This is a genomic window from Sediminibacterium roseum (genome assembly GCF_009939005.1).
Taxonomy (GTDB): domain Bacteria; phylum Bacteroidota; class Bacteroidia; order Chitinophagales; family Chitinophagaceae; genus Sediminibacterium; species Sediminibacterium roseum.
In genome coordinates this window covers 57,672-115,342 of sequence record NZ_JAACJS010000011.1, presented here as the reverse complement: position 1 = coordinate 115,342, position 57,671 = coordinate 57,672, and the positions used below count along the sequence as shown (strand labels likewise).

Below are 57,671 nucleotides of genomic sequence, written 5' to 3'. Positions count from 1 at the left end.
TTACCGCCGACGAGAGGATCGAAGGAAACCGCGGTCGCGTGGCATTGCGTTATGGGCCGCTGGTATACAACGTAGAGAAAGCGGACCAGCAGGATATAGAAAAAGCGATCGGCAAAGCGCCGCTGAAAGTAGAGTGGAACGATATGCTGCACGGCCTTATGGTGATCAAAGGGCAATGGGCCGATGGTACACCACTTGTTGCCATTCCCAACTATGCGCGCAACAACCGCATCGAGGAGCCAGTGGCAACACGCCCGGCAGCAACCAGTACGCCAACACAGGCAGCAGAACCACCACAACGGATCGCCAACAGGCCGGCGAGTTCTATTGTGTGGATCAAAGAGAAATAGAATTGATCAAGGTACAGATCTCAACCGTTTTTTTTCTCATATGCAATAGGTTTTAGACAAAGAGGGCAGCGAGTGATCGCTGCCTTTTGTTTGTAGGAAACAATAGGTTCAAGACACTGAAAAAACAACACGAAAGTGCAGGAGGCGTAGTTGTTCGCAGCAGAAGGACATCCGCTGTGAATGAGATACAGTTTATGTTTTTTATTGCCTTGCTCTAGCGGGCCTCAGGTTCTTTCCGTAATAAACATCTGCGGGATTGTGGTGGCCGATATAAACCTGCTCCAGCAAAGCATACAATTTCGGATCGTAAGCTTTCAGGTCGTCGGGCGTCTGAACACGTGTTGCGCCATCGTAAAATTCAAAATTCGACCAGAACCACCATTGCGTTCCTTCTGCCCAATATTCTGCTGACGTATTGATGGCATATTGCCCTTTGTACATGCCTTTTGCTTTTGCGTCTTCATATGCAGCCAGGATTTCGCGGTACAAAGTGGTATCGCAACTGCGCAATGCGTTCATGATGTTGTGGCTGAATTCGTGAACAAGTATGTTCTCGCCGTAGTAACGTGTGCCTGGATAACCCAGAATGTTTTCTTCCGCGCAGGAAGTGATGGTGCCGCCCATGCCGCGTGCACGTTTGTTCCAGTATTCCCTGTCAGACATGCTTGCAATGCCACCGGGTTTATCATAGTTCTCGCGCTCGCCGGGTGTTAAGCGGCGATCGTCTTTCGCCGGTTTTTTCCAGTTGCTTCTTTCGGGAAGATCGGTCTCCATTTCTGTTTCGGCCATGATCAGCAGCCTCGCTTTTTGTTTCACCAATGTGGCCCGCACATCCGGCCGCTTAACCAGCATGTAGTTCACAATATCCCGGCCGATGAGCAAAGCATCGTCGGGCACTTTGTGAGACGAAACAATGGGGATGCCGAATGCATCTGTGTATTTTTTATAAAACGTATCAAGCTTCAGTTCCGCCGGCGGCGCAGCGATCATTGCAGCGGGGTAGGAGGTAATGAGCCTGTTTGCCGCCCCCGTGGCGTTTTGCGTGTATGCACTGGCCGTTGCCATGCAGGCAACACAACCGGTAGCTATGTATTTGCTTAGGCTTTTCATGCGTATTGTTTTACAGTGATGGGATAGGTAATTGGTTGTGAAGGAAACTTTCGCCCTTACTCAACCTTATGCAATTTCGGGTTAAGCCCTGTTTTGCATAACACATCTTGTAGCCAATACTTCTCCGTTTTTGACAATTCCGCCCGTTATCGAAGTGTGGAAATAAAGAACCCTATGCGCACCGGTAACTGATCGTTGGTTGGCATAGGGTTTATGGTGGTGCCGTTTGTAAACGGTTAAGGATACAAGAGGTATTTCTTGCGCATCTCTTTGTAATTGCTCAACCCGGGTTCCCAGCTTTTGCGGATCTCTTCTTCGGGAACACCATTCATTACCTGCTGCCTGAACTCACCCACACCAACCTGGATCTCTATCCTGTTCATCTCCCGGCTCAGTTTGGAGTCGAAGAATTTTTCTTTGAACGGATGCTTGTTGTACAGTTCGATGATCCAGCTGATATTGATCTTTTTGCTTTTCCTGAGTTTCTCCACATCATAGTTCCTCAGGTCGAGCCCAAAACACTCCTGGTCCATGAACAATGGTGTTGCAGCCATGCCTTTGATGCTGGTTGGCGTATAAGAGAACGAATAGATCCCTTTCAGCTCCGGGCTCCCGAGAACAGTGAAAGGGAAATAAGTGCCGCGGCCATGGTTCAGATAGGTTGCTTCGAACATGCAGGTAGAAGGATAAAGCATGATCGCCTGCTGCGTATTCAGGTTGGGCGATGGTTTCACAGGTAGCACATACGGCATCTCATGATCGTAATTGGCCACAGGTATCACCGTGAGTTTGCATTTTTTTTCCTTATCCGCCAGCCATCCTTCACCGATCGCCATCATCGCGAATTCACCTACGGTAAGGCCATGCGACATAGGTATGGGAAACTGTCCTATGCCTGACTTGTATTTCATATCGAGAATGGGGCCGTCGATCAGGTATGCGTTCGGGTTGGGCCTGTCGAGTATCATTATTTCTTTGTCGTTCTCCACGCATGCATCCATCAAGCGTACCAGTGCATTGATGTTGGTGTAGTACCGAACGCCTACATCCTGCAGATCGTACAACAGGATGTCTACATCTGCCATGTCTGCTTTGGTGGGTTTGTTCTTGGCGCCGTACAAAGAAACAAGGAGGATCCCTGTTGCCGGGTCCACCTCATCCTCTACATGCACACCTGCGCCAACATTGCCACGGAAGCCATGTTCGGGGCCGAATACTTTTACAATTTTTACACCGAGCTTCTGCAGGCTGTCTACCAGGTGCGATTTGCCAATGATCGTTGTAGGGTTTGCCATGATGGCCACGCGCTTTCCCTTCAGCAACGGCAGGTATTTATCAAGCTGTTCGGCGCCGGTGATGATCGGTTTGGCCGCAGCGGGAGTGGTGCCACTGTTGTTGCCACGAAAAGAATAGAGGCAGATGAGCGACAACAGGCAAACGGCAAGCAGCATTCCTTTTTTCATATCGGTATATTGAACGATAAATATACAATGTGTGAAGGAATAGCTGCAAAATTATAGACGCATTTATGAGTTCGGTAACGCTTTGCCGGTTGTTTTGACCGACGTCTTCTTCCCATATTACCGATTTATGAATTGTGTGCAGTAAGTTTCCTCCCAAAAATCAATATTGCTACATTGCAGTATGAAGCAACTGTTATCCACATTGATCACCGCACTCCTGTTTTTTTCAGGATATGCACAGGATGATAAACCCGCGTTCCTCGTCAACCCTTATCTCCAGGTTGGTTACCAGCCTGCGTCAAATTCGTTGGACTTGCTTTGGGTGCCGGTGGATTCATCCGCTGTTTACGAGGTACAGTATAAAAAAAGCGCCGGCGATGTGTGGACCAAAGCCGTTACGCTTTCTTCAAGAACAATAGCAGTGGACAATGTTGCAGCCCATCGGCTTTTCCAGGCCGCACTCACGGAACTTGTTCCCGGAAGCATCTTCGACTACCGCGTATTTCACGATAAGAAAATGGTGTATTCAGCGAGCGCACATGCGCCCAAAAGCAAGGAGCAACCTTACCGCTTTGTTGTGTTTGGAGATGTAGGCGCGGGTACCAAAGCGGCTATGGGTATCGCACTTGGCGTGTACGAGGCAAAACCGGACCTCGTATTGATCCCGGGTGATATTGTGTACGACAACGGGTTGGTGCGTGAATACAACAAAAGATTCTGGCCCATCTACAATACGGCAAAAAAAGATACTGCGGGTGTGCCGCTGATGAGCAGCATCCCGTTTGTGGCCGCAGTGGGCAACCACGATCTTGTAACACGCGATCTCGACAGGTCGCCGGATGCACTTGCTTATTACTATTACTGGCAACAACCTTTGAACGCCCCCGCAGGAAAAGAAGGTGTTGTATACCCGGCGATCAGGGGCGCGGAAGAACGCAAAAAAGCCTTCCTGGATGCGGCGGGGAAAGCATACCCGGCAATGGCAAATTTCTCTTACGATTATGCCAATGCGCATTGGCTGGTGTTGGATGCAGACAATTATGTCGACTGGACGGATAAAGAACTCATCGACTGGGTAACCAATGATCTCGCAAAGGCAAAAGATGCCGACTGGCGCTTCGTGATGTTTCACCAGCCCGGTTTCAATTCATCGCGCGCGCATTTTGAACAACAGCAGATGCGCCTGCTTGCACCGCTTTTTGAGGCAGGCAAAGTAGATGTTGTGTTTACGGGTCATGTGCACAATTACCAACGAAGCTATCCGCTCACCTTTAAGCCAGACAACCGCGCAGGATATCAATTGGTGAGTGGTGCCGGAAAAACACCGGCAGGCAAGATCGTTACCGGTGCATGGACGCTCGATAAAAAGTTTGATGGGAAAGACATCACCAAACCGAACGGGATCATTTATCTCGTAACCGGCGCAGGGGGACAGGGTCTTTACAACAAAGAGCAACAAGACGACCGCGACTCCTGGCAGGGATTTACGTATCGTTTTGTTTCAAAGGTGCACAGCTTTACAGTAGCGGATGTGAAAGGCAAGACCCTTACCATAAAACAACTTGCGCCAGACCGTATGGAGGTAGACAGTTTTACAATTACCAAGGATTGATTCTGGCTTGACGAAGATCACGAAACGATCCTGTCAGCGGGATGTGTTGCGCAAACGTTTCATCCATTCAAAGGCTTTTTGCTCCAGGTTCTTCCCGGTATTGGCGAGGGCCTGTTCGAGCGTTGTATCTTTTTCGGTGATTACGATCACCTGTTCAAAAACGGTTGAGAGATTGTGTTTTGCATTGTCCGGTACCTGCCCGGCAAAAGCTGTCACGGGTATGTTTCTTTCCTTCGCGCGCAGGGCAACGCCGTAAGGGGCTTTGCCATCCAGTGTTTGCAGGTCGATGCTTCCTTCTCCCGTGAGAACGTGTGTGGCATTTTTAAGAGACTGATCGAAAGAGATCTCGTCAAGAAAATACCCGATACCATTCACTGCTTTTCCGTTCAGCAAACCACAGAGTCCTGCAACAACACCGCCTGCAGCACCTCCTCGCGGCATGCCTGCAATGTTGCGGCCCGTTGCCTGTTCGATGCGTTCTGAAAAATGCTGCAACCCTTTTTCGAGCAGTTTAACTTCTTTTTCTGTTGCACCTTTCTGTGGGCCGAAGATCCTTGCTGCGCCGTTGGTGCCGAGCAGGGGATTGGAAACATCACAAAGAACAGCGAGTTCGCAGTTTCTTATTGCCGGGTGAATGTTGGAAAGATCAATGCGTGCGAGCCTGGGCAAATTTTCGGGGGTCGCGTTTGTCAATTCATTTTGTTCATCCAGGAACCGCACACCGAGTGCCTGCAGCAAACCACATCCGCCATCCACCGTGGCACTTCCGCCAACACAGAGCATGATCTTTTTTGCGCCCTTGTTGAGCGCATCGGCGATGAGTTGTCCGGTGCCGAATGATGTTGCACGCATGGGATCGTATTCTTCCGGTTTCAGCAAACGGATGCCTGAAGCCGCGGCCATTTCAATGATCGCCGTCTGGCCCTTTGTAATACCGTACGATGCCGTAACGGGCCGCCCCAAAGGATCCTGCACGGTTGCTGTAACCGAATCGCCATTTAACGCATTGGTAAGAAGTGAGCCTGTGCCATCACCGCCATCGCCAACAGGAATGCATTCGGTTGTGCATGAAGGATCGGCTGCGCGCAGGCCTTGTTCGATAGCCTTTGCAGCGCTTGCAGCATCCAGGCTGTGTTTAAATGCGTTGGGAGCGATGATGATGTGCATGCGTCAGGAAAATAAGTATAAAAGATAAACCACCGCAAAGCTGGTCAATCCCATCAATATCGTTGCTACAGAATAAACACGCAGCATGGGTTGCATGGAGATCCGTTCAAATTTCGAGATCACCCAGAAGTATGCGTCGTTCGCATGCGAGATCATCATCGATCCTGAACCCATGGCCAGCAGGCAATACATTTTGCTTTCAGGCGTATCAAATCCGAGTACAGGCAACAAGGGTTGCACGATGGAAGCAGCGGTAATGATCGCCACTGTTGATGAACCTTGTGCCGTTTTCAAAAGAAAGGTAAGAAGGAAGGGGAATGCGAGTCCCATGCTCGCCAGCGGCAACACCTCGCTGAATTGTTTCCCGATGTTGACCGCTCCCAGCACTGCGCCGAATGCACCGCCGGCGCCGATGATCACCAGTATGCCCGCTGCTTTTTCAACCGACTCTGCCAGCCAGTGGTTCAGTTCGCCGGCATTTTCTTTTTTTAATCCTGCCATCGCAAGCAAAACACCGGCGGCGAGCGCCATTACAGGATCGCCCAATATTGCGAGTGGCGCTGAAATGATCGTGGTTGCAGGAACAAACGCCTTTGCCGTAATAAGCAAAATAGGTGCGATCACAGGAAGAAACGATGCGGTTGCTGAAGGAAGATTTTTATTTTCCGCAACAGGATCTTCGTGCACTGCAACGACCTGTTTGTCTTTCCTGCCCATACGCACAGCATACAGGTAAGCCACGAGTGCCGCAGGCACCGCAACAATTACACCATAAAGAACAAGCTTCCCATAGTCCACACCGATGACCGCCGCTGCCGCTGCTGCACCGGGATGCGGTGGAACGAGGCAATGCACCGCGTACAGGCCCGTGGCCATGGAAACGGCAACCGTAACAATGGATGCGCCTGTTTGCCGCGCAAATGTTTTGTTCAGACCACTGAGTACGATAAATCCTGAATCACAAAAAATAGGAATGCCAACGATCAACCCAGTTACACTCATCGACAATGCAGGTCGTTTGCTGCCCAACCATCGTTGAATGCAGCGGGCCATTACCAATGTGCTCCCGTTTTTTTCGAGCAATACACCGAGCGAGGTTCCAAGTACGATGATCAATCCCAGCGAACGCATGATGTTCCCGAAACCTTCTTTCACGGTGTTCAGTGTTTGCACAACCGGCATACCCGTGCCTGTACCCATTACAAAACAGGCGAGCAGCAGCGCAAAGAAAGGATGCACCTTCCATTTCGCTGTTAATGTGATGATCAGTCCTACACTGATCACAAACCAGGCTAGCAGGTAAATAAATCCATTCATAAAATGATTTTAACGCAGGCCTGACAGCAATGCTGTTTAGGGCCTGTTGCTTGTGTTCGATTTGCCCGCACTGTTTTCTGTTATTGTTACGCTATACCGTATCGTTTCTTCGTACTTGCCGTCGGGCGCAGTGATGTGAAACACGATCGGCATGGCGCGCAATGCGGGATAGGGCGCCCAGTAATGTTCTTTGTCTTGCCCCACCATTAGTTCTGCATTTCCACTGACCAGTTCAATGCGGATTACCTGTTGTCCTTTTTTGATGAGAATGCTCTTCTTATCGGTTTGTACGAACGATGTTCCTGCTGCATCAATAAAAGGTTCAATAACGTTAACGGCGGGCCATGCATCGTGGTAACGAAGTAGGATGGTTTTCTCAAAGCCCGCATCCGAAAAATCATACCGGGTTTCATAACCCACCCCGCCCGTTAACCAGTTCTTGTCTTTCAGTTCGCCGTATGCCGTTGTATAGAAATGCCCGTTGCGCCTTTCCGTTTCAAAGTGCGCATCGAATTCATAAAGATTGGTAAAATAGCCCGCGGTATCTGAATATTCAATACGGGGCGTAAGCGGCAACACGCCCGGCGCTTCGGGGAAGCTCATGGGTTCGGGGCGTGTATATTGCGTGGGACTTGACGCCTGTACAAAGCCCCATCCTTTCATCCACAAATGACTGACCGTACCGCCCCCGGGTCGAAACATGTATTTGCCTTTTGAGCCCGCGAGTTGGTCTTTGTAACGGTAGGCCGTAACGGTTGCCATCATATTTTTTGTGCGGATCAATGCAACATCAACTGTTTTAAAATCACGCAGCGTATGTGCGCTGTCTGACGGGATCGGTTTTGCAACACGCAGGTTTTTTGTTTCAAGCATATATGCCATTGCAATGTTTTTCGCCTTGGTGAAAGTGGGGTAGATGCATGCCGGTTCGCTGAACAACGCATCGTGCATCGGCCCGTAGCCAAGCAATCCGCTGCGTGTGATGTTCTGTTCGATAAAAGCTAAATTGCGCAGTGAGGCATTTGCATAAACAGGATCCACATCCGCATACAGCGAAAACAAAACCTGGCAGCCATCCGAGGTGCCGCTTCCATACCCGGTCCATTTGTTGGAACGTATGCCCCAGGATGCATCGAGCGATCCATCAGGATAAATAAAATTTACGTGCGTACGCACCGCTTTTTTTACCTGGCCATCAATTGCCTGGTCTTTTGTCAGACGGGCATAAAGTGCCAACCCCCACAAAGACATTTCCATATTGTACCCGAGGTCGACACCCATTTTGTTGCCATGGCTTTTCCCGCCTTCTCCATTGAGGAAACCATCGGTATCAAATTTAGACGCAACGCGGTGCGCAAGCGACCTGGCTTTCGCGATGTACCGGTCGTCCTTCAACAATATCCCAGCCTTTGCCAGCGTGGCTGTTGTGGTGGCAACGTAATTGATGCTCGCAAACTCCGGGCTCATCACACCGTGTAAATAATCTGCGGCCTTCCGCATCGAAACGGTCCAGTTGGTCTTCTCCTGTGGTGAAAGTTGTTGCTGGATCCCTTCGTACGTCAGCAGCATCATCAGCAATTGATCGGTGGTTGTACCGGTCCATTCTTCGGGCGTTTCTTTCCAGCTGCCGTTTGCCTGTTGCTGCTGCATCAGCCACTGCGCCGCGTGTTTGGCGGCAACAAGAAAGGAATCGTTGCGTGTGATCTTCCAGGTTACATAAAACGGATACATCGCTTCCGCCGCGCGCGTATGCAATACATTACAATGCACACAGCGCAATGCTCCCGCGTCTTTGTCGCTGTTGTTCTTGTTTTGAAGTGAATGCAATGGTTTAACAAGTTTCAATAACGCAGCCGCGTAAGCGTCCTTCACCCGCAACTCCTGCGAATGAAGCGTCGGGTTAAAAAAAAACAAAACGGCAGGTGCAATTATTTTAACGATATGCATTCACATTTCGGATTGAAACTTCAATAGGTAAGTGGTTACTGTTTCTGTTAACTTACGACAGCTGGTCCTGCGCCCTCTCATCCTTCACTTCTCTTTCTCCTGTGTGATCAAACCCGCGTTCTCTTTCAAACCTGATCATCTCTGCCGGTCTGAAGTTACTGATATAAGCGCGGCGGCGCAAGGCGGTTGTGTTGCCCCTGCTGTAATGCAAGGTTGCACCGTGGTGCCAGACACACGATCCCGCGGGTATTTCAACAGCGGTACCTTCAGATTCTTCCGCATCGCACTGCAAAGCGCCACCGCCCTTGCCAGCCGGGCGGTGCGGGCGGATGGGGCCGAGGTGCGAGCCCTCAACATACCACATACAGCCATTGTCTACGATCGCATCATCCAAAGCCATCCAGCAACTTGCGGCGCGCTTGTCGGGCATCGTGATCCAGTATGCACAATCCTGGTGCCATGGTGTCGCCGTTGCACTGAAGGGCGCTTTGTCGATCAGCATATCAAAATCAAGTTCCATATCCTCACCAAGCAACTCCTTCGCCATCTGCAATGAAAGCGTATGCATTTTTTTGGTGAGCAATTCCGGGAACACACGACCGGGCAGCATGATCTGCGTGATCTTCTCTTGTTTTACATCTTCATCGGTTTTTGCAAACCCGCCCAGATCAGAACGGTAGCGGCTCGCGTCGATCTTATTGTTTAGGAATTGTTCGTAAATGTTGCGGTAGTATTCGATCTCGTCGCTATTCAACACGTCTGGAACAACAAGAAAACCTTTCGCATCAAATGTTTCAATCATTGAAGGTGTGATCATTGTAATTGATAATTAGAAATTAGGAATTTTTTTTGGTTTATTTCAGTTGACTAACCTCAATACCTGCGGCGATTACGGATCCGAGGCCACGTGGGTCCTGGTTGAATCTTTGCCTGGTGAAATAAAAATTATCGTCGTACCCGATTTCGGTACCACGGCAGATGTCGTGCACGGTGCCGTCTGCATCTATTTTGCTTTGCACCGCTTTCCATCCCTTCAGCGCCGCTTCGCGGAAACTGTTGTTGATCCAGCCCTTTCGTACGCCTTTCGCCATGGCCATCGTAAACATGGCCGTGCAGGAAGTTTCTTCAAAGGATGCCGGCTTGTCGAGCACCTGGTGCCACATACCGTTTGATTCCTGGTATTGCCTCAACGTATTCATCTGTGAACGGAACGCTTCCAGTATTCCTGTATATGCCCTGTGCGATGCAGGGAGCCGTTCAAGCAATTCCATCGTTGCCCAGGCGATCCAGCCATTGGCGCGGCCCCAGCGCACGGGTGAGCGTTGTTGTGTATGGCTGAACCATCCATGGTGAAACAAACCCGTCTGCGGATCGAGCAAATATTTCCTGAAACCGTTAAACTGTTTCACCGCCTCATCATACAGCGAAACATTGTTTGTGATCTCTGCCCAACGCAGCAGGAACGGTACGCTCATAAACAAGTCATCGCACCAAACGGTATATTCAACCGGTTCGGGCCGGCAATAAGTGCCATCGCTCAACCGAACCTGTTTGTGAAGTATGTAATCTGCAACGGGATCAAGTATTTTCTTTTTGATGGCTTCATCAGGGCTGATCGCATACAGGTCGAGATAAGGCAACACGGCCGAGCCGGCGTCATCCAACATAGACATGCGGAAGAACCGGTGAAAACTTCCGCGCCATACAAAAAGCGAATCGTATTGTGCACGGAAATAATCCAGGTGATCCATCATAAACCCCGTATACGCTTTCACATAACTCCTGTATTTTGGATCGGTTGTTGCGCCATCGAGCATCATTGCGCTCCAGACCGTATTTCCGTTTGAATAGTTCCAGTCAAGATACGGATCGCGGAAATACGTAAGCGTACTGTCTACCTGCAACTGCGGTATCATCCGCTGCGGAGGCGATTGCCACGTATAATATTTACCTTTAAAAAATAAATAATGCGCTTTGCCAGGATCTGTAACCGCATCGTTCTTTGCAAACGCCCCAAGTAACTGCCATTGTTTTTCAAACTTTACGGTATTGTCTGCATCACCAGCTGCATTTTGCGCACGGAGAAACACAACCGCTTGCTTGCCGGTTGATACATATCGAATACTGATCTCGTTGGTCCCTTTTTTCAAAAGCACCCTGAACGTTTTTTGAAAATGGAACCTGTTGTATGCGTATTCTTTTGGCGCAGTGAATGAACTGTTTGTCGATGTATACACTGGTGATCCATTCACCGAAACGATCGCCTGTCCTTCGTGCGAAATGCCAAAGCCGACAAGCGAATCGGCCACGACCGTGAACCTGCGTACCGCAAAGGCTTTCCGGTCCTTTGTCGTGATCATATCCCTGAAGTCGATCACCTGCATGCCAAGTTCTTCTTTTTGCGGAACGGCGTCGAGCCGGAACCTTGTATCGCGGATCAGTTTGTCTGCAACACGCACTGAAGCGGAGAGCGCCTGTTGTTGTATGCTTTCCTGCGCCTGGAGAAGACAGGTGCACAATACACCCAACAACGCAATACAGATCTTTTTATGGTGCGGTTGTGCCGGCATTGTATTTTACAATTGGTATGTTTTTATTTTTTCGCTTAACCACGATGCTGATCTGGCGTAGGCTGTGTCGATGTTACCTATATCCGATTCATCTCCGCCCACATCGATGCCGATATGGCCTTTGAATTTGATCTTTGAAAGTGTATCAAAAAAAAGATCCCAGCGGATCGAACCATCTCCCGGCACAATATGCTCCACGTGGGCGCCGCGGTTGTCTGAGAGATGAATGTAATCGATGTGATCTGCAAGGCGCAGCAGCGATAAAACAAGATTGTCTTTCAGGAAAAACTGGTTCGCCGTATCCAGGTTGAAGCGGAGGTTTTTCCTGTCCACCGCCTGCGCAAAATAAAGGAACGCATCCGTTGTGGCACTCAATACACCGGCTGCAGGATGCATCTGGTAGGTGAGGCCGAACCCGGCCGCAATATCACATGCCTCGCGGTATGTATCCGTCAATCCCTTCCAGTAGTTTTTCCAGTCGAGGTCCACGGGTAGTCCCGCCGACAATACAACCTCTTCTTCATAATGCCTCACAACGGGAATATCTGCAGGGAATTGATAAGGCGGTAACGGTGCATTGTCAAGAATACCCAATGATCCGAAAGCAACTGCCGTTTCGCATCCTTTCCTGAAGATCCGGAGGTTTGCCTTGCGTTCTTCAGCATCCGCAGAACCAAGCCCGGGAAGCACCGCGCAGTAATAGGGTACTTTAAGCGAGAGCTGGTCGATCTTCTCTTTGATGGCATGCCGTTGCGCATGCATTTCCAATACATGCTCTTCGCGGATGCCCTCCAGTTCTACGCTTGCAAATCCCATGTCGTGCATCTGCTGCAAATAGCCTGTCGTGCCCGCTGCAGGCGGGGGATACCCATATTGCGAAATGATATAGAGGTAACAGCAGGTGATCGATTCCGTATATTTTTTCTGCGACATGTTTATGATCATTTAGCAATAACAGGAATGGCCGCGGCCCAGTTTGTATAAACACCGCCATGAACCGAAACCGGTTTTTTGATGAACCCGATCGAGATCTCATTTGCAATCAATTGCGTGTCCGTTTCCACGATCCATTCATAGGCTCCGTCCTGCAAAACACTGTTCTGCACTTTCAGTTTTTTGTTTCGGCACTGTATCTCGATGTTGTTGTTTGATAAGCTCTGCGCATCCATCGCTTCAGAAAAAAACAGGTGAAGTTTGTTGCCATTCACATAATAGCGAACCACCCTTGGCGTTTCGGTGTAATGAAAAGCTGCGTTCTCCGGTTTGCGGAAATGATAGGGCGGGCCCTGGACAGGTTCATTGTCTTCATAGGCGCCCACATCAACCGACTTGCCCTTGAACGATTGTGTCCATTGCAGTTCGGGAAACGACAGTTGTTTTCCTGCGTCAATGGCAATACTGGATGGCTGCAGGCGAAGGTCGCGTTGAAAAACATTCCTGAATTTTACGTCTGCCGTCTTCCCGTTTTTTTCCAACGCGTTGTTCCGTATCGATGATGGCCATGGTTTGTTGGTGATGTCGTTGTCAAATTCGTTTGTTGGATCGATGTACTCCAATATCAATCCCTGTTCGCCGGCAAAATAATATGCGTTGTTGTAATGTTTCAGCATCCGCGCCCTGTGTTCCATTGCGTTGAAGCCTTTGCCGTAGCCGAAAAAACTGTTGTTGAAAAAATACAACGGGTAAGTAAGACTGTCTACGCCACCGTATATTTTGGAAAACCCGCTGCAGATTTTTTTTGCCCACGCCGTGCTGTCCATTGTTACGGTATTGCCATAGTAATAGATGTAGCCGCCCGCAACATCATCTACCGAAAGTGTTTTGTGTATGTTGTGCGACCGGTTGTGGTAGATGTGAAGGTTGAATGCGTAATGTTCGGGCTCAAAATCATTGTCGCGTATGTTGGAGATGTCATTTTCATACACTTCTATGTTTGCGTCGTATCCTTTTTTAGAGGTGAACCGGATGCCGTTGTATGCGTTGGTGATCCGGTTGCGCCTGATTACAAATGAACCGCCGGATGCGCGGCTGTCGATCAGCGATCCGTTGTAATAACCCATCAGTTCATGATGCATCGATAGCCATGCATCAACGCCACGTACATCTTTGTCGATCGTCCATAATTTCTCCCCGCCCTGGTCCCAGCTGCAACCTTCCACCAGCACATGGTGTGTATCCGCGCCGGTGGCGAGTATCACTTTTCTTCCGCCCTTGAAATTGCAATAACGGAAAGAGATGTAAGAAGAATTTTTCACGTTCACGGGGTCCGTCCATCCGTTGACGAAAGAGATGCCCTGGAACACGATCCATGCGGTGTTGTTCAATTCGATCCAGTTGTAATCGAGACCCATCCCAGGCGCAGGTGCGCCGCCGTCGATCACCGTGTTCTTGTTTTGGGCGATGATGTAAACAGGATTGTCTATGTTGCCAGCCTTCCCGCTGATGCGTATCGTTTGCCGGTAGGTGCCGGCAGTGAGCAAAACGGTATCACCTGCGTTTGCCAGTTTAACGGCCCTGTTGATCGATTGAAGCGGGTTCGCTGCACTGCCCGCCGACCGGTCGTCGCCTTTCACGGATACGTATAGCGTGCGTGCGTGCAGCGAAGCGCTTACCAGTAACATGCAAAAAACAACAATGCGGCGCATCTTAAAATTGTATGGGTTTCATTTTTGGTGTTACAAAATGCATCAGGATCCAGGCGATCAAAAAGGAGAGGCTGCATACAATAAAGATCACGTTGTACCCGCCAACTATATTGCCGATGCCTTTGTAATAGTCGAGCACCCATCCGATGAACAATGGAAAGATCACACCGCCTATTGCACCTGCCATACCACCGATCCCGATCACGGAGCTGACTGCTTTCTTGGGAAGCATATCCGATACGATGGTGTAAATATTTGCGCTCCAGGCTGAGTTGCCGAGTACTGCAAGACTGATGAGCCCGATCACCACCCACATGTCTGTTGTATATCTTGCCAAAAAGATCGGTACCACGCAAAAAGCAGACAACAGCAACGTGAATTTTCGGGAGCGGTACACAAACCATCCTTTTTTGATCAGGTAGGATGAGAGCCATCCGCCGCCGATGGCGCCGATGGTGGTTGCAGTATAAATAACAACAAGCGGGAGGCTTGGTTTTTTCAGGTCGAGGTGAAAAGTGGAACTGAAATAGGAAGGGAGCCAGAACAAAAAGAAGTACCAGATGGGATCGGTGAAAAATTTACCGATGATAAAGGCCCATGTCTGTTTCAGTTTGAAAAGGCTGAACCACGATACGTTCTGCTGTTGTTCCGCAGGCAATTCCGCTGCCTCATCGCTGTTGATGTAGGCGCGTTCTTCGGGCGACAACCGTTTTTGTTTTTCTGGTGTCTGGTAAAAGATGCGCCAGGCAACAAGCCACAAAAAACCGATGCTCCCAGTGATGATGAAGGCTTCCTGCCATCCATACATTCCCAGTATCCATGGGATCAGTATCGGTGCCACGCATGCGCCGATGTTGGATCCTGAATCGAAAATGCCCGTGGCAAGTGCACGTTCTTTTTTAGGGAACCATTCTGCAACGGTTTTGATGGCCGCAGGAAAATTTCCCGATTCGCCCAATGCCAGGCTCGCTCTTGCCACACCAAAACCAAACGTGCTTTTCACAGCCGCATGCGCCATGGCAGCGATGCTCCAGAATGTGATGGATATTGTGTAGCCGAGCCTTGTGCCGATTTTATCTATGATCCGTCCAAACACTACAAGTCCCACCGCATAAGAAGCAGTGAATGCCATCACGATGTAACTGTAATCCGTTTCCGTCCAGTTGAATTCTTTTTCAAGAACGGGCTTCAGCAGCCCCATTACCTGCCTGTCGAGATAATTGATGGTGGTTGCGAAAAACAACAGTACGCAGACAAACCAACGGTAATTTGTTTTTGGTGTTTGCAAAGCAGGGATCTGGTTCATGAGGGGGAATTTACTTTTGAGGAACGTTTACCTATATAGCTGTAATAGATCAGGAAAAGATATACGGGAACAAGCAGCAGGTACGCAACCTGGTTGTTGCTGAATTTTCCTGCGGCACCGTAAAGTAGTGGAAGCAATGCCCCGCCAAGAATACCCATGATGAGGATCGCTGAGCCTTTGGCGAGCTGTTTTCCCTGCAGCCCGTTCAGGGCCTGCGGCCAGATGGCGGGCCACAGTAAAGCATTGCACAATCCAAGCAACGCGAGGAACACCAGCGAAAGGATGCCGGGTAACACAACAATAAGAATACTGATGATCAATCCACCAATCGTGGAAAATAAAAATGCCTTTTGTTGCGAAATGAGTTTTGGGATGGCCGTCACGCCAAAAAGATAACCTGCCATCATTGCAGCAAGTGTATACGATGTGAGGCTTTTTGCGATGTCGAGATCAATGCCATGGTACATGCCATAATTCCCGATCGAGTCTCCTGCAAGTACTTCCGCGCCTACGCAGCAGAAGATGGCCATAAAACCCATGGCATATTGCCGGTTCACTTTCGGAGATGTATGAACGGAAACACCCGCTTCTTCATTTTGCTCCGGCATGATCTCTGGCAAATGTGCAAATCGTATCAGGAAAGCGATCAGTACAAGAATGGCGGCCAGCACGATGTAAGGAACGATCACGCTGTGCGCCAGCTGGTCGAGCCGCGCGGTTTTTTCCGCTGCGTTCATCTTCGCAAGTTCTTCTACGAGGCCGTTTGCGTTTTTTAAGATGATGCTGCCGATCACCAATGGCGCAAGTATGCCCGCCACTTTGTTACAGATGCCCATCATGCTGATGCGTTTTGCCGCTGTATCCGCAGGGCCGAGCAACGTGATGTAGGGGTTGACCGCGGTTTGCAATAAGGTGAGGCCCGTGCCCACGCCAAACAATCCAACCAGGAACATCATGTAATTTCTTGTATAGGCTGCCGGAACAAATACCAGGCAACCCAGCGCCATCACACCCAATCCGATGCTCATTCCCTTGATCATCCCTGTTCTTGCGAGCAAAGCGCTCGATGGAATGGCCATGATCGTATAGGAAATATAAAATGCAAACGTCACGAGATAGGCCTGCCATTCTTCAAGCTCGCATGCGATGCGCAGGTAAGGGATCAGCGTTCCGTTGATCCAGGTGATGAACCCGAAAATAAAAAAGAACGCGCCGATGATGATCACGTATTTCGTGGTCTTCGGGCTGTTGGTCGTGGTTGGTTCTATGGGCATTTGTTCAGCAATTTTTATATTGTTTTACAGCAGCATCTACACTGCCTGCCGCGAGCAGTAACTTTTTCGCTTCGTCGTATTCCTCTATACCTGCCTGGCTCATCAGCATTTTCACACCCCTGTCAACCAGCTTGTCGTTGCTGATCTGCATGTGCACCATTCGGTTGTCGCGCACGCGCCCCAGCCTGATCATGGCCGTTGTTGTTAACATGTTCAGCACCATTTTTTGCGCTGTGCCCGCCTTCATCCGCGTGCTCCCGGTCACAAATTCCGCCCCCGTAATCACTTCCACCGGGTAGTCTGCATGCGCAGCAACAGGTGAGCCGGGATTGCAAACAATGCACCCCGTAACAATGCCGTGTTTCCTGCACGCTTCAAGTCCGCCTCTCACATAAGGTGTAGTACCACTTGCCGCGATACCGATCACAATATCTTTTGTTGAAACCTGGTGTTTCTCCAGGTCGCGCCAGCCGCCGTCCGCGTTGTCTTCTTCATCCTCGATTCCGTATCGGAGCGCTGCATCTCCGCCTGCCATCAGCCCGATCACCTGGTCATCGGGCACGCCATAGGTAGGAGGGCACTCGCTTGCATCGAGTACACCAAGTCTTCCGCTTGTGCCTGCACCTATATAAAACAACCTGCCTCCATCTGCGAGCCTTGATGCGATCACTTCTGCAAGCGCTGCAATGCGATCGAGCTGGCGTTCAACAGCGGCTGCAACGGTCTTGTCTTCTGCGTTGATGTGCCGCACGATCTCCACCGCCGTCATCTGCTCCTGGTTGCGGTAGGGTGAGGGTGATTCGGTGATCCTGTTTTCGTTTGTCATACCAGCAATGCGTTTTTTTCATACCGTTCGCTCAGCAGCTTTTTCATAAAAAGATTCAGCTCCCACTGGTCTGCCAACGGTTGTTGAGTAAACGGGTCCTGCACCATATAAGGCGCGGGCCCGAATTCCATGGTGAATGTAAGCATTGGTTCCTCTTTTCTGCGGTTCAGCGCCACAATCTTGTCCCAGCACGCAAGGTGAAACTCCAGGGCCGCACTGTATATCCCGCTGCGCGGATCGGTCACCTGCGCTCCCTGCGCATGGCCAACGCGCGCATGCACATGTTTTGTACGATCGATCGCCATCGCAACCGCTTCTTCCTGGTCATCAAGCAAACTCTCCGCCACCGCGCACCAATGCGATACATCGAAGGTCAGCGATAAGGCAGGATCGCTGCCGATAAATGCTTTTGTTGTATGCGCCGCAAAACTGAACTTGCCACGGTGCGTTTCATGGTAAACCGGCACACCCATCGTTTTTGCAATGTGGTGCGCAGATTGCAGCAGCAAACGGTTCTCATGAAAACTGAAATGATCTTTCCCCGTCTGCGAATTGATCAGCAGCGGTCGTACGGAAGCGAGGTACGCAATACGGCCCGTGTACTCGTCAAGATGGCTCTCGAAATTCGGGTCCGTCGTTTCCCAATGCTGCGCAATAAGCAATAATTTATGATCCTCCAGCGATTGCAACATTTCCTCCCGCTGCTGAACATCAAAAGGCACATCGGTTTCTACGCCATCGTACCCAGCTTCTTTTACCTTTCTTGCAAACACGGGCCATGGGATGTGTGCGGAGCCCCAGCGCGGACAAAAGAATAATATTTCTGTTGCTTCTTCGTACATCACACGAGTGTATTTTCTTTTTCGGGATCGAACAACAATGGGAAGAACTGACCATCCATTTTATCTCCTTTCGGGATAACAACAGAGTTGGGAAGCAGCTCAGTGTCTGCGTTTGATACGGTTCCATCGGCAAACACATTCAACACAAAAGCGCGGCGCGCCACCGGCGAGCGGTTTGCATACGATCCGTGTACCATGAGGGGATGGTGAAAAGACGCGAACCCTTTCTTCAGTTCTACAGGAATGGGTTTGAATGCTTCTTTCTGTTCTTTGTTCAGCATCTCCAGCAATCCTGTCATTTCACCGGCGAGTTCGGGTTTATCGAGCAGGCCCCAGTTATGGCTGCCGGGCACATAATACAGGCAACCGTTCTCAACCGTGGCATCATCCAGTCCAACCCAGCAGGTTAAATGCTGCATGGGTTCCGTGCGTGTCCAGTATGAATAATCCTGGTGCCATGCCACCACACCGCCGTGCCGGGCGGGTTTGCAGAAAAGCTGGTCGTGCCAGAACCTGACGGGTTTATCATCGAGCAGCTGGCTCGCAGCCATTACAAATGCAGGGTTCCATAAAATATCGTGAAAACCATTGGTGATGCGCCACGCGCCCAATGCATGAAACAAAACCGAGTCCTGGTCGGACGATTCGTTTGCATAGAACTGGTAAAACAACGCATTGCCGGGGTGTTCGGGAGAAACAATGCCCGACAGCTCCTGCTGCAGCACCCCGATCTGTTTTTCGTTGAGCAGTTGTACATTGGGCAGGTAGCCATTCTCTTTGTAAAACCGCACCTGTTCGTCGCTCAACCTGTATTGATCCCAATCCGATTTCTTTTCCGGCCACGCAAAGAGGTCTGATACCAGTTCATGTTTTTTTGAAAGATCGGCTACCTGCATACAATGTGTTTTTGATTTAGTTAATTATCCGCCAGCTCCAATGCGCGCTCTCCTTTGATCCTGGAAGCGCTTTCTGTTTCGAGGAACAGGATCGTGCCATCGTGCCTGCGTAATATGGTTGATGGATATTGCTCTGAAATTTCATCATACAAGGTATGGTACACCGCTTCTGCCTTTGCAATTCCCGGCACCATACAATACATCCAAGGCGCTTTCAGCAAAGCCGGAATGGTTAAGGTGAATGCGATCGGAGGCACTTCCGCATTGCTGGCAAAACATCCCTCGCGTACCTGTTGTGCTTTGCAGGGTTCATCAAGGTCAACTACTTTAACATCGCTTGTATCGTTGAAGTCGGCCACATGCGGATCGTTGAATGCAAGGTGAGCGTTCTCTCCAATACCGAGGCAGGTGATGTCTACCGGGTGCTGTTGCAGCAGGTTGCCGTACCGCGCGCATTCAGCATCCACATCCATTGCCTGTCCATCCAGGTAAAAAATATTTTTAAAAGGAACCTTGGAAAAGATCCGCTCCTTCAACCACTCCCCAAACAATTGTTTCGCGCCTGCGGGAAGCCCGATGTATTCGTCCATGTGAAATGCATTCACCCTGTTCCATTCAATGTTTTCATTGATCAGCGATGCCAAAAACTCATTTTGCGAAGCGGCCGCTGCAAATATCATGTTCACTTCTTCTTTTGCTGACAGCAGTTCTCTCACCTTTGCAGCCACGGTCTTTGCAGCCGCTTGTCCCATTGCTTCGCGTGTGTCAAATATTTTTACTTTCAGTTTCTCAGCCTGTATTTCTCTCATAATTCGATTGTTGTCTGTTCGGGTTGCCCCTTGTTTTCGATTGCTTGTTGTTTTTTTCAACCCCGGGAAAAAAAGCTTCCCGGGGTATGAAAAATTATTGAGGCCTAGAGCCTGATCTTCACACCGGCACGTCCCCAGTATGAGTAGTATTGTTTTTTGTAGATCCTTTCAGACACACCAAAGTACTGTACCTGCGGTGCATTGGTAAGGTTCAATGCTTCTGCATAGAAGGTAACGCGGTTGTTTATTTTCACGGATGTGTTCAGGTCGATCTGCGTTCTCGCTGCCTGTATCACATCAGTTGCATTGTCTGTTCCCAACGCCGATGTATACGAACCGTTGTAGTTCAGGTTACCCTGTATGGTGAACCCTTTGTATCCATACGAAAGTGATGCGTTCGCTGTATGCTCAGCCTGGCCGGGCAAACGCAGCCCTTTGCGGAACTGTGCATCTGCTTTAGAGTGTGCGTAGGTGTAGTTTGCCAACACCGAAAATCCTTTCAGGAATCCTGGCAGGAAGGTAAGATTCGCCTGTGCATTCAGTTCCACACCAAACACGTTTGCGGTATTGCCGTTCAGTGTCTGGAAATATTGCCAGTTGGTATATGCCGCCGCACCAGGGAACTCGTTACCGGTAAGGATGGTCACGCTGTTGTACTGGAACTTCGCAACATTTTTATAGAACACACCGGCAGAAAGGATACCGAGGTTGGAAAGGTATTTTTCAACGATCGCATCATAGTTGGTTGAGAACGCCGGTTGCAGGTTCGGGTTGCCATCCGTTACGGTTTGTGCAAGGATGCTTGTGATACGGCCCGGTACCAGGTCGGTAAAGTTCGGGCGCGAGTAGCCGAATGTAAGACCGGTACGCAGCACCGTTGTACGGTTCAGGTCAAACTTCGCCTGCACGTTCGGGAGGAACTTGGTATAGTTCGTTGTTTTCTCGGTAGGAGTGGTAGAGGTCCATACACCATTCGCATCCTGTGTGATGATGTTTCCTTTATAGTTCACATGCGTTGCTTCCACGCGCAAACCGCCGAGCAACATCCATTTTGCAAACTGGATCCTCGACATCGCATACGCCGAAGTAACGTTCTCCAACGCATCGTAAAAATAGGAGTCGATGCTTCCCCTTGAAGTAGGAACATCTTTTGTAAAGCCAACACCCGCATTGAAGAAGTTGATCGTGGCGTCTTTGTCAACACCCAAACCAAAATTGGTTGCACCATTCAGCAAAGTGGCAGATACTTCGGGTTGACCTGCAAAATTGGTCAGTTTACCTGTGGCCGCTGCGCCGGTGAATGTGTTTACCGTAGCGGTTTCCGGCCTCCACCTGCCGTTGCTCATGCTTTTTGTTTTCACACCCATTTTAAAGATCGCGGAGTTGCTGCCGATCTTGTAAGGAATGGTCATGTTGAGTTTGGTAGTGAAGTTGTGGCCGTCCGAGTTCCAGTAATCACGCTCCACTGTATTGTAGGTGAACAGTGATGCATCGTTTTTCCAGTCCACACCCGATACTTTCAGGTAGTCGCCGGTAATGTCCGTCATGTTCAGCGCAATATTACCCGTGATGAAATTATAGGTGCCGGAAAGATTTTCAAATTCTGAATGGTTCAGGAAAATGCCTCCATCCAGTTTCACTTTACCGATCGTGGTTTCTCCCTGGATATTCAGGCTCACATTTTTGTCGTCTTCCGTAGCAGATTTGATCTCGTTGTAAGAGCGGCCGCGTGTTGTTACATACTGGCCAGATGCATTTTTTGTTGTATTGGCCGTTTGCATCCTTGTTCTTTTCCTGTAACGTGTGATCTGGTTCTCATGATCCGCGTACATCACATTTGCCGTGATGTTTGTTACCGGGCTGAATGCATAGTCAACGGTAGCGCTCAATCCCTGGCGCGTACGCTGGTTCTCAACATACAACCAACGCACATCTGTAGGGAACCATGTATTTCCTTTCCCGTCGCCAAAATCTTTTTGTTGCCATACCTGCGCATTTGTTTCATCGTACCCGTTTTTGGTGCGGTACCAGCTGCCATTGAGCATCAGCCCGAGTTTTCCGTTCGGGTTTTTCTCGTCTGCAAAAAAACGCTGGCCATAGGAGAGGTTGCCAATCCCGTTTGCATTGCTGCGAAGGTTGTTGTAACCAACCGCCCCATCCAGTGAGATCTTTGGTTTGAGCGATGTGGCCGTTGGCGATTTCATGTTCACCACGCCCGCGATCGCATCTCCATCCATATCAGGCGTAAGCGATTTTACTACTTCCATCGACGACAGTACATTCACCGGTATCACATCGAGCACCGCGTTGCGCGCGCCTGTTTCCTGTGTGCCCATTACCTGTTCGCCGTTCACGTTGATGTTTGTGAAATTGCCCGGGGTGCCACGAAGCTGGATCGTTGATCCTTCTCCCGAGCTGTTGCGGCCAATGGTTACACCCGGTAAACGCTGCAACGCTTCCGCAACGTTCAGATCAGGGTACCTGCCCATCAGGTCCGCAGAAATTACCTGTTTGATGTTGTCTGCATTACGCTGCTGGTTCAACGCTTTCTGTTGCCCCTCGCGTGTTGAAGTAACCGTTACCTTGCTCAGGCTCGATACATACGTCGTGAGCGCAATGTTTTCATTAACCGTTTGTCCCGGTTTTACAGTAACCTCTTTTTCTACCGTGGTAAAACCCATGTAGTTGATCGACAAAGTGACTTTGCCCTGTGAGAGGTCAACTAACGTGTACGTACCCGTTAAATCTGTTGTTGTAGCCTTGGTGGAGCCTTTTACTGTAACAGTGGCGCCTGGCAAAGCATTGCCGTCTTTATCCGTTACGCGTCCCGTAATGCGGCCCGTTGTACTTTGGGCGAACATTGCGGTGCTGCAGCAGAACAAAAACAGCGTCGTGAGTAATCGCATAGCTTTTTTCATGTTTTGGTGTTTTGTGTATAATAGTAAGGGGGTTTGTTTACATTATTTTTTTGCCGACCAATCGAGGTAATCACACAGGAAGCGCAACGAAAAGCTCGTGCCGATGTCGCGGTTCGTGAGCCATGCCTTGCCTCCCTTGTTAAACCGTGTGCGTGTTTCAATTACAGCGCCCCGCAGGTTGGGATCGGGATGCGTTACATCATACCGGTTCTTGATGATCCACGAAGCGGATTTTTCTATGTTCCCGTCAAATTCCCTGAATCCGTATTCAGACAGTTCCATCCACAAAATACCCGCCAGCGAAACCGCTGAACCGGTAATCGATCCCTTGTCCGGTTTTCTTCCGTTCAAAAAATTCTCGTAAAAGATGGTGCCGTCTTTTGTCTGCGCCTTTGCAAATACGCGCGCGGTTCTTGCAGCGGCTTCCAGGTATTTGCGGTCGTTCGTCATCCGGTACGTATGCACGAGCGATTCCGCGTACCACAATGAAAAACGCGGATGAAACGATTGATCGATCACCGAATTCGGCATGAACTGCATCCACACACCTTCTTTTCCCTGTTTGTCAATAAGGCTGTTGCTCAGCAACACATGCGCATCTTTGAATTTCTGGTCTTTCGAAAACTCATACGCATCCGCAAAGATCCATCCCTCTGTATTGGGGCGGGATACATCATACAACGTTTGTTTTTCTTTGCCATCCCAGAACGGGCTGTTGTCTTTCAACACCTTTCCCGTACGAAGATCAAGCACATCATAACATACGCCTTCCTCCGGGTAGTACATGTTCTCCATCATCCATTTCGCTGCGCCGGTGGCTACTTTTGCGTATATGGGGTTTTTGGTTACGCGCGACAACTCATATATCCCCGGCGTTCCATCGGATACGGTTGCAAACACGGCATAATCCTGTCCCAGCACATCACCATGTATCGCCGCAACCATCCCGTTTAATCCCGGCCGGTTTTTGATCTCCTGGCTGATCCACCATTTGCCCCCGCGTTCCGCCACTTCGAGGTAATGTTTGTTGCCTGTTTTTTTATAGGCGTGGAGCAATGCATAAATCGCCTGGCCCGTGTGCCAGGGCACTTCATAATCGTACCATTTTCCTTCGGTAAGGTTGTAATCGCAACGCGAGCGGCCCTGTTTGTCTATAAGCGTGTTGGCAATATAGGTTGCACATTCATTGATGGCCTTCGTCACCTCGGGCTTTGTTGCCTGCGCGCGCACCTGCAAAGCGGAGAGCGACATTGCCGCAATGCAAACCGTTGCCCATAACTTATTCCGGTTCATGATTCTGTTTTTCTGGGTTGACAAAATATTTGTGTTTCTGGTTGGTAACGGTAAGTAAAGGATCGAGCCTGAAGGAGAACGACCAACGCATAGGCTCCCCCGGGATTTTGAACAGCACCTGGTTGATGCCGGCGTTGAGAGGAAGCGTAAAAGACGCTTCCTCTGCAACCGGCTGTTGTTCCCGCTTGCCAGTGATGAACAAATTTTTACCGTTGCAAAACACCTCACTGCCTGCAGGCAACGCAGCAAAAGCCGCGGCCTGCAGGGGTTTCTCCGCAGTGATGGTGCAGAACGCGTACGCAACGCCAGGGGGTGCGTTGTTGTAAAAATCATCGATGTTGGTGATGCCGCCCGATTGGGAAGCATATTTCTGCCACCTGTATGTCTTGTTTTTGTAATTGATAAGATCCCCGGGCTTCGGCATTTTCTCTGCGCCGTCACCGCCGTAGAGGAACAACGGCGCCTTGCCGCCCGCTTCCGTTGCAAATGGCCCGCTCATCAGCCAGTATTGAAAATAGGTGTGGGTGTTCGCTTTTATATCAAGCCCGACAACCGCGGCCGCGGCCATGTCTTTGTTCGCTGTTAAATCTTTTGCCTGCGAAGCGAGTTCTGCCATGATCCTGGCCAGCGCATTGCTGTTGTCTGTCATCGGTTTCATGGCCACATCCAGCGAATAAGGTTGGTTTTCGCGGAGCCAGGCGTTGCTGAATTGCTTCTGCAGCGCATCGTACCTGTTCTTGAGTTTTTCAAGCACACCCATTGCCGCTGTAAGCGATGCCTTGCTTTTGTTTGATACCGCGTTTGTATACAATGCAGCAGCGGCAGGCATCTTGCGCTTCGCATCCATCATCAGCAGGTACGCATCAATGGCAATGGAAAGTGTATTGATGTCGTCTGCATAACGCCGGGGTTTCACTTGCATCAATTCCGCTTTTGCATGTGTGGCAATACGTATGACCTCGTCTGTACCTGCATCGTTGAGAATAAGCGATCTCCCCTTCGCCGGCGCGATCGCCGCGCGCCATACATTGTTGTTGAGGTTGTAGGTGAGCGGCACATTGCGTACTTCCATCAAAGTATCCAGTGCGCGCACATAATGCACGCCCGTTTCCCCGTACGTGTTCACAGCATACCGCTCATTGAACGAGTTTTTATTGACCGATGAAACGTTCCAGCTGTTCTCCGCGGCTTTGTAAACACCATACCAGTCGCCCGAAAAAAGATAAGCATCCCCTTCATCCCAAACCGTTGTCACGATGCCTTCAGCGCCGGCGCGTTTGGCCGCAGCAGCGAATGTTTCGATGTTCTTATAAGCCATGCGCATATCGGGGAACATGCGGTAAGAATTCAGTATGCCCGGGCAGGCCATGAAACGGAGTCCGCGTTTTGCAAACGGTTGTATCCATTTGTCGAATGAAGGTTGTACACCGTATTCCCATGTCAGGTAAATGATATCACGCGGTAATACATCGAGCATTTCTTCGTGCTCCAATGCGATATCGCCCCACATCATCAGTTGTTTTCCATGCGAACGCACCACATCGTAAAGAAATTTGATGTGGTCGGAATAGAAACGTGCAACGCCAACGCTGTCGGTATATTTTTTTGAACGCCCCTTGCCAAGGTCGAAGGTCTCATCGCAGTTCACGTTAAAATAGGGTGCGTTGAATGCATCACACAACTCGCCGATCACATCGCGCAAAAATGTTTTTGCTTTTGGATCAATGGGGGAGATCATGGTTGATGTTTCTCCCATCGATTGGTATTGGGGCAGCGATAATATTTTTTCGAAATGCCCGAACGACTGGAAACTGCCCACCAGCTGCATGTGAAATTTTGCTGCATAACGGCTCAGTTCCCTGATCTGTTCGATCGTGAATTTTCCATTGGCCGGTGCAAAATCGGGATGCGATTTTGGTTGCACCACATGTTCAATATAGAACGAGAGATAATTTATTTTGAGCGATGCGAGCCTTTCGATCTGCTGTTTCACATACGCAACCGTTGAAACCGGGCCCCGGCTGATGTCATCATATACCTGCCTGTGCTTAAACGAGGGCCAGTCGGCGATCCTCACTGCGTTGCGCCATCCCGCATCCTGCAGTTGCCGGATGGTTTGCAACCCATAAAACAATCCTGTTTCTGTATACGCGATGAGGTCAAAATTATTTTGATCGGCGATGAGCAGGTAGCCTTCCTTACCCAATGAATCTTTCCAGCGGTTGCCAAAATCGCCTGCGTATTTTTCAATTTCTCCGGGTTGCGCCAATATCATCCGCAACTGCCGTGGCTTTGAACCCGCTGCAGCAATGCGTTGCAGGTGCCAGTTCAACCGCTGCTGAATATCCGCGTCCGCATTTTTATACTGCGCGTTTTTCCGCAGGTTGAATGACATTGCCGCCGTGCCTTGTTCTGCCTGAACTGGTTTGGGCAATACAGGCAGCTCGCGGGCCTGTGATGTGGCAAGCGTGCATACAAAGGATAATATGAGCCAGATCCGCTTCATTGTTTTTTATCTGCGATAACGGTACTGTTTTTCGAAGCCGCATCAACCAGTACGGGTTGTTTCAATTGTGAAAAAGGTATCGTGCCGATGAAACCATTTTTGGAACCTTCAACCGTGATCAACGCTTTTGATGCGGCACTGTGTTGTACATCGATGGATTGAAGGGAAAAACGATCCACATCCACGAGCGACAAACCCGCGCGCAGGTCGGTTGATCCGTATTTCAAGGTAATGTTTGATAAACGGATTCCATTCACGTGCCGGACAAATAAACCGTAGGAGGAGAGTTTGCCAAACATGGTTCCTTCGGGATACGCATTTTCCATTTCATCAATTTTCCTTTCGGCATCAACTGAGCTGCCGCCGCCTTTGGAATGAATGGTGACGTCGTCGAGCGCGATGTCTTCAATCGATTTACCAGGGATGCCCGAGATGGAGCAACCTATATCGTCTGCGTTCACCGCAAGAATGTGCGACAACCGGATGTTTTTGATCGAGCCTACCGGCGGGGTGGGCGCGGAAGCATTGTGTTTCCGTGCGCGGTTGCCGAGTTTTACAAACAGGGGCACTTGTGGCCCATCGATCACAAGGTTGCTGATGGTAATGTTTTCCATGATGCCGCCATCCACGATCTCCATGGCAAGGCCGCCGTTGCCCGCGGGTTTCCCGTAAATGGTTGTGGTTTGGGTAGAGGGTTTGATCACACAGTTGCTCACCGTTACGTTTCGGAAACCGCCGGTTGATTCGGTGCCGAATTTGAGCGCGTTGCAATGACTGCTCAATACGCAATTGGTAATGGTGATGTTTTCTGATACCAGCGGCGATGTGCTTTTGATGGTGATCCCGTCGTCGTCGGAATCGCCGCGTATGTTGGAAATGGTTACGTACCGGCAGCCATCGATATCCATCATATCGTTGTTCTTGTTCGAGTGGTTCCAGATCTCCAGGCCGTCTATCTGCACGTTTTCGCAGCCCAGGTAATGTTGCATCCAGAAAGCGGAATTGCGCAGGTGAACATTGCTCACACGAATGTTTTTCGAGCCCGCGAACCAAAGCAGGTAGGGGCGGTTGCGGTAGCGGTCGGGTTTTTTATCGGTGGTTACGGGAAAACTTGCGCCGCGTCCGTCGATCGTTCCTTCTCCTTCTATGGTAACATTGGAAGCGTTTTTGCAAAAGATCAGCGCCTGTTTTGCCCAATCCTCGCCGTAAAACGAAATGCCCGCATTGAGTTGTGGATATTGTTTGATGTCTTCGCTGCCCAACAAGACCGCGCCTGCCGAAAGGTGAAGCGTTGTGTTGTTTTTAAGAAACAGGGTAGCGGTAACGAATTGACCGGCGGGAACGATCACCCTCCCGCCATATGCCGAGCAACTGTCGAGCGCCTGCTGGATGGATCGGGTGTTATCGGTCAACCCATCGCCCCTGGCGCCGAAGCGGCGAATGTCATAATCCTGTGCAGAAGAAACCTTGCCTGCACAAAGAAGCAGGGCGAAGGAAACGAAATATTTTATAGAATGGTTACGGCACATCATAGCAAATCGAAGCAGGCAAAACCTGTTTACGGCAATCGTTTTTCTATTTACGGGTACGTACCCGTAAAATGGGCAAAAAAAATCATGTACGCCTCAACCCATCCTTGTTCCTGTCTGCCTCACTGTTTTCGGGTACGTACACGAATCTAAGCATTCCATTTACTTCACCAAATTTTTTTTACGGGTGGGCGAGCGGGGAAGGAAACATCAGTTCCGGTAGTAACGGTAATTGTGCCTTGTAATAATATCGATCGGCATGAGGTAGGTTTTTTCGATCTCTTTTGAAAAAACAAGGTTCTGGAACAGGGTGGTGATACCGCGGTATCCCTGCTCCTCGGGCTTTTCGCAGATCAGGAAATCGATCAGCCCCCGTTCGAGCGAATGCACGTTCTCACTGGTGAAATCGTGGCCGAGCAGCAATACTTTTTTCTTGCCCAGGTCCTCCAGGCAACGCGCCACCACTGAAACGCGCGAGTTGGTTACGAAGATGGCTGCAATGTCTTCGTGTTTTTTGAAAAGCTTGCTGAGTTTGCTTTTCACCGCGGTATAATCGGTTTGCGTTGTATTGAAACTGATCAGCGGGTTTGCGAGTTTGTGATCGCTGAAATAGGTTCTGAACCCATGCTCCTTATCGAGGATGGCGTAGTTGTTGTCGATCTCCCGCGCGATGTTGGCGATCAGCACGGGCTTGTTCCCTTTCACACAATAACTTACCAGCTGCGCCGAGAGGTAACCGCTGTGAAAAATATCCGGGCCGATGTAACAGGAATTGTCGAAACCCGGCAGGTCGGAATTGATGAGCACACAGGGGATATTGGCGGTTGCACTGTCCTTGATCAGTTGTTTCGATTCTTCCGGGAACACCGGTGTGAACAGCAATCCATCGGGTTTGTATTTTTTGATCCTGGCTACCTGTCTTGCAAAAGACTGCCTGTTGTTCTGGTCAAAGAAATAATGTTCAACATGAATGCCGTACTGCCTGATCTCCAGTTCCGCGCGGCGGATGCCATCCAGCGGTGCTCTCCAGAATTCTGTTTCATCCGAGATATTGGGCAACAAGGTTGCGAGGCGGATCGTACCGCGCGTGGTAAGTGCGAGACGCTGCGCAAGTACATTGGGCTGGTAACCCAGTTCGTCTATGATCTGCTGTATCTTTTCCTTTGTTTTGGCAGAAACACCCGTGCGGTTGTGGATCACCCTGTCTACGGTAGCAATAGACACATTCGCGCGTTTCGCGATCTCCTTTACGCCTGCAAGTGATTTGCCGGATGTTTCTTTCATTGTAACAAATCTATATAAAGAATGTGAAACATAGCCGCGGCCATTCGCAACCGCCAAAAGACAATACCCATAACTTTGTTCAAATTATTGTTATGGAACTAGGTATAGGCATGTTTGGCGATCTCAACATCAGCAATGGCATTACGCAGCCTGTTGGTGAGCGTTTGAAAGAGCTCATCGAAGAGATCAGGCTGATGGATGAGACGGGCATTGATTTCTACGGGATCGGCGAGCACCACCGCGCAGACTACGCGGTATCGGCCCCGGAGATCATACTGGCCGCTGCGGCAACGGTTACCAAACGCATCAAGCTGGGCAGCGCGGTTTCTGTTTTGAGTTCATCGGACCCCGTGAAACTGTACCAGGCTTTTGCCACCATCGATCAGCTTTCCGGTGGAAGGGCAGAGTTGATGGCCGGCCGCGGAAGTTTTATTGAATCGTATCCCCTGTTCGGTTTCAACCTGGATGATTACGATGCATTGTTTGAAGAGAAGCTTGAACTGCTGCTGCGGATCAATCAATCAAAAAATATTACATGGAAAGGAAAATTCAGGCCGGCGCTTAACAACCAGCAGGTATTACCGAGGGCCGTGAACGACCATCTCGAGATATGGGTCGCAGTGGGCGGTACACCGGAATCTGTGGTGCGTGCGGCCAGGCATGGCCTGCCTGTTATGTTCGCGATCATTGGCGGTGATCCTTCGCAGTTCAAACCTTTGTTCCGGTATTACCGCGACCTGTACAAAGAGTTTGGCCATGATGAAAGCAAATTCAAAGTGGCTGTGCACATGCATTCTTTTTTTGGGGAAAACGGCAAACAAACTGCTGCGGATTATTACCCTGTGTATTCCGCACAGATGGATCGCGTAGGCCGCAGCCGCGGATGGCCGCCGTACCAGCAGAAACAATACGATGCAGGAAGAGCGGCCAACGGCCACCTCATCATCGGTGATGCGAATGAGGCCATTGAAAAGATCTTGCACATGCACGAGTTGTTCGGCCTTACGCGTTTTTCCGCACACATGGATGTGGGCGGGCCATCACATGCATCGCTGATGAAATCAATTGAGTTGTACGGAACGAAGATCGCGCCGAAAGTCCGGGAAGCATTGAGAACCGGCTCGTAACATTCAATTGTTGTTTGAAATGCAGCGAAATAAAAACAGGTAACGGTAACACACCGTTCTTTATATTTGGGAAACAACTTTCTCTTATGAGTTTTGGTGATAAGGCCTTGTTTTTTTTCAGCTGCCTCGGCGCATTCAATGGCATTATCCTGAGCCTTTATTTTTTCTTTTTTACTTCGCGGAAATATTTATCCAATTACCTGCTGGGCGCCCTGCTGTTTGTATTGAGTTTGCGGATCGGGAAATCGGTGGCTTATTTTTTTGACAAGGGCCTGCCGAAAACATATCTGCAGGTCGGGCTGACCGCCTGTTTTTTCATCGGCCCGTTTTTGTATTTCTTCGTCAGGGCCGAAACGCAGCAGGTTCGCGAGATGAAAAGATCATGGATAGGGCAGTTGATCACGTGGCTGTTGCTGGTCGTTGTAACGGGCCTTCTTTTTCCCTACGAATACCATCCCCGGCTATGGGGCAAAACCATTGTGCCATTGATTTACCTGCAGTGGGGCTTTTATATAGCGCTTTCGGTTTTTGCCCTGATCCCCATTTTAAAAAAACTCGCGGTACGCGAACCGATCAAAACTTATGAGAAATGGGTATTGGCCATCTGTTCGGCCATCTTTATTCTTTTCTTCTGCTATGTATGGGCCTATCTTAATATCACCAAAGGCAGTTACATCAATGCGGCGCTTTGTTTTTCGCTGATCCTTTACGGGGTGATCTTCCTGCTGCTGTACCGCAAAAAAACGAACGACCTGTTCTCACTCTCTCCACAGAAATACGCCGATAAAAAACTTGATCCGGAAGATGCCGAACGCATCATCGTCCGGCTGAGAAAGGTGATGGAAGAAAAACAGCTGTACAGGAACCCCAATCTCAAGATCAGCGATGTTGCAAAGGAGATCCATGTTCCCGCTCATCATTTGTCGCGTGTACTCAATGATACCGCCGACAAAAACTTTACACTTTTTGTAAACGAATACCGCATCAACGAGGCCTGTAACATGCTTTCCCAACCAACCAACCTCACCATCGAGGCCGTGGGCGAAGAGGTTGGGTTCAACTCCAAGTCTACTTTTTACGCAACTTTCAAGAAGATCAAAGGCATTACGCCAAGCGGTTTCCAGGAAGAAGCGGGAAGTTAAAAACATGCGGCGGGTTTCAAAAACATTCTTTTCTCGCAGCAAAACCAGCCGGAATACTCCGGATTTATAAATCCGTACTACTGTATCACCATTACAGGACCGTTATCTGCAAAGGGCGATGGACTTTTGTGCCGGGTCAAGACCGATCCGTTTTCCAAACCAAAATTCTTTGCAATGAAAAAAATGATGCTGCTTGTTTTGTTTTCCGCCGCTGTAAGTTCTGCATTTTCGCAGGATACGGCCACCGAGCGACAATTGATCGAAAAAATGCTCCAGTTGTATTTCGACGGATGGGCAACCGGCGATACGGTAAAACTCGGCAGGGCCATGCACGCTTCCTGTCACCTGAAAAATTACCGCGACGGCAAATTTGTTGAATACACCCGCAACGAATACCTCGGTTTGTTTAAACCGCATGAGCGGCCCAGGAACCTTGTTACGCGGATCGTATCCATCGACATTACCAACAATATGGGCAGCGCCAAGATAGAGCTCAATACCGAGCGCGCGCTGTTCACCGATTATTTCAACCTGATGAAGACCACGGAAGGTTGGACGATCGCCGATAAGGTTTCTACCAGCGCACCGCACAGGGTGATCGATGTAAATGCCATCCGCCCAGAAAAAGAAATCATCATGGAAGGAATGAACCGCCCCTGGAGCATTGCGTTCTTGTCTGAAGACGATGCTTTGGTGGCCGAGAAAGATGGCGACCTGGTAAAGATCAACCTGCTTACAAAAGAAAAGACCAGGATAGCGGGATTTCCAGCCGATATGGAAGAGAGCCGCACCGGTTTTGGCAACAACACGGGGAAGTTTACCGTATTGCTGGATCCGGGTTTCAGCAGCAACAAATTCATTTACCTCTCGTATGCCGCGAAAAAAGATACCCTCAAAACAACAAAGATCGTGAGGGCCAAACTGGAGAACAATGTCTTGCAGCAACTGCAAACGCTTTTCGTAGCAGAGCCTTACACGCACGAACGGTTTCATTACGGCGGCGGTATGGTGTTTGGGCAGGATGGCAAACTTTATTTCACCATAGGGGAGCGGTTGTTCAGTGAGAAAGACGAGCCGGCGCTTCCCATCGCGCAAAATCTGGGCGATAAAAGGGGGAAGATCTATCGCATTAATCCCGATGGAACCATACCGCAGGATAATCCCGATTTTGGAACAAGCGCCACACCGGGTTTGTATGCGATCGGGATCCGCGCCGCGCAAGGGCTGACCGTAGACCCGCTTACCGGCAGGATCTGGTTCAGTGAGCATGGCACACACCAGGGCGATGAGATCAACATTCTCAAACCCAAAGCAAATTATGGCTGGCCCATGAAAACCACCGGCAAATACCGCTACGCCGAATTTTCACCACAACCCATCGCGGGAAATGTGTACACCGATCCTGTATGGTCGTGGCTGCAAACCGTGGCACCCACCGGGCTGCATTTTTATACCGGTACTGAGTTCGGTGCATGGAACAAAAACTTATTGGTGGCAGGGTTGTCGAGGGGAAGTTTGTGGCGTATGGTGGTTGACGGTGAAAACATAAAAAGTGCCGAAGAACTTTTTACAGACGACCGTGTGCGCATCAGGAAAGTGGTGCAAAGCCCTGCGGGTAAACTGTACATTATTACCGATGAGGTGAACGGCAAACTCATCAGGATAAAAAATGTGTTGTAAAAACAGGCAGGCGAATACGAATGGATGATAAGTAGAACGATGCGCCTGTGTGACGCATCGTTCTATTGATTATTCTTCAGCTGTATCGATGTTCAGCGCAGTTTCACATCGAGGTATACCGAGTGCCTTCCATAGGTTTCATAAAATGGTTTGAAGACAACGTCGCCGATCGTGAATTGCAGTTGTTGCGGATCGCCCTTGATGGATTTGCTGATGTCCTGCGCGTCGAGTGTGATGGTGCGCCAGTCTTTCCTTGCTTCCGGTTCCTGCGCAGCCAGCAGGATCGGCCCGTAAAACAGGCTCGCGATGTTTTGCTGGTCCATAACAGGATCGAGGTGGAACTGGAACGGCATCTTCATTTCGATCACATCTCCGTCTTTCCATTTCCGGTTGATGGTAAGATAGCTGCCCGGTGTTGCCTGGATCTTTTGTTCTTTTCCATTGATGGTCACAAAAAAACCTTTTGTTGCCCAGGATGGCACACGCACGTTCACATCAAATTTCCCGCTGCCCTTGATCTCAAGACGTGTATTGTCTTCTTTTGGAAAATTGGTGGTTTGTTTCACCGTCACATTCCTTTCTTTCCAGTCTAGTGTTGATGGGATGAACAGGTTTACGTACAGCGACTGGTTGTCTTTGCTGCTGAAATAAATTGAGTTCTGCAGTTTGGTGCTGCTTTCCAGCGCGGTTCCGTTGCAGCAGGTGAAGCCCGTCATGTTTGCATTACCGAATTGTTTTGAAGAGCCCGGCCTTAACGGTACATGGTAGGTGTTGGCAGGTGTATTTTCTGCAACCGATGCGAGTATGTGATTGTACAATGCCCGCTCGTAATAATCCATCAGCTCTCCGCGTTGATCGTACATGAACAGGTCGCTGGTAAGTTTGAGCATGTTGTACGTGGCGCAGGTTTCGTTTTGTCCGCCGGCTGCAAAACCGTTCTCATACAAAGTTGCGGGTTGCCCGATAAAGCATTCTGCGTTGGCCGGGTTCCGCGCACCCGCAACACCGCCGATGCTGTACATGTAATCGTTTACCATCTTGTTCCAGAAATTATCTGCGATCTTGTAATATTCCGGGTTGTTGGATACGCTGTATTCTTCAATACTGCCGATCACCTGCGGGATGTGTTGGTTGGCGTGCAACCCGCGGAAGAGATCCACATTTTTTGCAAGTCCGTGCGAATGGTTTGTATCGCCAAAGAAAACCCTGATGTTGTCAAACAGCTTCGATGTATTCAGGTGTTCCTGTTTACCCGTGAGGCGGTACAACCTTGCCATCGATTCGTTCATTCCGCCAAATTCTCCTGCTATGTAGGTGTTCCACATTTTGATGAGTGTATCGGTTGGCACTTTGCTTAACCGTGCATATACCCAATCGCCCATACCCGATGCAACGGCAAGGGCTTTTTTGTTTCCGCTTACTTCGTATACATCCATCAGTCCTGCCAATATCTTATGGAGCGTATAGTACGGCGCCCACACCTGGTTTTTCTGTCCGCCGTACTTCGCGCCGTTTTCCAGCATGATGAATTGATCGGGAGGATATGCGCTGATGAAACCCGTTCCCCAGTTCCAGTAATCGGTACGCAACCCCGCTTCGCTGAAATCTGAATCGAAACTTGTTTTTCCCGGGCCATGCGGCACTGCCGTAGGGTCTGATACATGCGCGCCCCCGGCGTCTTTTGCCTTGCCGGATAACTGGGAAAGATCATAAAGCGTGTTCACCATCGTTTCCATCTTTTCAGAAAAATTATCCTGCAGCGCTTTGTCGTAGCCCGAACCCGCATACGCCTGTGCAATGGCTGTGAGGTAGTGGCCGGTTGCGTGCCCTCTCAACTTTGTGTCCCTGCTGTCCCAGCCGCCCAATGCCTTCGCACCTTCGGGTTGTTTTTGCCCGAAGGTTTGGCGGAACATATAGAGGAACGAATTCGGATCGGTCTTTGCCAGCGCCTTCAGAAACTTATCGCGGTTCTCTATGAATTTTGTGTCGTGCCCAAGCACATCCGAGTTAAGCGACACGCGGTTCAGCGCAAACGGTTTCAGTTTCGAGGTGGGCGCGGTGTTCTTTTTATTTTCTTTTACGGTAACAATTGCTTTTGGTTGAAAGGCCGTTCCCGGAACGCGGCCCGTAACGGTATACCTGCCGGGTTTAAGCACAGCGGAGTTGTCGGTATCTGCCGGCCATATCACACGCACCTTTGGTCCTTTCACCTCATTTTTATATGCCCCCTGCACATAACTCGGGAACCGCGGCAGTGTGCCCACTTCTGTTTGTACCTCAACATCGTCTACTTTAACCAGGTAGCTGTTGTAGAGCTGTGGCTCCGTTGGCGAAAAACGGGGAAGTGTGTCTTCGCGCCTGCCCGCCCCGCCGGTCGTGTTCACCGATCCCTGGTTGAGGCCTCGCTGTGCATAGAAGATCCCCGCCACCTGCCTGTTGCTCAGCGGTACCCGGTAAATGCGGAAATCGTAGATCATCGCATTGAGCGTAGGGTCGCCGTTTACCAACGACCGCCCGATGTTGAATGTTTTTTCACCTGATTGTTTGCCAAACAGGTCGGCCAGTTCGGGCGTAAGCTCTTTTGGTTCGCCCACGGGTTTGCTGTCTATATAAGTGATGATGGATTTTGAAGGAACATCGATCACAAGCGATACATGTACCCATTTATTCGTTTCCACAGGAAAAAATACGCCGTTCTTATCGCGTTTCGCGGAAGCATCGGCAACAGGCGCGGCAAAAAAATGTTTGCCGGCATCTTTCCCGAAATCAAAAAGATGCGGTGCGGATGTGCCGGGGCGCAGGTAAACCCATGCGGATATACTGAGCGATTCAAGATCCGTAAAAGCTTCTCCCGGGATGGTAAGGAAAGTGTTGTTGTCTGCCGGAAGCGACAATACTTTTTTGTTGAACCGCGCATCGTTCACAAATCTCGCTTCACCTCCATTGATCTTTGCGTGGAAGTTGTTGCGCGACCAATCTTTCAGGTCCCCGTCAAACACATACCTCGCAACCATACCCGTTTCGCCAATACCATCCAGTATCTGGTCGCCATTCTGTGCATGGGCAGAAAGGATGGATTGTACCGCAACGGCAACAAAAATTGAAACACGGAAAAGGAACTTTTTGATCTTCATCTTGAACTGTTTTGTAATTCGCAATAAAGCAATGAATAATTCAGCCAGGGGGATATGTTTATTTTAGCTAGTGATCACACGATTTTAACACCTAGACAATTAATTAGGAATTAGGAATTAGGAATTAGGAATTTGGTACAATTGTGCTAATTCATGATTTTTCATTATAGGTTCCATCATTTCAAGGGCTTGTCTACGGATAATCGGTAATTTGGTTCACAGCGCGCTAAAATTCCTAATTCCTAATTCCTAATTCCTAATTATTAAGGCTGCAGCCTTAAATTTGCATTTTTAAGGCTCCAGCCTTAAATTTGGGGTATTAAGGCTGGAGCCTAAATCTTATTTATGAAAATTTCAGGGGTTATTACCGGCGATATTGTTGATTCAAGGGGGCTTACGCCTGCGGACCGGAGTGCGCTGTATGGCGATTTCAAGAAGTTCCTTGCGCGTTGCGAGAAGGAGCATTACCTGCAGGGCTTTGAGATGTTCAGGGGCGACAGTTTTCAATGCACGGTAAAGAACAAAGAGGATGTGCTTGCCACGGCCATTATGATCAGGGCGTTTATCAAGTCTTATGCAACGCCTGAGCAGAAAGCCGCTTACCACCATCCCGCGGGCAAAGGCGGCGTTGCAACAAAAGGATATTTTCCCGGGCGGCAAGACATAAGGTTGGCGATAGGGGTGGGCAGCGTGGATTTTATCAAACGGCAATCGTTTCTGCAGTCAGACGGACAAGCCTTCCGGATCTCGGGCGAGGCGCTGGACTCGATGAAGTCGACACCCTACCGCATGACGCTGACAACCATGGATGCGTCGATCAATGAAATGCTGGAGCCATCGATCCTGTTGCTGGATTCGGTTATTCAAAGATGGACGAACAACCAGGCGGAAACCGTGTTGCTGAAATTGAAAGGTATGGGGGAGGAGGAGATCGCGTCAAAATTCAAGATCAGCCGGCCGGCGGTTAACCAGCGTTCCAGGACATCACAATGGTATGCGATAGAGAAATTGATCTCGTTCTACAAAAAAACCATGCAAAAAATATAAGTATGCCAACACCTTTCACCTATGCGGAAGGCAGTATCCTCGTACGGTTGCTGATTGCGCATATCATAACGGATTTTTTCCTGCAGACATCCAAAGGCATTGCCGCCAAAGAAAACAGGATGCTGGCATCGGGCTCATTCTGGCTGCATGGCCTGTACACCGGTATTGTGGCGGCCTTGCTGGTATGGGAACATTTTGCATGGTTGCCCTTGCTCGTGCTCACACTTTCGCACCTGGTGATCGATTATGCGAAAGTGCGGGTCAAAGCAAGCCTGAAACAAAGTGAAAAGGAACTGGCGCTTTTTGTGACGGACCAGGTTTTACACCTGTTGATGATCGCCATTGTGTGGTTGATGATGATCAAAGGTTTTGCAAAATGCCGGGCATTGTTTGCAGGTATTTTACCGGATTACAGGTTGATGCTGCGGGTATTGGGTTACTTGGTGGTGATAGCGCCGGTTACTTACCTGGTCAAATTTCTCACGGCGAAATGGCAAAACGAGGTCATAGACCCCAACCAGAGCCTGCGGGATGCGGGCAAATGGATCGGCATCCTCGAACGTGTGATTGTATTGACGCTTGTGTTTTCGGGGCAGTTTACGGCCATTGGTTTCCTGGCCACTTCCAAATCCATCCTGCGGTTGATCGATAAACCGGATGCAACAGAAAACAACCCGGGGAAGCCATGGAGCTCGAGAAAACACACCGAGTATGTTCTGATCGGAACCTTTCTCAGCTTTGGCGCCGCAATTGTAACAGGGCTTTTCATAAATTACCTGCTAACATTGCCTTGATGGCCGTTGATTTATTTTTTGCTGATCCTGTAAATATTTCCTCCATCGGTAATGGTATACAACATTCCGTTGAGATAGGTCACATCGCGGAAACGTTCGCCTTTGTCGGCGAGCAGTCTTTCTTCCCCAACCACTTTGTTGTTCCTGATCACGATGCGTGCAATGTGTGAGCCGCTCAGGCAGGAAATAAACAGGTTGTTGTTCCATTCGGGTATTGCATTTCCCTTGTAGAAGCTGATGCCGCTTGGGGAAACAACGGGGTCCCAATAATAAACGGGTTGTTCCATACCGGCTTTCTGCTGCAGTGCATCACCCACTTTTTCGCCACTGTATTCAATGCCGTAGGTGATGGTTGGCCAGCCATAATCTTTTCCTGCACGCACAAGGTTCAGTTCGTCGCCGCCGCGCGGCCCGAATTCAGCTTCCCAGAGGTCGCCGGTTGCGGGGTTGATGTCGAGTCCCTGCGGGTTGCGGTGCCCATAACTGTATATGCCGGGCATTGCACCTTTCAGCGAAGGGTTGCCGGGTGCGGGTTTGCCATCTTTTGTAATACGGAAAACTTTGCCGAGCCCGGCATCCAGTTTCTGCGCCTGCATGCGGCCGGGGATGATGGAACGCTCGCCGGTGCTCACGAACAGGTTGCCGGTTTTATCAAACAACAACCTCGATCCGAAATGCAGGCTGCTTTTTAGATCGGGCGTTGCCCTGAATATAACGGTAACGTTCTCAACTTTTCCTGCCGCTTCGTTGAGTTTGCCTTTGGCAACAGCGGTAAGATTGCCGTTTCCGAATTTTTCGGAATAGGTCCAGTACATCATTTTGTTTGTGGCAAATGACGGATCAAAAGCCACATCAAGCAAACCACCCTGCCCAACAAAATCTACTGCCGGGAAGCCTTCTATCTTTTTAACCAGTTTACCGCCGGCATCGTGAATTTCCATGTAGCCTTTCTTCACCGTTACCATCAGCCTGTTATCGGGCATGGCAACGATCGCGAATGGCGCCTCGATCTTTTCGGCTATCTTATCCGCCTTATAAGGCGTTGTTGTTTTAACTGCATTGATCCTGGTTTGTCCTTCGAACGCGGGTTTGTAGTTGCTGTTCGGAGATTTTGTTTCAACAGATTGTGCGTTCGTGCACGCAGAAAAAGTAAGCAGGATGAGTACGTTGCCGAGGTGTTTGTTCATGGGAACCGGTTTTTTAGGGGATTAATGTACGAAGTTATTGGATAACTTGTAAAGAAGGATGCCGGCTGACGAAGCGCAGACCGGCCGGCTTTGGCACACAACGCTGTTATTTAAATGAAACAGGTAAAGAAAAATAAAATTTTTCTTTACCTGTTCACAGAGGCAGCGTGTTCTGTTTTTTGTGTGTAGTAACAGCGCTTTTTCTCAGATCAACTTATTCTCCAACGCGTAACGCATCAGGTCGAAATTATTTTGAAAGCCCATCTTTTCAAAGATCCTTGCACGGAAGGTGCTTACCGTATTGGGACTTAATACCAGTTCCCTTGCAATATCGGTAACCCCTTTTCCCTGTGCGATCAGTTTGAAGACCTCGAGCTCGCGGTTTGTAAGGTTGTCTATGGCAGGTGCATGGTTAAGCGATTCCACAGCATCGGCAAGGATCGCTGCAACATCTGCACTCAGGTATTTTTTACCCGACATTACCGTGTTTACCGCCATTACAAGTTCTTTTGTGGCTGCGCCCTTCGTAAGATACCCCATTGCACCTGCCCTGATGGCACGTACGGCGTATTGGTCTGCCGGGTGCATGCTCAAAACAATAATGGGCATACGCGAGTAGTGTTCCCGTATTTGTTTCACCGCTTCCAGTCCCGATTCCCCGGGAGGCATGGAGATATCGCAGATGATGATGTCCCATTTCTGCTTGTTCACCTGTTTCATCAGGTCTACGGAATCACACACATCTGTGATCTCTGCAAAAGGGTAGGCTTCTACAAGGAGGAGTTTTATACCATCTCTTACAATGGTATGGTCATCGGCAATCAGTATTTTCATAACGGTAAAATTTAGGGATGGTTATTGAAAGACTGGTTCCTTCACCAGGCGCACTTTTGATCACGAGCGTACCGTTTAACGAAGCGGCACGTTCGCGCAGGCCCACGATGCCCAGTGAGCTGCGTGTAACGGTTGTATCGAACCCGAGGCCATCGTCGCTGATGACCAGGCTTATTTCGTTTTCGGTATCTGATAGTTTTACCTGCACCTTTTTTGCTTTTGCATGGCGAAGGATATTGGTAAGCGCTTCCTGCGTGATCCTGTAGAGTTCTGTTTTTTGCTGAAGCGAAAGAATCGTGTCGTCGAGTTCCGTTACAAAGCAGGTTTCGATCGCATTGGTTTCGCAGAACTCCGCGCATTTGTATTCAATCGCCACATTCAGCCCGAAATCATCCAGCACACTCGGACGGAGATTGGCGGCGATCTGCCTGATCGATGCAAGCAGTGTGTCTATCGCCTTTTCAATATGCAGGATCCGTTGGTGTGTGATCTTGTCATCGTCCGTGATCTTCAGCACCAGCCAATCCACATCGTTTTTCAACGCCGTTGCAAGCTGCCCGAGCTGGTCGTGCACTTCGCGTGCTATGTAACGGCGTTCGTCTTCCCTTGCATTTTTAAGGTGCAGCGAAAGTTCTTTCAATTCGCGGTTGGTTGTCTTGAGTTTTTCTTCCGCATTTTTCCGGTCTGTAATATCCGAGATCATTGCCGACGCGATGTCTTCGCCATTGATGTCTTTGAAGACTACAGACGACACCTCGCAATAAAAACGTTCACCATTTTTTTTGATGCCGATCAGTTCGCCGCTGCTCCTGCCGATGGCCGTGCGCTCGGCAAGTTTTTCAACCGCATAGGGTTGTGTAAGGTCGAGCAGCTGCCCGCGCCCCAGTTGCCTGAATTCTTCCGGGGTATAGCCAAACAGCCTTGAGGCGGCAGTGTTTGCTTCCTGTATCAATCCACCCGGTCTTGCCAGCAATATTGCCATGATGGATTGGTCTATGAACGCGCGGTATTTTGCTTCGTTGGCTTTTAAGAGTTCAACGCTGTCGCGGTGTTGTTTCCTGATCTCCGCTTCCTTCAGTTCGCGTTTCACGGTTTCCGAGAGCCGGAACAGGCTGTTCTTCATCAGGTAGTCGTTGGCACCGGCCTTCATCATGCTTACCGCGGTTTCTTCGCCTACGGCGCCGGATACAAGTATGAAAGGGATATCAAGCCCCATTTCTTTGATCAACTCTAGTGCCGCCTCTCCGCCAAACCCGGGGATGTTGAAATCCGAAATCACGATCTCGTAATCATGCTGTTCGAGTTCCTGTCTCATATCGTGTGCATTGTCTACCTGCCGCCAGGATACGGTATAGTCGTTCTGCTCCAGCTGCCTTACCACGAGGAGGGCATCGAGTTCAGAGTCTTCGCACAGTAATAATCGCAGGTCTTTTTTCATGTTGCGTTACTTCACGGGTGGTGGCGGTTCGTTCATAACGAGCCAGTAAATACCCAGTTGCTGTATGGCCTGTGCGAACTGGTAAAAATCGACGGGTTTGCGTATGTAACTGTTTACGCCGAGATCGTATCCCTGCGCCATATCCTGCTCTTCTTTCGACGACGTGAGGATCACAACAGGGAGGCGCCTTGTTCTTTCGTTCTCGCGGATGCGTTTCAGCACATCAAGGCCACCAAGCACGGGCAACTTCAGGTCGAGTAATACCAGGTCTGGAAGATCAGCAGGTGAACCGGCATATTTCCCGGTGCGGAAAATATAATCAAGCGCTTCCTGGCCGTCTTCAGCTACCGCAACGGGGTTTAAAATAAGCGCCTTCTCAAACGCGCGGAGCGCGAGATCGATGTCGCTCGGGTTGTCTTCTACCAAAAGAATGGTTCTTTGTTTCATTTTACTTGTTTTTATTCAGGGATGGGATCGTGAAATAAAAAGTTGCGCCCTTGTCAACAGCCGCATCCGCCCAAAGCGTGCCCCTGTGCTGCTGAACGATGCGTTGTACGATGGCAAGCCCGATGCCTGTGCCGGGGAACTCGGTTTGCCGGTGCATGCGTTGAAAAGGGCCGAAAAGATTTTTGGCGTACTTCATCTCGAAGCCTACGCCATTGTCGCGCACATAATAGATTTTATTGTTCTTATCCATACTGCAGCCGAAATGTATTTCTGCAAGTGGCTGGCGCGATGTGAATTTGCAGGCATTGCCCACGAGGTTGTTCATCATGATCTCGAGCAGGTGTTCATCGCCGTTGACAACCAGCCCGTCGTCTATGGTAAAGGAAAACGCCCTGTTTTTGTATTGTTCCTGCAGGCGACTGCTCACATTTCGCACCAGTTCGCTGAGGTTCACCCTTGCGATCTTAAGCTCCTGGCGCGATACCTGCGACAAACGAAGCAGGTCATCGATCAGGTCGCCCATGCGTTGTGTTTCGCTGCGTATGCGGCCGAGGTATTGTTTCGCTTTTTCTTCGAGTTGCGCGCCATAGTCTTCCATGAGTGCAAGGCTCCACCCATCGATCCCGCGCAGGGGGGCGCGCAGATCGTGGGAGACGGAGTAAGAAAAAGATTCAAGTTCTTTGTTGGCCGCTGCGAGCTGCGCCGTGCGTTCCTGTATTTTTGCCTCGAGCCCATGGTTGAGGTCTGCAATGCTTTTCTGCGCCTGTTTAAGTTCAGACACATCAAAAACCGCGATCATCGCTGCGTACACCTGCCCGCCTTTTTTCAGCGGAACAAATTTCATCAATGTATCGACGCCCTTGCTTGTGGTTTCCTGTACAAAGCTTTCACCTTCAAAAACGCGCCTGATCATCGGGAATATAAATTCATACCTGTCTGCAGGCAGTGCCTCACTGATCGTGCGCCCGAGCAATTCTGTTTTTTTGTAACCAAGTTTGTCTACCAGGTCTCCTTCAACCAAAGTATAACGGAGATCTTTATCAAGCATACAGATCACGGAGCCGGGTATGCTCGAGGCGATCGTGCGGTAAATTTTTTCCCGGTAGGTGAGCTCATCTTCTGCACGGCGGCGTTCCGTAATGTCTACAGACAGGATAAACAACCCTTCCGGTGTAGGGTGAAAACTCAGTTCGAACCAACCGGTTGAGCCATCGGGAAAGGTGAAGAAATTTTCAAGGTGGACTGACACCCGTTCTTCAAAGCATTGCTTGTATACGTTGTATATTTCGGTTTGCTCAATACCGGGATACATTTCCTGGACGGTACGGCCAACGAATTCTTCTTTCCTGTATTTTCCATGACGCGCCATCGCATCGTTCACATAAATGTATTTCCAGTCGAAACCAATGATCTGCACGCCTTCGAGCATCATATCGAGTGTGTTCCTGAACCTTATTTCATTCTGCTCAACCTGTTGTCTTACCCTTTCCCGTTCCGTTACATTGTTGCTGAGGATGAGCCTGGCGGCTCTGTCATCGTAAGTAAGGCCGTGTGCGCAGATTTCCGCCAGCAGCAACTCGCCGCCTTTTTTCCGGTGCGCCCAGATGCCCGAATGCCTTGTGCCTTCGTGCGAGCCGGTTCCAAAAGCTTCCAGCCGTAGCTGCTCTTCTTTGTCGCGTATGTCGTATGCGGTCATCGATAGAAACTCTTCACGCGTATAACCGTAGTCTTCAACGGCTGTTTCATTCACGTCGAGGAACTTCAGCGTAGCGGAATCAATTACCCACATCGGCAGCGGACTGCATTCAAAAAAGTTACGGTATTTCTGCTCCGATGCGTGCAGCGCATTCTCGGCTTTTTTCCTGCGGGTGATGTCGCGCAGGATCGCAGACACCCCGATGATGTTTCCGGAAATATCTTTGATGGAAGAGAGCGTTACCGACACATTGATCCTTCGCCCGGTTTTCGTCAGCCTCTCCGTTTCGTAATGTTCCACCAGTTTTCCATTCATCACGTTGAAGAGCAGTTCGTAGCGTTCGTTGTAAAGCTCTTTCGGGATGGTAACGGCGATCGGTCTTCCAACGATCTCTTCTGCCGTGTACTCAAACATGCGTTCAGCGCCTTTGTTCCAGGTGGTTATGAGGCCGTTTACGTCTTTGCTGATCACGGCATCTTCTGTTGACTGTATGATCTGTTCATACAATACCTGCTGCTGTTCCGCAGTTTTTTTCGCGGTGATGTCGGAACGTATGGCAAGATATTGATAAGGCTTACCCTTTTCATTGAGAAACGGGATGATGGCGGTATCCACCCAGTAATGCGTACCGTCTTTCGCTTTGTTGCGCAACTCACCCTTCCATACATTGCCATTGGCAATCGTGGTCCAGATAGAGCGTATGAATTCTTTGGGGTGAAGGCCGGAATTTACGATGCGGTGATCCTGGCCGATCAGTTCTTCGCGACTGTATTTCGAGATCCGGCAGAAATTATCGTTTACGTAGGTGATGCGCCCTTTGTGATCGGTGATGGCAACGATAGACGCAGTATCAAGTGCAGCCTTATATTGATAAAGCTCACTCCCTTCCCGCCACTTGCGGCCCGTTGCGATCTTACGTATGTTTTTCCACCAGCGCATAAACAAATTTGAGACCGGCTGGCAACACATAAAATGTTGCAAACGTGCAGCAACCTGTTATGCCTGGCGCGCAGCCGGACAAAGGATTTTTAATAAGACAAAATTAACATGTGTTTTCCCGGGGAGGAATACATGTCCTTATTAAAAAAGCATCAAGGAAAAAGCAATATCTTGTAGTTGAGCCACTACGTTTTTGCGGCTCAAAGAAAAACACTGTTCAGAATCAAGCAGTTGCGGATTAATTCAACCGCAGTGGTTTTCAGCATTTTTAATAGTACGAGTTCGCGCAAACACCCGTTGATGTAGTGGTTCCATGCATTCGTGCAGTCGTTGTAGCAGGCGAGGAGTGGTTGTAATCCATGGTGCGTAAACCGCAGTGTTGTTGTTCCGCCGGATGCTGTGATGTCGAAATCGATCGTGGTGCCGGCCCATTCCTGTTGGTTTTCAACAAAGTTAAGCGCGCTCTCTACCGTTTCCCATGTGATCTTTTTGCAGGGGATCACTTCTGTTAAACGATGTCGGCTGTAGTGCATGTTTTTGTAACGATAGGTAAATTCATCTCCTGTTTTCTTTGACTCGCCCTCAACCGTGCCGGCCCACCATGCGCGTACATTGGTGATGGCATCAAAAACTTCCTGCGCTGTGTTGGGCACGGTAAAGGAGGTGGAAAAATCGCTTTTCATTTTTAGGATTTTGATCAATAAAAAAACTGCTCTTTCAAGATCCTGCCGTCTTTTACTTCATAGAGCATGATCTGGTTCCACTGTACGCGGCCCATTGGTCTTACGGTCAGATCAAGTTCACGTACCACTGCGAAATGGTTTCCCGTTACGATCGGCGCCGATGTGTATGCGCTGTGTACAGCTTCGATACGGCTCACAAATTCTTTTCCTTTTGCGCGCACGGGGCCGATCCCCTCGGCGTAGCCCATAAAGGGAGAACCATCGGGATCGATACTCTTTACATTGTCGGAAAAAAATTCTTCCTGTATCTCAAACCATTTTTCCTGCTGCGCCAGTTCGTTGAAACGCGCGGCTACCTGTTGTGTCGTCATATAAGAAGGGATTGTTTATGCAAGATTACTGTCTAAAAATGGGTTTTAAGGGGTGTTATTCAGACAATCTGGTGGGTTGATATGGACATGCAGAATCTTTATCTTTGAAAAAACCTGCCGCATGAAACATCTTACCATACTTGTTCCCGACGGGGAGAATAATTTAAGCAGCATTGTGGGCGCGTATAAAATCTTCAGTCGCGCCAACCTGCACCGGAAGGAGCGCGGGAAGAAAGAAGTTTTTAAAATTGAGCTCGCGGGGCTTTCGGGCGAGGTCGACTTTTATGGAGGGCTGTTCACAGCGAAACCACACAAACACATCAGCAGGATCCGGAACACAGACCTGGTCATCGTTCCGTCTTTGAATCACAATTACCTGAAGTCTTTAAAAGCAAACCGTGAGCTGATCGACTGGATAGCCCTGCAGTACAGGCAGGGCGCGCAAATCGCAAGTATTTGCACAGGGGCATACCTGTTGGCGGAAGCGGGCTTGCTGGATGGCCGCAGCTGTTCAACGCATTGGCTCGCTGCCGACCAGTTCAGGCAGCGTTATCCGAAGGTTAACCTGCAGGCAGACCGGCTCATTACCGATGAAAAAGGTATTTATACCAATGGCGGTGCCTATTCTTTTCTGAACCTGGTGCTTTACCTGGTAGAAAAATACTACGACCGGGAAACGGCCATTTTCTGTTCCAAGGTTTTCCAGGTGGAGATGGACAGGGAGAGCCAATCCACTTTTATCATTTTCAGCGGGCAGCGAACGCATGGTGATGAGCTGGTGAAGAAGGCGCAGGCTTATATTGAGAAAAGGGTTGATGAAAAAATATCCATAGAGGCGCTCGCTTCAAAGCTTGCGGTGGGCCGCCGCAATTTCGACCGCCGCTTCATCAAGGCCACGGGCAATACGCCTACGGAATATGCGCAAAGGGTAAAAGTGGAAGCTGCGAAAAGATCGTTTGAAACCAGCCGCAAAACGGTAAACGAGATCATGTACGAAGTAGGTTATGCCGATCTGAAAGCTTTCAGGGAAGTCTTCCGCAGGATTACGGGGCTTTCGCCGCTGGATTACAGGAGCAGGTACAACAAAGAAAGCCTGGGTTGAACAATCGTATGGCGTGGTTTAAAAATGATTATTTAAATTCCGGCATCAACCAATCCTTTTTTCATGCATACCATTCTCCCGTTTCTTCTCGCCATGGTTGCGGCGATCGTTTTGCTGGAACTGCTCGCCGCGCGGATGCGGATCGCTTACCCGATCCTGCTGGTGATCGGCGGACTGGCGGTAAGTTTTATTCCCGGTTTGCCGATGGTAAGGGTAAACCCCGACCTGATCTTTTTTATTTTCCTGCCGCCCTTGTTGTTCGAAGCATCGTGGAGCATTTCGTTCAAGGAGATGAAAAAATGGTGGCGCATCATCGGGAGCTTTGCCTTTCTCGTGGTTTTCTTTACGGCGCTGTCGGTGGCCATCGTGGCCAATCATTTTATCCCCGGGTTTACGCTTGCGCTTGGTTTTTTACTGGGCGGGATCACCGCTCCGCCCGATGCAGTGAGCACCGGTGCACTTACAAAATTTGTACGTATACCCAAATCAACCACCGCTATACTGGAAGGAGAGAGCCTGCTGAACGATGCATCTGCATTGATCATATTTCGCTTTGCACTGGTGGCCGTTGGCACCGGGCAGTTTGTTTGGCACCAGGCGGTTGCGAGCTTTGTTTGGATGGTGACAGGAGGAGTGGCGGTTGGACTGACCGTTGCCTGGATCTTTATCAAGCTGCATAAAGTACTCCGTACCACGGCCGCATCAGACATTGCACTCACCATCATCGAACCGTATTTTGTGTATTGGGTGGCAGAGAAACTGCATTGCTCGGGTGTGCTTGCCGTGGTGAGCGGGGGACTGTTCATGTCTGCCAAACGGCTCGAGTTTTTGAACAGCGCCAGCCGTATACAGGGGTATAATGTTTGGGAAAGTTTTGTTTTTATCCTGAATGGATTGGTATTCCTCATCATCGGGCTTGAACTGCCAGAGATCGTGGAAGGGTTGAAGGGCGAGGGCATCCCGTTGCGCACGGCGATAGGGTATGGGTTGGTGGTGGTAGCCGTACTGATCGCAGCGAGGGTGGTAAGCGCTTACATTGCGATGCTTTCCACTTATCTCTTCCGGCGAAGCGTGGTATCGCGGCTCAACTGGCGGCGATCGTGGAATACGTTTTTCTTTTTGCCTTTCACCCTGGGATGGTCGGGCATGCGTGGTGTTGTGTCACTGGCCGCCGCCTTGTCTATTCCCATCACCATGGACAACGGAACGCTGTTCCCTCAACGCAACCTCATCCTCTTCATCACTTTCGTGGTCATACTTACAACGCTTGTGGTGCAGGGGCTTACGCTTCCTTTCCTGATCAACCGGACACATGTGTTCGAAGAACTGCTCAACGAAGATGCGGAAGCCGAAACGCGCCGGAAAATGAAACACGGCTTGCGCAAACACATCCATCAATTTCTTGAAAACAGGTACCAGAGCGATCCTGCAGGCCATGCAGGTATGGAACACTTTATCAAATTATGGGAAGAACGCGCAGAGGCGCCCGACAGCCGGATGGATAAAAAGAACAAAAAAATATTCATCGAGCTGCTCGAAAGCCAGCGGAAATACCTGACCGATCTGAACAAAGATCCTAAAATAGACGAAGAAATCATACGCACACAATTGTACCAGCTCGACCTGGAAGAAGAAAGGCTGAAGATCATTTAAACGGTGTTTCGTGTGAACGGTTTGCGCATTATCAACCAGGGGATAAGGCATGAATTTTGAACAACACCTTACAACCAACAACAACTCATATGCCCAGCAGGCTTTTATTTGCCGTTGTTCTTTTTTGTTTAAACGGGCCGGTTGTGCAGGCCCAGGATCAGCGATTGAAAGTTCCGCCTGCTGCAACGGTGCTCAGTTTATCGGGGTTGAATTTCAACCTGTACAATCACATGCCGGGTATGTTCCATGGTTATTTTTCCAAACCGCCTTACAGGATGGTGAAAGTAAAATACCCGGCGAGCATTGCGCACAATTCGATCGGCAAGGGAGTGGAGGCGCTTGATGCGGCGGTAAGGTCAACACCCGGGCAAAAAATCGTAATCGCGCACAGCCAGGGCGCGCAGGTTTGCTCGCGATGGATGCGTGAACACGCGGATGATCCCACTGCACCGGGGCCGGGCGAGTTGATGTTCATTCTCACAGGTAACCCCTTGCGCGCAACCGGCGGATACATCATCGGCCGCAAGGAAGTGGGTGGAACCACCGGGTTGCCCACTCCAACCGGCACACGCTGGAAGATCATCGATTTTGCAAGACGGTACGATGGCTGGGCAGATTGGGTGCAGGATGAAAACAACAAGCTTGCCGTAAAAACCGCTAACCGCGGCAAACAGACCTTTCACCTGAATTATGATGACGTTGATTTTTTTTCTCCCTCAAATGCCGTGTGGACGATCGGCAACACCGATTTTGTTTTGACCTTTGAAGAAAAGCTGCCCATACCCACAGCATCCCGTGCCGAAGTGGAGGCCGCGTATACCAACCGGCCCAAAACCATTGCCCGACAATAATGACGGGCGCGGCATCAAACCGCTGTTGAACAGCAATGCGGCGAATAGAGAACGCATCGCCAAACATTGTATTTTTACGTTGATGAGATACCTGTTCATTCTTCTTTTTCTTTTAAGGCAATCCACGCTGCAGGCAAACGACACCCTGGTTATGTCGAAGCTGCTGCAGCGGATAGAAGCGCTTCAGCCAAGAGAAAACGGTGTGTTCCCGCAGGGTTCCATTCCTTCTTACCGGATGTATGCGATGAATAAAGACAGGTTCAAAGCAGACATCAACCCTTTTTTTTCAGCCCTGGTTGGATTTACCCTGCGTAACCTGGAAGACGGGCTGAGCCCGTCGCAACAGCGGCAGGCTGCGCGCATCATCGCAAATACATTGCCGTCGTTTGCAAAATTTATCAACAGGAAGGGACAGGGTACCTATAATTTCTGGCCCACAGACACGCCAAAGATCTTCCCCAATGCAGGATGGATGAACTGGTTCGATAAAAAACAGGCGCTGCCGGATGACCTTGATGATACGGTGATCATTTTACTTGCCCAGCAGGCAAACGATTCCACGGCCAAAGCGATCCATGCGCTGATGCAGGAGCATGCCAACCATACCACCGGGAAAATCAGGAACACGTTCCCGGAATACAGAACGCTGAAAGCTTACTCAACCTGGTTCGGTAAAAGGATGCCGATCGATTTTGACGTGAGTGTGTTGTGCAACGTGCTGTATTTTGTTCAGACGTACAATCTCCAATGGACCGAAGCAGACTCTGCGAGCCTTTTCCTGATCGAAGATGTGATCAGGACAAGAAAATACATCAACCAGCCCGGGCTGGTATCCCCGCATTATGCAACCACGCCCAACATCCTGTATCATATATCAAGGCTGATGTCGGTGAAACCCATACCCGCACTCGATGCGCTGAAGCCACAATTGATCGATGCTGCGCGGCAGCAGCTGCTTTCGGCAAGAACATTCATGGATGAAGTGATACTCGGCACCGCCCTCCTGCGCTGGAATGAAGTGCCGCCGCAAACCGCACCGCACCATGCCCGTTCACTGGAAGAACTGGTAGAAGACGAGCGTTTTGCCTTCTTCATCGCAAACATGTCGTCGCTGCTTCCCGATCCTTACCGGAAATGGATCGCATCGTTAAAGGTTACAAGGTTTGATTATTACAGCCCAGCCTATAATAATGTTTTGTTGCTGGAACACCTTGTTTGGCGAAGCAGGCTAAAGAATAATTAGGAATTAGGAATTAGGAATTAGGAATTAAGAATTAGGAGCAATTAATTATTAATTCCTAATTCCTAATTCTTAATTGTTATTTAAGTCTGTTAACACGAATTAACACCCGCCTTCACCGAAATTAGTTTGCGGCTTTCAAAGTTTTCCTAATTTCGGCGCGGAATTATCAAGATGAGACTAACGCTACTACTTTTTTGCCTCTTTTCAATACTCGGTGGATGCGCTGCATCATCGTGTCATGGGGTGGTGGTTCCCAAGCTCATCCGTTTTTCTGAAAAACAACATTCTACCCTCCAGTTTTCTGCTCACCAGTCTGCGCATGGCGCTGTTCTTGCCAACGACGATGCGTCTGCATATTTTGTTGCAGATGATATAGAAGAAGACGACGACAGGGAAAATCTCTCTCTCAAAAAATACTACTTGCAGGCCAACGATGCGTTTGCCTCTGCACAGCTGGCTTCCTTAAGCCGTATCCTCCGTTTTGGTTTTGATGATGCGTTGGTGCCATCCGAATCATCCCGCAAGTACATTTCGCTCTGCACATTCAGGGTCTGATCATTTTATTCCCGTTACCGTTCCGGCTGTCATCATATTCTATTCTTCGCCGGTATTTGGGCCTGTAGCGCGCAGCGCGCGGCCTGCAGCAAAGTATCGCTTACATTTTTATTTATCAATATGAAAAGAATCATCGCATGTGCAGGGTTGTTTGCCCTTGCCTACCTCACGGGCTGTAAGCCTCATGAAACAGAAAAAGAAGAAGCCGTTAAGTATACGGCTACCACCCCGGCAAGGATGGATACTTCGTTCGAGAAACAATATGTTTCGCAGATCCGCTCCGTGCGCAACATCGAGATCAGGGCGCAGGAAAAAGGGTTTCTGCAGGACATTTATGTCGACGAGGGGCGCTTTGTAAAAGCAGGCCAGCTCCTCTTCCGCATCATGCCCAAGGTTTACGAGGCCGAACTGCAGAAAGCAGAAGCGGAGGTGCGTGCGGCAGAGATCGAGTTCGACAATGCAAAGAGCCTTGTGGCCAAGAATGTGATCTCGAAGAACGAACAGGCCATGGCGCAGGCAAAACTCGACCAGGCAAAGGCAGAAACGGCGCTCGCCAAACTCCATCTTTCCTTCACGGAAATACGCGCACCGTTTGATGGTTATATCGACCGCCTCCCTAAAAAATTAGGAAGCCTGATCGATGAAGGCGAATTGCTTACGAGCCTTTCAGACAACAGCCAGATGTTCGCCTACTTCAATGTATCAGAGCCCGAGTACCTCGATTACCAGACCAACGTAAAGAACCGCGGCAGCAACAAAGTGGGCCTTTTGCTCGCCAACAACCAGCCCCTTCGTTACAAGGGAGAAGTGGAAACGATAGAAAGCGAATTCGACAATGAAACGGGCAACATCGCATTCAGGGCAAGGTTCGCCAATCCCGACCGGCTGCTCAGGAATGGGGAGACGGGAAAAGTATTGATGACCGTTCCATTCAGGAACGCACTGATCATTCCGCAAAAATCCACCTACGAGATACAGGACAAGATCTATGTATTCGTGATCGGCAGCGACAATGTGGTGAAATCAAGGTTGATCACCATCGCAGGCAGGTTACCAGACCTGTACATTCTTGAAAGCGGCCTGGCGGAAAATGAAAAAATATTGCTGGATGGCGTGCAGAAAGTAAAAGACGGCGATAAAGTGCAGTTCGAACTGCAGGATGCGCGGACCGTTCTTTCGCACCTCAGGTTAAAAGCAGAATAATCTTCAATCTTAATTGCAACGTTCATGTTTAATAAATTTATCCAGCGGCCGGTATTGTCGATCGTGATCTCGCTGATCATCGTTTTCCTCGGTGCGCTGGCCATCATACAACTGCCGGTTACGCAGTTTCCCTCTATTTCGCCGCCCAAGGTGAATGTGACGGCGGCTTATCCCGGCGCCAACAATGAATTGCTCATCAAGTCTGTGATCATCCCGCTCGAGCGCGCACTCAATGGTGTGCCCGGTATGAAATACATGGCCGCCGATGCGGGTAACGATGGCGAGGGAACGATACAGGTCATTTTCAACCTGGGAACCGATCCAAACCAGGCATCCCTCAATGTGCAGAACCGCGTGGCCTCTGTGGTAAACAAACTGCCGCCATTGGTGGTGCGCGAGGGTGTAAAGATCTCGCGTGAAGAATCGAATATGTTGATGTACATCAACCTTTACAGCACCGATCCGAATACGGATCAGAAATTCCTTTTCAATTTCGCCGACATCAATTTATTGTCGGAGCTGAAACGGGTTGATGGCGTTGGATATGCCGATATCCTAGGTAACCGCGAGTATGCCATGCGCATCTGGCTCAAACCCGACCGCATGCTCGCGTATAAAATTTCTGCCGATGAAGTAATGAAATCGCTAGAAGAGCAAAGCATCGAGGCCTCACCCGGCAAAACAGGGGAGAGTTCGGGCAAGCGTTCCCAATCGTTCGAGTATGTTTTAAAATACGGCGGTCGCTTCACCACGAAAGAACAGTACGAAAACGTGGTGCTGAAAGCATCGGCCGATGGCGAGATCCTGCGCCTGAAAGATGTGGCTGATGTTGAGTTCGGCAGTTCTATGTACGATATTTATTCAAACCTCAACGGCAAACCCTCTGCGGCCATCGTGCTCAAACAATCGTATGGAAGCAACGCCACGCAGGTGATCAAGAACGTTAAGGCGAAACTCGCCGAGATCAAAGCGGCTTCCTTCCCGAAAGGAATGGATTACGAGATCAGTTACGACGTGTCGAAGTTCCTGGATGCATCCATTGAGAAAGTGATACATACTTTGGTAGAGGCATTCATTCTTGTAGGACTGGTGGTGTTCCTGTTCCTTGGCGATTGGCGCTCGACGCTGATCCCAGCCATGGCGGTCCCTGTTTCATTGATCGGAACGTTTATGTTCATGCAGTTCTTCGGCATCACACTCAACCTGATCACGTTGTTTGCGTTGGTACTTGCGATCGGTATCGTGGTAGACAATGCCATCGTGGTGATCGAGGCGGTACATGCGAAGATGGAAACCAAGCACCTCTCACCGCTCCGCGCCACGCAGGAAGCGATGCACGAGATCAGTGGCGCCATCATTGCCATCACGTTTGTAATGGCTGCGGTGTTTATACCGGTTGCATTTATGTCGGGCCCTGTGGGAATTTTTTACCGGCAGTTCTCCATCACCATGGCAACATCCATCATTTTGTCGGGCGTTGTGGCGCTTACGCTTACGCCTGCGCTTTGCGTGATGATGCTGAAGAACAATCACGGCAAAGCCAAAAAGAAGGGACCGCTTACAAAGCTGCTCGATGGATTCAACAACTGGTTCAACCGCGTTACGGGGCGATACACCAATCTCCTTCGGAAAATTGTAAGCAGGCGATTGGTCACCTTTCTTTTGCTCATCGGTTTCTGCGCAGGTACATGGTACATGAGCGGCAATCTCCCTTCGGGTTTTATCCCGAACGAGGACCAGGGCATGTTTTATGCGGTGATACAAACGCCGCCCGGTTCATCGCTCGAAAGAACCAACGAGATAGCGGAGAAACTGCAGCAGGTAGCTGAAAAAGTAGACGGGGTGGCATCGGTATCGTCGCTGGCAGGATACGAGATCCTGACAGAAGGTACCGGATCGAATTCAGGTACCTGCCTGGTGAACCTGAAAAGCTGGGAGGACCGCAAACATTCTGTGCAGGAGATCATGAAGGAGCTGGAGGAAAAAGCGAAGGATATCTCAGGCGCAACCATTGAATTCTTCCAGCCGCCTGCCGTTCCGGGTTATGGCGCCGCGGGTGGGTTTGAGTTGCGGTTGCTCGATAAAGCGGGCTCAGGTGATTACAAGAAAATGGAAACGGTGAGCAATGATTTTGTGAAGGAGCTGAACAAACGCCCGGAACTTTCTTCTGTATTCAGTTTCTACTCTGCGAGTTTCCCGCAGTACATGCTCAAGGTAGACAATGAGATCGCCAAACAGAAAGGCGTGAGCATCGAGAATGCGATGAACAGTTTGTCTACGATGGTGGGCAGTAACTACGAGATCAGCTTTATCCAGTTCGGCCGCCAGTACAAAGTGATCGTACAGGCCGGTGCACAGTACCGCGCATTACCCGAAGACATTTTGAAATTGTATGTGAAGAACGACCGCGATGAAATGGTACCCTATTCTGCTTTCATGAAAATGGAGAAAGTGTATGGCCTCTCAGAGATCACCAGGCAGAACATGTACAACGCATCCGAGATCAGTGGTGCGGCTGCGCCGGGATACAGCAGCGGTGAGGCCATTAAGGCGATCAATGAAGTTGCGCAGAAAACATTGCCAAGAGGGTACGGTATCGATTGGGCGGGGATCTCGAAAGACGAGACCTCTCGCGGCAACGAGGCCGTGTATATCTTTTTGATCTGCCTGGGATTCGTATACCTGATCTTATCGGCCCAATACGAAAGTTTTGTTCTACCGCTCGCCGTGATCCTTTCCCTGCCCGCAGGTATTTTCGGGGCCTTCCTGCTGTTGAAAATAATGGGACTGGAAAACAATATCTACGCGCAGGTTGCCATGGTAATGCTGATCGGCCTGCTGGGAAAGAACGCCGTTCTGATCGTGGAGTTCGCCGTACAGCGCCACCGCGCGGGGCAATCCGTTTTAAAAGCAGCGATCGAAGGTTCGGTAACAAGATTCAGACCCATTCTTATGACCTCCTTCGCATTCATCGCAGGATTGATACCCCTGGTGCTGGCATCGGGCCCGGGTAAAGTGGGCAACCGAACGATAGGATCTGCCGCCGCAGGCGGTATGCTGCTGGGAACCCTTTGCGGCGTGATCGTGATTCCCGGATTGTATTATCTCTTCGGCAGGATCTCGGAGAAACACATTCTTGTAAAAGACGAAGAAGAAAACCCCTTAACAGAAGAAATAGACAACTATGCTTAATTCGAAGATCATAAACGGCGTGCTCATGGTTTGTATCGCGGTTGCCGGATGCAAGGCCCCCGCCATTACCGAGTATGCAGCAAATAAGTCGGTGCCCGTTTCCTATGGCAGCGGAACCGACAGCGCCAACCTCGCAACATTGCAATGGCGTAATTTTTTCACAGACCCCAACCTGCAACAGCTTATTGATACGGCACTGAAGAACAACCAGGAGTTGAAGATCACTTTGCAGGAGATTGAGATCGCGCGTGCAGACATACGCGTAAAACAGGGAGCACTTTTGCCAACCGTGGGTCTGAGGGGAGGGATAGGTGTGGAAAAAGTGGGTCGGTACACCAGCCAGGGCGCAGGAGATGCCACAACAGAAATTGAACCGGGAAAAGAAATGCCCGATCCCCTGATGGATTACGGTGTTGCCGCTTATGCAAACTGGGAAGTAGACATCTGGAAAAAACTGCGCACCTCGAAGCAGGCGGCCATAACAAGATGGCTGTCTACCCTGGAAGGAAAGAATTTTGTGCTGACAAATCTCGTTGCCGAGCTCGCAAGTTCTTACTACGAGTTGCTGGCGCTCGACAGTAAACTCGAGATCATCCGCCAGAACATCAAACTGCAGCAAGACGCGCTGGCCATTGTGAAAGTGCAGAAAGAAGGCGCGCGCGCAACAGAACTCGCGGTGCAGAAATTCGAAGCCGAAGTGTTGAAATCGCAGAGCCTGGAATACGATGTGTTGCAGGACATCAGGGAAACGGAGAACACGATCAATCTGTTGCTGGGCCGTTATCCGAAAGAAATAACAAGGGACAAAAGACTGCTGCTCGATATTGTGCCGGCAGCGGTAAAGGCCGGCGTTCCCTCGCAACTGCTTGCCAACCGCCCCGATATCAGGCAGGCCGAGCTCGAACTTGCGGCGGCAAAACTGGATGTGAAAGTGGCGCGCGCAGAGTTCTATCCATCGTTCAGCATCAATGCCGCATTGGGGTTCCAGGCGTTCAAGCCTTCTTACCTCGTGAAGTTCCCGGAATCGTTGCTGTATTCGCTGACAACCGACCTCGCAGGACCATTGATCAACCGCAATGCAATCAAGGCAGAGTTCAGCAAAGCAAGTTCGGAGCAATTGCGGGCAATGTACAATTACGAGAGAACGATCCTGAATGCCTATCTCGAGGTATCAACACGATTATCGAAACTGGACAACCTTGAGAAAGGATATGCACTCAAGTCGAAACAGGTAGACGCACTCACCCGGTCGATAGAGGTTGCAAACGATCTCTTCAAATCTGCACGCGCGGATTATTTTGAAGTGTTGATGACACAGCGCGATGCATTGGAAGCAAAACTTGAATTGATCGAAAACAGGAAAGAACAGCTTGTTGCCGTTGTAGGCGTTTACCGTGATCTTGGCGGTGGATGGAAATAAAAACAACAAGGGATAAAAAAGAAGGCAAGTAACAAGTCATCATAAAGGTAGTTTTGGTTTTCTACAGTTAGGCTAGCCGTCTGCTTGGGCGCAGGCGGCTTTTTTGTGCCTTTGAACGATTGATCAATGGCTATCATGCAAATTCCCGTAAAGAAAACCGGTTGTAAAGTCTTTGCCCATCGTTTGTCTCTTTTTGTTCACGGTTGAATAACTTAGCGCCAAGCAACAACCCTCCCATGAAAGCCCTTATCGCCCTTGCCTTCCTCGCC

The 57,671-nt window shown here is 49.7% G+C and carries 44 protein-coding genes (2 of these 44 cut by a window edge); 16 read left to right on the top strand and 28 right to left on the bottom strand.

Translation table 11 applies throughout. The annotated features are described in order from the left end of the window. Nucleotides 1-350 carry the end of a glycoside hydrolase family 127 protein gene (locus GWC95_RS05820; RefSeq protein WP_161817753.1) on the top strand. Its footprint begins 2,413 nt before the window's first position, so the window shows 350 of its 2,763 coding nt (coding positions 2,414-2,763); the start codon falls outside the window, past its left edge; it ends in the stop codon at nucleotides 348-350. Nucleotides 351-551: 201 nt separating this feature from the next. On the opposite strand, the gene GWC95_RS05815 is transcribed toward GWC95_RS05820, so the two are convergent. Both GWC95_RS05815 and GWC95_RS05810 read right to left on the bottom strand, forming a co-directional pair. Next, nucleotides 552-1,460 (bottom strand): hypothetical protein, encoded by a 909-nt coding sequence (locus tag GWC95_RS05815; protein WP_202630228.1) that lies wholly within the window; start codon nucleotides 1,458-1,460, stop codon nucleotides 552-554. A 236-nt stretch (nucleotides 1,461-1,696) separates the two neighbouring features. Further along, the gene (locus GWC95_RS05810) at nucleotides 1,697-2,923 is read right to left on the bottom strand and encodes an exo-beta-N-acetylmuramidase NamZ family protein (RefSeq protein ID WP_161817752.1); all 1,227 of its coding nucleotides are present in this window, start codon (nucleotides 2,921-2,923) and stop codon (nucleotides 1,697-1,699) included. 181 nt (nucleotides 2,924-3,104) lie between these two features. On the opposite strand from GWC95_RS05810, the gene GWC95_RS05805 reads away from it, so the two are divergent. Next, complete coding sequence (locus GWC95_RS05805) at nucleotides 3,105-4,535, top strand: metallophosphoesterase (RefSeq protein WP_161817751.1); 1,431 nt, start codon at nucleotides 3,105-3,107, stop codon at nucleotides 4,533-4,535. A 33-nt stretch (nucleotides 4,536-4,568) separates the two neighbouring features. Here the strand turns inward: GWC95_RS05805 and GWC95_RS05800 are convergent, their stop codons facing one another. From GWC95_RS05800 to GWC95_RS05715, 18 genes are all read right to left on the bottom strand, one after another. Then, complete coding sequence (locus tag GWC95_RS05800) at nucleotides 4,569-5,702, bottom strand: glycerate kinase family protein (protein ID WP_161817750.1); 1,134 nt, start codon at nucleotides 5,700-5,702, stop codon at nucleotides 4,569-4,571. Between the two features lie 3 nt (nucleotides 5,703-5,705). Then, nucleotides 5,706-7,019 carry a GntP family permease gene (locus GWC95_RS05795; RefSeq protein ID WP_161817749.1) on the bottom strand — a complete coding sequence of 438 codons (1,314 nt, stop codon included), beginning with the start codon at nucleotides 7,017-7,019 and terminating at the stop codon, nucleotides 5,706-5,708. A gap of 36 nt (nucleotides 7,020-7,055) precedes the next feature. Further along, entirely contained in the window at nucleotides 7,056-8,966 is a 1,911-nt protein-coding gene (locus tag GWC95_RS05790; protein WP_161817748.1) for a prenyltransferase/squalene oxidase repeat-containing protein, read from the bottom strand. Nucleotides 8,967-9,018: 52 nt separating this feature from the next. After that, nucleotides 9,019-9,783: a phytanoyl-CoA dioxygenase family protein gene (locus tag GWC95_RS05785; RefSeq protein WP_202630227.1), complete on the bottom strand. Its 765-nt coding sequence runs from the start codon at nucleotides 9,781-9,783 to the stop codon at nucleotides 9,019-9,021. A gap of 37 nt (nucleotides 9,784-9,820) precedes the next feature. After that, nucleotides 9,821-11,536: a glycoside hydrolase family 88/105 protein gene (locus GWC95_RS05780; RefSeq protein ID WP_161817747.1), complete on the bottom strand. Its 1,716-nt coding sequence runs from the start codon at nucleotides 11,534-11,536 to the stop codon at nucleotides 9,821-9,823. 6 nt (nucleotides 11,537-11,542) lie between these two features. After that, nucleotides 11,543-12,469, bottom strand: coding sequence for a sugar phosphate isomerase/epimerase family protein (locus tag GWC95_RS05775; protein WP_161817746.1), 927 nt, complete (start codon nucleotides 12,467-12,469; stop codon nucleotides 11,543-11,545). A gap of 8 nt (nucleotides 12,470-12,477) precedes the next feature. Beyond that, complete coding sequence (locus tag GWC95_RS05770; RefSeq protein ID WP_161817745.1) at nucleotides 12,478-14,181, bottom strand: DUF1565 domain-containing protein; 1,704 nt, start codon at nucleotides 14,179-14,181, stop codon at nucleotides 12,478-12,480. 1 nt (nucleotide 14,182) lies between these two features. Continuing rightward, complete coding sequence (locus GWC95_RS05765) at nucleotides 14,183-15,487, bottom strand: MFS transporter (RefSeq protein WP_161817744.1); 1,305 nt, start codon at nucleotides 15,485-15,487, stop codon at nucleotides 14,183-14,185. Further along, entirely contained in the window at nucleotides 15,484-16,761 is a 1,278-nt protein-coding gene (locus tag GWC95_RS05760; RefSeq protein WP_161817743.1) for a sugar MFS transporter, read from the bottom strand. Before GWC95_RS05760 ends, GWC95_RS05765 begins: the two co-directional genes overlap by 4 nt. A gap of 4 nt (nucleotides 16,762-16,765) precedes the next feature. Beyond that, nucleotides 16,766-17,587: an N-acetylmuramic acid 6-phosphate etherase gene (gene murQ, locus GWC95_RS05755; RefSeq protein ID WP_161817742.1), complete on the bottom strand. Its 822-nt coding sequence runs from the start codon at nucleotides 17,585-17,587 to the stop codon at nucleotides 16,766-16,768. Further along, nucleotides 17,584-18,429 carry a sugar phosphate isomerase/epimerase family protein gene (locus tag GWC95_RS05750; protein ID WP_161818207.1) on the bottom strand — a complete coding sequence of 282 codons (846 nt, stop codon included), beginning with the start codon at nucleotides 18,427-18,429 and terminating at the stop codon, nucleotides 17,584-17,586. Before GWC95_RS05750 ends, murQ begins: the two co-directional genes overlap by 4 nt. Beyond that, nucleotides 18,429-19,325: a phytanoyl-CoA dioxygenase family protein gene (locus GWC95_RS05745; RefSeq protein WP_161817741.1), complete on the bottom strand. Its 897-nt coding sequence runs from the start codon at nucleotides 19,323-19,325 to the stop codon at nucleotides 18,429-18,431. The genes GWC95_RS05750 and GWC95_RS05745 overlap by 1 nt, the downstream gene beginning before the upstream one ends. Nucleotides 19,326-19,345: 20 nt before the next feature. Further along, nucleotides 19,346-20,134, bottom strand: coding sequence for a 6-phosphogluconolactonase (locus GWC95_RS05740; protein ID WP_202630226.1), 789 nt, complete (start codon nucleotides 20,132-20,134; stop codon nucleotides 19,346-19,348). 104 nt (nucleotides 20,135-20,238) lie between these two features. Further along, complete coding sequence (locus GWC95_RS05735; protein WP_161817740.1) at nucleotides 20,239-23,052, bottom strand: TonB-dependent receptor; 2,814 nt, start codon at nucleotides 23,050-23,052, stop codon at nucleotides 20,239-20,241. Between the two features lie 42 nt (nucleotides 23,053-23,094). Further along, nucleotides 23,095-24,345 (bottom strand): glycoside hydrolase family protein, encoded by a 1,251-nt coding sequence (locus GWC95_RS05730; RefSeq protein ID WP_161817739.1) that lies wholly within the window; start codon nucleotides 24,343-24,345, stop codon nucleotides 23,095-23,097. Continuing rightward, nucleotides 24,332-26,851, bottom strand: coding sequence for a glycoside hydrolase family 20 zincin-like fold domain-containing protein (locus GWC95_RS05725; protein ID WP_161817738.1), 2,520 nt, complete (start codon nucleotides 26,849-26,851; stop codon nucleotides 24,332-24,334). Before GWC95_RS05725 ends, GWC95_RS05730 begins: the two co-directional genes overlap by 14 nt. Continuing rightward, on the bottom strand, nucleotides 26,848-28,383 hold the full coding sequence (locus tag GWC95_RS05720; RefSeq protein WP_161817737.1) for a glycoside hydrolase family 28 protein: 1,536 nt from the start codon (nucleotides 28,381-28,383) through the stop codon (nucleotides 26,848-26,850). Before GWC95_RS05720 ends, GWC95_RS05725 begins: the two co-directional genes overlap by 4 nt. A gap of 207 nt (nucleotides 28,384-28,590) precedes the next feature. Next, nucleotides 28,591-29,664 (bottom strand): LacI family DNA-binding transcriptional regulator, encoded by a 1,074-nt coding sequence (locus GWC95_RS05715; RefSeq protein ID WP_161817736.1) that lies wholly within the window; start codon nucleotides 29,662-29,664, stop codon nucleotides 28,591-28,593. A gap of 92 nt (nucleotides 29,665-29,756) precedes the next feature. Between GWC95_RS05715 and GWC95_RS05710 the strand changes: the two genes are divergently transcribed. The 3 genes from GWC95_RS05710 (at nucleotide 29,757) to GWC95_RS05700 (ending at nucleotide 33,613) form a co-directional block, all read left to right on the top strand. After that, nucleotides 29,757-30,791 carry an LLM class flavin-dependent oxidoreductase gene (locus GWC95_RS05710; RefSeq protein ID WP_161817735.1) on the top strand — a complete coding sequence of 345 codons (1,035 nt, stop codon included), beginning with the start codon at nucleotides 29,757-29,759 and terminating at the stop codon, nucleotides 30,789-30,791. Nucleotides 30,792-30,877: 86 nt separating this feature from the next. Further along, complete coding sequence (locus tag GWC95_RS05705; RefSeq protein ID WP_161817734.1) at nucleotides 30,878-31,933, top strand: AraC family transcriptional regulator; 1,056 nt, start codon at nucleotides 30,878-30,880, stop codon at nucleotides 31,931-31,933. A 174-nt stretch (nucleotides 31,934-32,107) separates the two neighbouring features. Then, nucleotides 32,108-33,613, top strand: coding sequence for a PQQ-dependent sugar dehydrogenase (locus GWC95_RS05700; protein WP_161817733.1), 1,506 nt, complete (start codon nucleotides 32,108-32,110; stop codon nucleotides 33,611-33,613). A 92-nt stretch (nucleotides 33,614-33,705) separates the two neighbouring features. Here the strand turns inward: GWC95_RS05700 and GWC95_RS05695 are convergent, their stop codons facing one another. Beyond that, the gene (locus GWC95_RS05695; protein WP_161817732.1) at nucleotides 33,706-36,747 is read right to left on the bottom strand and encodes a beta-L-arabinofuranosidase domain-containing protein; all 3,042 of its coding nucleotides are present in this window, start codon (nucleotides 36,745-36,747) and stop codon (nucleotides 33,706-33,708) included. Nucleotides 36,748-37,092: 345 nt separating this feature from the next. On the opposite strand from GWC95_RS05695, the gene GWC95_RS05690 reads away from it, so the two are divergent. Together GWC95_RS05690 and GWC95_RS05685 are read left to right on the top strand one after the other, a co-directional pair. Then, complete coding sequence (locus GWC95_RS05690; RefSeq protein WP_161817731.1) at nucleotides 37,093-37,794, top strand: hypothetical protein; 702 nt, start codon at nucleotides 37,093-37,095, stop codon at nucleotides 37,792-37,794. Nucleotides 37,795-37,796: 2 nt separating this feature from the next. After that, nucleotides 37,797-38,588, top strand: a complete 792-nt coding sequence (locus GWC95_RS05685; protein ID WP_161817730.1) for a DUF3307 domain-containing protein — start codon at nucleotides 37,797-37,799, stop codon at nucleotides 38,586-38,588. An 11-nt stretch (nucleotides 38,589-38,599) separates the two neighbouring features. On the opposite strand, the gene GWC95_RS05680 is transcribed toward GWC95_RS05685, so the two are convergent. The 7 genes from GWC95_RS05680 to GWC95_RS05650 all read right to left on the bottom strand — a co-directional run bounded on the left by GWC95_RS05680 (nucleotide 38,600) and on the right by GWC95_RS05650 (nucleotide 46,183). Further along, nucleotides 38,600-39,775, bottom strand: a complete 1,176-nt coding sequence (locus GWC95_RS05680) for a PQQ-dependent sugar dehydrogenase (RefSeq protein ID WP_161817729.1) — start codon at nucleotides 39,773-39,775, stop codon at nucleotides 38,600-38,602. A 204-nt stretch (nucleotides 39,776-39,979) separates the two neighbouring features. Further along, nucleotides 39,980-40,609, bottom strand: a complete 630-nt coding sequence (locus GWC95_RS05675) for a response regulator (RefSeq protein ID WP_161817728.1) — start codon at nucleotides 40,607-40,609, stop codon at nucleotides 39,980-39,982. Then, nucleotides 40,587-42,047 carry a hybrid sensor histidine kinase/response regulator gene (locus GWC95_RS05670; protein ID WP_161817727.1) on the bottom strand — a complete coding sequence of 487 codons (1,461 nt, stop codon included), beginning with the start codon at nucleotides 42,045-42,047 and terminating at the stop codon, nucleotides 40,587-40,589. Before GWC95_RS05670 ends, GWC95_RS05675 begins: the two co-directional genes overlap by 23 nt. A gap of 6 nt (nucleotides 42,048-42,053) precedes the next feature. Beyond that, entirely contained in the window at nucleotides 42,054-42,494 is a 441-nt protein-coding gene (locus GWC95_RS05665; protein ID WP_161817726.1) for a response regulator, read from the bottom strand. A gap of 1 nt (nucleotide 42,495) precedes the next feature. Then, nucleotides 42,496-45,129 carry a PAS domain S-box protein gene (locus GWC95_RS05660; protein ID WP_161817725.1) on the bottom strand — a complete coding sequence of 878 codons (2,634 nt, stop codon included), beginning with the start codon at nucleotides 45,127-45,129 and terminating at the stop codon, nucleotides 42,496-42,498. A gap of 200 nt (nucleotides 45,130-45,329) precedes the next feature. Further along, nucleotides 45,330-45,812 (bottom strand): SRPBCC family protein, encoded by a 483-nt coding sequence (locus GWC95_RS05655; protein WP_161817724.1) that lies wholly within the window; start codon nucleotides 45,810-45,812, stop codon nucleotides 45,330-45,332. A 14-nt stretch (nucleotides 45,813-45,826) separates the two neighbouring features. After that, nucleotides 45,827-46,183, bottom strand: a complete 357-nt coding sequence (locus GWC95_RS05650; protein WP_161817723.1) for a SnoaL-like domain-containing protein — start codon at nucleotides 46,181-46,183, stop codon at nucleotides 45,827-45,829. Between the two features lie 121 nt (nucleotides 46,184-46,304). Here GWC95_RS05650 and GWC95_RS05645 point away from each other — a divergent pair, with 121 nt between their 5' ends. The 9 genes from GWC95_RS05645 to GWC95_RS05605 form a co-directional block, all read left to right on the top strand. Next, nucleotides 46,305-47,285 carry a GlxA family transcriptional regulator gene (locus GWC95_RS05645; protein ID WP_161817722.1) on the top strand — a complete coding sequence of 327 codons (981 nt, stop codon included), beginning with the start codon at nucleotides 46,305-46,307 and terminating at the stop codon, nucleotides 47,283-47,285. Between the two features lie 63 nt (nucleotides 47,286-47,348). Beyond that, nucleotides 47,349-48,938, top strand: a complete 1,590-nt coding sequence (locus GWC95_RS05640; protein WP_161817721.1) for a Na+/H+ antiporter — start codon at nucleotides 47,349-47,351, stop codon at nucleotides 48,936-48,938. An 89-nt stretch (nucleotides 48,939-49,027) separates the two neighbouring features. Then, complete coding sequence (locus tag GWC95_RS05635) at nucleotides 49,028-49,789, top strand: PE-PPE domain-containing protein (protein ID WP_161817720.1); 762 nt, start codon at nucleotides 49,028-49,030, stop codon at nucleotides 49,787-49,789. Beyond that, on the top strand, nucleotides 49,776-51,032 hold the full coding sequence (locus GWC95_RS05630) for a hypothetical protein (protein ID WP_161817719.1): 1,257 nt from the start codon (nucleotides 49,776-49,778) through the stop codon (nucleotides 51,030-51,032). Before GWC95_RS05635 ends, GWC95_RS05630 begins: the two co-directional genes overlap by 14 nt. A 171-nt stretch (nucleotides 51,033-51,203) precedes the next feature. Further along, the gene (locus GWC95_RS05625) at nucleotides 51,204-51,587 is read left to right on the top strand and encodes a hypothetical protein (protein ID WP_161817718.1); all 384 of its coding nucleotides are present in this window, start codon (nucleotides 51,204-51,206) and stop codon (nucleotides 51,585-51,587) included. Nucleotides 51,588-51,707: 120 nt separating this feature from the next. After that, complete coding sequence (locus tag GWC95_RS05620; RefSeq protein ID WP_161817717.1) at nucleotides 51,708-52,790, top strand: efflux RND transporter periplasmic adaptor subunit; 1,083 nt, start codon at nucleotides 51,708-51,710, stop codon at nucleotides 52,788-52,790. A gap of 24 nt (nucleotides 52,791-52,814) precedes the next feature. After that, nucleotides 52,815-55,982 (top strand): efflux RND transporter permease subunit, encoded by a 3,168-nt coding sequence (locus tag GWC95_RS05615; protein ID WP_161817716.1) that lies wholly within the window; start codon nucleotides 52,815-52,817, stop codon nucleotides 55,980-55,982. After that, the gene (locus GWC95_RS05610) at nucleotides 55,975-57,402 is read left to right on the top strand and encodes a TolC family protein (protein ID WP_161817715.1); all 1,428 of its coding nucleotides are present in this window, start codon (nucleotides 55,975-55,977) and stop codon (nucleotides 57,400-57,402) included. Before GWC95_RS05615 ends, GWC95_RS05610 begins: the two co-directional genes overlap by 8 nt. A 236-nt stretch (nucleotides 57,403-57,638) precedes the next feature. Continuing rightward, nucleotides 57,639-57,671, top strand: the 5' end (the start) of a protein-coding gene (locus GWC95_RS05605) for an alkaline phosphatase family protein (protein WP_161817714.1). Its footprint extends 1,191 nt past the window's final position; only the first 33 of its 1,224 coding nucleotides appear in the window; the start codon lies at nucleotides 57,639-57,641; its stop codon lies off the right edge, out of view.

What these genes read in the sequence shown, in the direction of transcription:
- GWC95_RS05665 (WP_161817726.1), bottom strand. Translation starts at nt 42,494, where the DNA reads ATGAAACAAAGAACCATTCTTTTGGTAGAAGACAACCCGAGCGACATC.
- GWC95_RS05640 (WP_161817721.1), top strand. Translation starts at nt 47,349, where the DNA reads ATGCATACCATTCTCCCGTTTCTTCTCGCCATGGTTGCGGCGATCGTT.
- GWC95_RS05745 (WP_161817741.1), bottom strand. Translation starts at nt 19,325, where the DNA reads ATGCAGGTAGCCGATCTTTCAAAAAAACATGAACTGGTATCAGACCTC.
- GWC95_RS05680 (WP_161817729.1), bottom strand. Translation starts at nt 39,775, where the DNA reads ATGAACAAACACCTCGGCAACGTACTCATCCTGCTTACTTTTTCTGCG.
- GWC95_RS05785 (WP_202630227.1), bottom strand. Translation starts at nt 9,783, where the DNA reads ATGATCACACCTTCAATGATTGAAACATTTGATGCGAAAGGTTTTCTT.
- GWC95_RS05650 (WP_161817723.1), bottom strand. Translation starts at nt 46,183, where the DNA reads ATGACGACACAACAGGTAGCCGCGCGTTTCAACGAACTGGCGCAGCAG.
- GWC95_RS05735 (WP_161817740.1), bottom strand. Translation starts at nt 23,052, where the DNA reads ATGAAAAAAGCTATGCGATTACTCACGACGCTGTTTTTGTTCTGCTGC.
- GWC95_RS05725 (WP_161817738.1), bottom strand. Translation starts at nt 26,851, where the DNA reads ATGAAGCGGATCTGGCTCATATTATCCTTTGTATGCACGCTTGCCACA.
- GWC95_RS05610 (WP_161817715.1), top strand. Translation starts at nt 55,975, where the DNA reads ATGCTTAATTCGAAGATCATAAACGGCGTGCTCATGGTTTGTATCGCG.
- GWC95_RS05770 (WP_161817745.1), bottom strand. Translation starts at nt 14,181, where the DNA reads ATGCGCCGCATTGTTGTTTTTTGCATGTTACTGGTAAGCGCTTCGCTG.
- GWC95_RS05720 (WP_161817737.1), bottom strand. Translation starts at nt 28,383, where the DNA reads ATGATGTGCCGTAACCATTCTATAAAATATTTCGTTTCCTTCGCCCTG.
- GWC95_RS05655 (WP_161817724.1), bottom strand. Translation starts at nt 45,812, where the DNA reads ATGAAAAGCGATTTTTCCACCTCCTTTACCGTGCCCAACACAGCGCAG.
- GWC95_RS05740 (WP_202630226.1), bottom strand. Translation starts at nt 20,134, where the DNA reads ATGAGAGAAATACAGGCTGAGAAACTGAAAGTAAAAATATTTGACACA.
- GWC95_RS05690 (WP_161817731.1), top strand. Translation starts at nt 37,093, where the DNA reads ATGAAAATTTCAGGGGTTATTACCGGCGATATTGTTGATTCAAGGGGG.
- GWC95_RS05620 (WP_161817717.1), top strand. Translation starts at nt 51,708, where the DNA reads ATGAAAAGAATCATCGCATGTGCAGGGTTGTTTGCCCTTGCCTACCTC.
- GWC95_RS05790 (WP_161817748.1), bottom strand. Translation starts at nt 8,966, where the DNA reads ATGCATATCGTTAAAATAATTGCACCTGCCGTTTTGTTTTTTTTTAAC.
- GWC95_RS05635 (WP_161817720.1), top strand. Translation starts at nt 49,028, where the DNA reads ATGCCCAGCAGGCTTTTATTTGCCGTTGTTCTTTTTTGTTTAAACGGG.
- GWC95_RS05705 (WP_161817734.1), top strand. Translation starts at nt 30,878, where the DNA reads ATGAGTTTTGGTGATAAGGCCTTGTTTTTTTTCAGCTGCCTCGGCGCA.
- GWC95_RS05660 (WP_161817725.1), bottom strand. Translation starts at nt 45,129, where the DNA reads ATGCGCTGGTGGAAAAACATACGTAAGATCGCAACGGGCCGCAAGTGG.
- GWC95_RS05750 (WP_161818207.1), bottom strand. Translation starts at nt 18,429, where the DNA reads ATGTACGAAGAAGCAACAGAAATATTATTCTTTTGTCCGCGCTGGGGC.
- GWC95_RS05695 (WP_161817732.1), bottom strand. Translation starts at nt 36,747, where the DNA reads ATGAAGATCAAAAAGTTCCTTTTCCGTGTTTCAATTTTTGTTGCCGTT.
- GWC95_RS05795 (WP_161817749.1), bottom strand. Translation starts at nt 7,019, where the DNA reads ATGAATGGATTTATTTACCTGCTAGCCTGGTTTGTGATCAGTGTAGGA.
- GWC95_RS05760 (WP_161817743.1), bottom strand. Translation starts at nt 16,761, where the DNA reads ATGCCCATAGAACCAACCACGACCAACAGCCCGAAGACCACGAAATAC.
- GWC95_RS05615 (WP_161817716.1), top strand. Translation starts at nt 52,815, where the DNA reads ATGTTTAATAAATTTATCCAGCGGCCGGTATTGTCGATCGTGATCTCG.
- GWC95_RS05780 (WP_161817747.1), bottom strand. Translation starts at nt 11,536, where the DNA reads ATGCCGGCACAACCGCACCATAAAAAGATCTGTATTGCGTTGTTGGGT.
- GWC95_RS05810 (WP_161817752.1), bottom strand. Translation starts at nt 2,923, where the DNA reads ATGAAAAAAGGAATGCTGCTTGCCGTTTGCCTGTTGTCGCTCATCTGC.
- murQ (WP_161817742.1), bottom strand. Translation starts at nt 17,587, where the DNA reads ATGACAAACGAAAACAGGATCACCGAATCACCCTCACCCTACCGCAAC.
- GWC95_RS05645 (WP_161817722.1), top strand. Translation starts at nt 46,305, where the DNA reads ATGAAACATCTTACCATACTTGTTCCCGACGGGGAGAATAATTTAAGC.
- GWC95_RS05800 (WP_161817750.1), bottom strand. Translation starts at nt 5,702, where the DNA reads ATGCACATCATCATCGCTCCCAACGCATTTAAACACAGCCTGGATGCT.
- GWC95_RS05710 (WP_161817735.1), top strand. Translation starts at nt 29,757, where the DNA reads ATGGAACTAGGTATAGGCATGTTTGGCGATCTCAACATCAGCAATGGC.
- GWC95_RS05715 (WP_161817736.1), bottom strand. Translation starts at nt 29,664, where the DNA reads ATGAAAGAAACATCCGGCAAATCACTTGCAGGCGTAAAGGAGATCGCG.
- GWC95_RS05765 (WP_161817744.1), bottom strand. Translation starts at nt 15,487, where the DNA reads ATGAACCAGATCCCTGCTTTGCAAACACCAAAAACAAATTACCGTTGG.
- GWC95_RS05730 (WP_161817739.1), bottom strand. Translation starts at nt 24,345, where the DNA reads ATGAACCGGAATAAGTTATGGGCAACGGTTTGCATTGCGGCAATGTCG.
- GWC95_RS05625 (WP_161817718.1), top strand. Translation starts at nt 51,204, where the DNA reads ATGAGACTAACGCTACTACTTTTTTGCCTCTTTTCAATACTCGGTGGA.
- GWC95_RS05805 (WP_161817751.1), top strand. Translation starts at nt 3,105, where the DNA reads ATGAAGCAACTGTTATCCACATTGATCACCGCACTCCTGTTTTTTTCA.
- GWC95_RS05685 (WP_161817730.1), top strand. Translation starts at nt 37,797, where the DNA reads ATGCCAACACCTTTCACCTATGCGGAAGGCAGTATCCTCGTACGGTTG.
- GWC95_RS05675 (WP_161817728.1), bottom strand. Translation starts at nt 40,609, where the DNA reads ATGAAAATACTGATTGCCGATGACCATACCATTGTAAGAGATGGTATA.
- GWC95_RS05670 (WP_161817727.1), bottom strand. Translation starts at nt 42,047, where the DNA reads ATGAAAAAAGACCTGCGATTATTACTGTGCGAAGACTCTGAACTCGAT.
- GWC95_RS05815 (WP_202630228.1), bottom strand. Translation starts at nt 1,460, where the DNA reads ATGAAAAGCCTAAGCAAATACATAGCTACCGGTTGTGTTGCCTGCATG.
- GWC95_RS05775 (WP_161817746.1), bottom strand. Translation starts at nt 12,469, where the DNA reads ATGTCGCAGAAAAAATATACGGAATCGATCACCTGCTGTTACCTCTAT.
- GWC95_RS05700 (WP_161817733.1), top strand. Translation starts at nt 32,108, where the DNA reads ATGAAAAAAATGATGCTGCTTGTTTTGTTTTCCGCCGCTGTAAGTTCT.